Source organism: Cellvibrio sp. UBA7661, from assembly GCA_002483365.1.
GTDB lineage: Bacteria > Pseudomonadota > Gammaproteobacteria > Pseudomonadales > Cellvibrionaceae > Cellvibrio.
In genome coordinates this window covers 1-57,671 of record DLHT01000010.1, presented here as the reverse complement: position 1 = coordinate 57,671, position 57,671 = coordinate 1, and the positions used below count along the sequence as shown (strand labels likewise).

Annotated in this window: 48 protein-coding genes and 1 other RNA gene (1 of these 49 running past the window's edge); 16 read left to right on the top strand and 33 right to left on the bottom strand. The window is 46.1% G+C overall.

All coding sequences use genetic code 11. From position 1 onward, the window contains the following. The 19 genes from argJ to mraZ form a co-directional block, all read right to left on the bottom strand. Positions 1–531, bottom strand: partial view of a bifunctional glutamate N-acetyltransferase/amino-acid acetyltransferase ArgJ gene (gene argJ, locus B2739_RS08640; RefSeq protein ID WP_331345460.1) — the start only. 690 nt of this gene lie to the left of the window's left edge; the window shows 531 of its 1,221 coding nt (coding positions 1–531); the start codon lies at positions 529–531; its stop codon lies off the left edge, out of view. A gap of 101 nt (positions 532–632) precedes the next feature. Beyond that, positions 633–3,371: a preprotein translocase subunit SecA gene (gene secA / locus B2739_RS08635; protein WP_331345459.1), complete on the bottom strand. Its 2,739-nt coding sequence runs from the start codon at positions 3,369–3,371 to the stop codon at positions 633–635. 160 nt (positions 3,372–3,531) lie between these two features. Beyond that, complete coding sequence (locus B2739_RS08630) at positions 3,532–4,461, bottom strand: M23 family metallopeptidase (RefSeq protein ID WP_331345458.1); 930 nt, start codon at positions 4,459–4,461, stop codon at positions 3,532–3,534. Positions 4,462–4,803: 342 nt separating this feature from the next. After that, complete coding sequence (gene lpxC, locus B2739_RS08625; RefSeq protein WP_331345457.1) at positions 4,804–5,715, bottom strand: UDP-3-O-acyl-N-acetylglucosamine deacetylase; 912 nt, start codon at positions 5,713–5,715, stop codon at positions 4,804–4,806. A gap of 101 nt (positions 5,716–5,816) precedes the next feature. Next, on the bottom strand, positions 5,817–6,998 hold the full coding sequence (gene ftsZ, locus B2739_RS08620) for a cell division protein FtsZ (RefSeq protein WP_331345456.1): 1,182 nt from the start codon (positions 6,996–6,998) through the stop codon (positions 5,817–5,819). 50 nt (positions 6,999–7,048) lie between these two features. Then, a complete protein-coding gene (gene ftsA / locus B2739_RS08615) occupies positions 7,049–8,287 on the bottom strand; it encodes a cell division protein FtsA (protein WP_331345455.1) in 1,239 nt (412 codons plus the stop codon). 62 nt (positions 8,288–8,349) lie between these two features. Next, positions 8,350–9,456, bottom strand: a complete 1,107-nt coding sequence (locus tag B2739_RS08610) for a cell division protein FtsQ/DivIB (protein WP_331345454.1) — start codon at positions 9,454–9,456, stop codon at positions 8,350–8,352. A gap of 18 nt (positions 9,457–9,474) precedes the next feature. Then, on the bottom strand, positions 9,475–10,446 hold the full coding sequence (locus B2739_RS08605) for a D-alanine--D-alanine ligase (protein ID WP_331345453.1): 972 nt from the start codon (positions 10,444–10,446) through the stop codon (positions 9,475–9,477). Positions 10,447–10,460: 14 nt separating this feature from the next. Beyond that, positions 10,461–11,849, bottom strand: a complete 1,389-nt coding sequence (murC, locus tag B2739_RS08600; RefSeq protein ID WP_331345491.1) for a UDP-N-acetylmuramate--L-alanine ligase — start codon at positions 11,847–11,849, stop codon at positions 10,461–10,463. A 52-nt stretch (positions 11,850–11,901) separates the two neighbouring features. Then, positions 11,902–13,005 carry an undecaprenyldiphospho-muramoylpentapeptide beta-N-acetylglucosaminyltransferase gene (gene murG / locus B2739_RS08595; RefSeq protein ID WP_331345452.1) on the bottom strand — a complete coding sequence of 368 codons (1,104 nt, stop codon included), beginning with the start codon at positions 13,003–13,005 and terminating at the stop codon, positions 11,902–11,904. Beyond that, positions 13,002–14,222, bottom strand: a complete 1,221-nt coding sequence (gene ftsW / locus B2739_RS08590) for a putative lipid II flippase FtsW (RefSeq protein ID WP_331345451.1) — start codon at positions 14,220–14,222, stop codon at positions 13,002–13,004. The genes murG and ftsW overlap by 4 nt, the downstream gene beginning before the upstream one ends. Continuing rightward, on the bottom strand, positions 14,219–15,556 hold the full coding sequence (gene murD, locus B2739_RS08585) for a UDP-N-acetylmuramoyl-L-alanine--D-glutamate ligase (RefSeq protein ID WP_331345490.1): 1,338 nt from the start codon (positions 15,554–15,556) through the stop codon (positions 14,219–14,221). Before murD ends, ftsW begins: the two co-directional genes overlap by 4 nt. Positions 15,557–15,681: 125 nt before the next feature. Further along, positions 15,682–16,764: a phospho-N-acetylmuramoyl-pentapeptide-transferase gene (gene mraY / locus B2739_RS08580; RefSeq protein WP_331345450.1), complete on the bottom strand. Its 1,083-nt coding sequence runs from the start codon at positions 16,762–16,764 to the stop codon at positions 15,682–15,684. Next, a complete protein-coding gene (locus B2739_RS08575) occupies positions 16,764–18,167 on the bottom strand; it encodes a UDP-N-acetylmuramoyl-tripeptide--D-alanyl-D-alanine ligase (protein WP_331345449.1) in 1,404 nt (467 codons plus the stop codon). Before B2739_RS08575 ends, mraY begins: the two co-directional genes overlap by 1 nt. Next, on the bottom strand, positions 18,164–19,747 hold the full coding sequence (locus B2739_RS08570) for a UDP-N-acetylmuramoyl-L-alanyl-D-glutamate--2,6-diaminopimelate ligase (RefSeq protein WP_331345448.1): 1,584 nt from the start codon (positions 19,745–19,747) through the stop codon (positions 18,164–18,166). The genes B2739_RS08575 and B2739_RS08570 overlap by 4 nt, the downstream gene beginning before the upstream one ends. Continuing rightward, on the bottom strand, positions 19,747–21,594 hold the full coding sequence (locus B2739_RS08565) for a peptidoglycan D,D-transpeptidase FtsI family protein (protein WP_414633222.1): 1,848 nt from the start codon (positions 21,592–21,594) through the stop codon (positions 19,747–19,749). Before B2739_RS08565 ends, B2739_RS08570 begins: the two co-directional genes overlap by 1 nt. Further along, positions 21,591–21,950 (bottom strand): cell division protein FtsL, encoded by a 360-nt coding sequence (gene ftsL / locus B2739_RS08560; protein ID WP_331345447.1) that lies wholly within the window; start codon positions 21,948–21,950, stop codon positions 21,591–21,593. Before ftsL ends, B2739_RS08565 begins: the two co-directional genes overlap by 4 nt. An 81-nt stretch (positions 21,951–22,031) precedes the next feature. Continuing rightward, positions 22,032–22,961 carry a 16S rRNA (cytosine(1402)-N(4))-methyltransferase RsmH gene (gene rsmH / locus B2739_RS08555; RefSeq protein ID WP_331345446.1) on the bottom strand — a complete coding sequence of 310 codons (930 nt, stop codon included), beginning with the start codon at positions 22,959–22,961 and terminating at the stop codon, positions 22,032–22,034. An 8-nt stretch (positions 22,962–22,969) separates the two neighbouring features. Continuing rightward, positions 22,970–23,416: a division/cell wall cluster transcriptional repressor MraZ gene (gene mraZ / locus B2739_RS08550; RefSeq protein ID WP_331345445.1), complete on the bottom strand. Its 447-nt coding sequence runs from the start codon at positions 23,414–23,416 to the stop codon at positions 22,970–22,972. An 814-nt stretch (positions 23,417–24,230) separates the two neighbouring features. Between mraZ and B2739_RS08545 the strand changes: the two genes are divergently transcribed. Beyond that, positions 24,231–24,494, top strand: coding sequence for a DUF3892 domain-containing protein (locus B2739_RS08545; RefSeq protein WP_331345444.1), 264 nt, complete (start codon positions 24,231–24,233; stop codon positions 24,492–24,494). 155 nt (positions 24,495–24,649) lie between these two features. Here the strand turns inward: B2739_RS08545 and B2739_RS08540 are convergent, their stop codons facing one another. Next, complete coding sequence (locus B2739_RS08540) at positions 24,650–25,315, bottom strand: recombinase family protein (RefSeq protein WP_331345443.1); 666 nt, start codon at positions 25,313–25,315, stop codon at positions 24,650–24,652. A gap of 117 nt (positions 25,316–25,432) precedes the next feature. Between B2739_RS08540 and B2739_RS08535 the strand changes: the two genes are divergently transcribed. Further along, a complete protein-coding gene (locus tag B2739_RS08535) occupies positions 25,433–27,007 on the top strand; it encodes a restriction endonuclease (protein WP_331345442.1) in 1,575 nt (524 codons plus the stop codon). Positions 27,008–27,011: 4 nt separating this feature from the next. On the opposite strand, the gene B2739_RS08530 is transcribed toward B2739_RS08535, so the two are convergent. Together B2739_RS08530 and rnpB are read right to left on the bottom strand one after the other, a co-directional pair. Then, on the bottom strand, positions 27,012–28,163 hold the full coding sequence (locus tag B2739_RS08530; RefSeq protein WP_331345441.1) for a DUF6538 domain-containing protein: 1,152 nt from the start codon (positions 28,161–28,163) through the stop codon (positions 27,012–27,014). Positions 28,164–28,222: 59 nt separating this feature from the next. Further along, positions 28,223–28,636, bottom strand: an RNA gene (gene rnpB, locus B2739_RS08525) — RNase P RNA component class A. A gap of 226 nt (positions 28,637–28,862) precedes the next feature. Here rnpB and B2739_RS08520 point away from each other — a divergent pair. Further along, positions 28,863–31,262, top strand: a complete 2,400-nt coding sequence (locus B2739_RS08520) for a TonB-dependent receptor (RefSeq protein WP_331345440.1) — start codon at positions 28,863–28,865, stop codon at positions 31,260–31,262. Between the two features lie 149 nt (positions 31,263–31,411). Beyond that, on the top strand, positions 31,412–32,329 hold the full coding sequence (locus tag B2739_RS08515) for a DMT family transporter (protein WP_331345439.1): 918 nt from the start codon (positions 31,412–31,414) through the stop codon (positions 32,327–32,329). 123 nt (positions 32,330–32,452) lie between these two features. Here the strand turns inward: B2739_RS08515 and B2739_RS08510 are convergent, their stop codons facing one another. Both B2739_RS08510 and rsmI read right to left on the bottom strand, forming a co-directional pair. Continuing rightward, the gene (locus tag B2739_RS08510) at positions 32,453–34,573 is read right to left on the bottom strand and encodes a TonB-dependent receptor family protein (RefSeq protein WP_331345438.1); all 2,121 of its coding nucleotides are present in this window, start codon (positions 34,571–34,573) and stop codon (positions 32,453–32,455) included. 177 nt (positions 34,574–34,750) lie between these two features. Next, the gene (rsmI, locus tag B2739_RS08505) at positions 34,751–35,608 is read right to left on the bottom strand and encodes a 16S rRNA (cytidine(1402)-2'-O)-methyltransferase (protein WP_331345437.1); all 858 of its coding nucleotides are present in this window, start codon (positions 35,606–35,608) and stop codon (positions 34,751–34,753) included. Positions 35,609–35,692: 84 nt separating this feature from the next. Here rsmI and B2739_RS08500 point away from each other — a divergent pair, with 84 nt between their 5' ends. The 8 genes from B2739_RS08500 (at position 35,693) to B2739_RS08465 (ending at position 44,216) form a co-directional block, all read left to right on the top strand. Beyond that, positions 35,693–37,582 carry a penicillin-binding protein activator gene (locus B2739_RS08500; RefSeq protein ID WP_331345436.1) on the top strand — a complete coding sequence of 630 codons (1,890 nt, stop codon included), beginning with the start codon at positions 35,693–35,695 and terminating at the stop codon, positions 37,580–37,582. Positions 37,583–37,643: 61 nt separating this feature from the next. Further along, positions 37,644–38,054 carry a YraN family protein gene (locus tag B2739_RS08495; protein ID WP_331345435.1) on the top strand — a complete coding sequence of 137 codons (411 nt, stop codon included), beginning with the start codon at positions 37,644–37,646 and terminating at the stop codon, positions 38,052–38,054. Positions 38,055–38,103: 49 nt separating this feature from the next. Then, positions 38,104–38,688, top strand: coding sequence for an SIS domain-containing protein (locus B2739_RS08490; RefSeq protein WP_331345434.1), 585 nt, complete (start codon positions 38,104–38,106; stop codon positions 38,686–38,688). Beyond that, positions 38,689–39,282: a BON domain-containing protein gene (locus B2739_RS08485; protein WP_331345433.1), complete on the top strand. Its 594-nt coding sequence runs from the start codon at positions 38,689–38,691 to the stop codon at positions 39,280–39,282. It abuts the gene before it with no gap. Between the two features lie 92 nt (positions 39,283–39,374). Further along, positions 39,375–39,968, top strand: coding sequence for a LemA family protein (locus B2739_RS08480; protein ID WP_331345432.1), 594 nt, complete (start codon positions 39,375–39,377; stop codon positions 39,966–39,968). Positions 39,969–40,067: 99 nt separating this feature from the next. Beyond that, complete coding sequence (locus B2739_RS08475) at positions 40,068–41,999, top strand: M48 family metalloprotease (RefSeq protein WP_331345431.1); 1,932 nt, start codon at positions 40,068–40,070, stop codon at positions 41,997–41,999. 127 nt (positions 42,000–42,126) lie between these two features. Continuing rightward, entirely contained in the window at positions 42,127–43,410 is a 1,284-nt protein-coding gene (locus B2739_RS08470; RefSeq protein ID WP_331345430.1) for an aminotransferase class I/II-fold pyridoxal phosphate-dependent enzyme, read from the top strand. Positions 43,411–43,691: 281 nt separating this feature from the next. Then, on the top strand, positions 43,692–44,216 hold the full coding sequence (locus B2739_RS08465; protein WP_331345429.1) for a YbaK/EbsC family protein: 525 nt from the start codon (positions 43,692–43,694) through the stop codon (positions 44,214–44,216). Between the two features lie 72 nt (positions 44,217–44,288). On the opposite strand, the gene B2739_RS08460 is transcribed toward B2739_RS08465, so the two are convergent. Then, the gene (locus B2739_RS08460; protein ID WP_331345428.1) at positions 44,289–44,711 is read right to left on the bottom strand and encodes a biopolymer transporter ExbD; all 423 of its coding nucleotides are present in this window, start codon (positions 44,709–44,711) and stop codon (positions 44,289–44,291) included. 1,523 nt (positions 44,712–46,234) lie between these two features. Between B2739_RS08460 and B2739_RS08455 the strand changes: the two genes are divergently transcribed. Continuing rightward, a complete protein-coding gene (locus tag B2739_RS08455) occupies positions 46,235–47,125 on the top strand; it encodes a hypothetical protein (protein ID WP_331345427.1) in 891 nt (296 codons plus the stop codon). A gap of 68 nt (positions 47,126–47,193) precedes the next feature. Here B2739_RS08455 and B2739_RS08450 read toward each other — a convergent pair whose 3' ends face one another. Then, positions 47,194–47,871, bottom strand: a complete 678-nt coding sequence (locus tag B2739_RS08450; RefSeq protein ID WP_331345426.1) for a flagellar brake protein — start codon at positions 47,869–47,871, stop codon at positions 47,194–47,196. Between the two features lie 76 nt (positions 47,872–47,947). After that, entirely contained in the window at positions 47,948–48,637 is a 690-nt protein-coding gene (locus B2739_RS08445) for a cyclic nucleotide-binding domain-containing protein (protein ID WP_331345425.1), read from the bottom strand. A gap of 273 nt (positions 48,638–48,910) precedes the next feature. On the opposite strand from B2739_RS08445, the gene B2739_RS08440 reads away from it, so the two are divergent. Next, on the top strand, positions 48,911–50,083 hold the full coding sequence (locus tag B2739_RS08440; protein ID WP_331345424.1) for a TonB family protein: 1,173 nt from the start codon (positions 48,911–48,913) through the stop codon (positions 50,081–50,083). Between the two features lie 80 nt (positions 50,084–50,163). Here the strand turns inward: B2739_RS08440 and B2739_RS08435 are convergent, their stop codons facing one another. The 4 genes from B2739_RS08435 to B2739_RS08420 form a co-directional block, all read right to left on the bottom strand. Continuing rightward, positions 50,164–50,724, bottom strand: coding sequence for a hypothetical protein (locus tag B2739_RS08435; RefSeq protein WP_331345423.1), 561 nt, complete (start codon positions 50,722–50,724; stop codon positions 50,164–50,166). Positions 50,725–50,793: 69 nt separating this feature from the next. Then, a complete protein-coding gene (locus B2739_RS08430) occupies positions 50,794–51,123 on the bottom strand; it encodes a hypothetical protein (RefSeq protein WP_331345422.1) in 330 nt (109 codons plus the stop codon). Positions 51,124–51,125: 2 nt separating this feature from the next. After that, positions 51,126–52,703, bottom strand: a complete 1,578-nt coding sequence (locus B2739_RS08425) for a peptide chain release factor 3 (protein WP_414633221.1) — start codon at positions 52,701–52,703, stop codon at positions 51,126–51,128. Positions 52,704–52,805: 102 nt separating this feature from the next. Then, a complete protein-coding gene (locus B2739_RS08420) occupies positions 52,806–54,164 on the bottom strand; it encodes an MATE family efflux transporter (RefSeq protein WP_331345421.1) in 1,359 nt (452 codons plus the stop codon). A gap of 226 nt (positions 54,165–54,390) precedes the next feature. On the opposite strand from B2739_RS08420, the gene B2739_RS08415 reads away from it, so the two are divergent. Together B2739_RS08415 and B2739_RS08410 are read left to right on the top strand one after the other, a co-directional pair. Beyond that, positions 54,391–55,677: an ATP-binding protein gene (locus B2739_RS08415; protein WP_331345420.1), complete on the top strand. Its 1,287-nt coding sequence runs from the start codon at positions 54,391–54,393 to the stop codon at positions 55,675–55,677. A gap of 27 nt (positions 55,678–55,704) precedes the next feature. Then, positions 55,705–56,244 (top strand): response regulator transcription factor, encoded by a 540-nt coding sequence (locus tag B2739_RS08410; RefSeq protein ID WP_331345419.1) that lies wholly within the window; start codon positions 55,705–55,707, stop codon positions 56,242–56,244. A gap of 14 nt (positions 56,245–56,258) precedes the next feature. Here B2739_RS08410 and rimI read toward each other — a convergent pair whose 3' ends face one another. Further along, positions 56,259–56,741, bottom strand: coding sequence for a ribosomal protein S18-alanine N-acetyltransferase (rimI, locus tag B2739_RS08405; RefSeq protein ID WP_331345418.1), 483 nt, complete (start codon positions 56,739–56,741; stop codon positions 56,259–56,261). 39 nt (positions 56,742–56,780) lie between these two features. Then, positions 56,781–57,542, bottom strand: a complete 762-nt coding sequence (locus B2739_RS08400; protein ID WP_331345417.1) for a hypothetical protein — start codon at positions 57,540–57,542, stop codon at positions 56,781–56,783. Positions 57,543–57,671 lie beyond the last annotated feature (129 nt).

Here is a 57,671-nt window from a genome sequence, read left to right as displayed (position 1 = left end):
GATACCGTTTACGGTAATTGTTTTACCTTGATGTTCAAACTGCTGACTAAATCCTTTAGGACGAGTATCGGTTGTCATAATGCCAGCACCTGCATCATCCCAACCATTTTCATTGGCCTTTTCCAATGCCTCTGGCACCACTGCAATAATCTTTTGCACTGGCAGAGGCTCGCCGATAACACCTGTAGAAAAAGGTAAAACCTGCTCTGGCTTAACACCTGCCAGATGGGCAATTGCAGCACAAGTTGCCTTAGCATCTTGTAGACCTTGTTCACCGGTGCAAGCATTTGCATTACCGGAGTTAATCACCAAAAAACGAATAGGCGCAGCAGCCAGATGCTCACGACACACGGTAACCGGTGCCGCGCAAAATGCATTTTTCGTAAAAACTCCAGCAACAGAACTACCTTCTGCCAGCTCAAATAAAACCACATCACGTCGGCCAACTTTCTTAATTCCAGCACTAACTGCAGTTAATTTAACACCCTTCACTGGATGCATATGCGGAAATGGATATTCACCAACTGCCATAGTTTTACTCTCACATTTTCAATGACTTCATCAGCAATTAATTTTTTAAAAGCCGATATAAACTTATTTCAAACTAACAACCCGCCCTCAATTTGCACCAATTACTCCAGTGCACCATGACAGCTTTTATATTTTTTACCTGATCCACAAGGACATGGATCATTACGGCCAACTTTGCGCCCCTCACGGACAACAGGTGCTTGTGCACGCTGAGCAGCAGATTGAGGTTCTTCTGGTTGGCCAAGCGCAGAAAGCTCATCGTGACGCAGCTGCATTTTTTGACGCGCAAGCTCCTCGCGGCGTTGATTTTCCATCTCTTCCATTTGCGCACGCGTTATTGGCTCAACACGGGCCATTAAATGGACGGTTTCCCGCTTGACGGTAAACAACAAATTTTGAAATAACTCAAATGCTTCACGTTTGTATTCTTGCTTTGGATTTTTTTGCGCATATGAACGCAAATTAATTCCCTGACGCAGATGATCCATGGTCGCAAGATGATCCTTCCAAGCATTATCCAGCACCTGCAACATCACCTGTTTTTCAATTTCCAACATTATCTCGCCTACACGCTCACACTTCGCATCATAAGCTCCCTGAACATCATCAAGAATTTTCTTGCGCAATGTCTCTTCATGCAAACGGTTATCCTCTTCCAACCATTTTCCAATTGGCAAACGCAATCCGAAATCCATTTCAAGTTGCTTTTCAAGCCCAGGAATATCCCATTGATCCTCAATAGATTGTGGTGGAATGAAGCCATTTATAAGATCGTCAACTACCTCGGCACGGATTGCAGTAATGGTGTCGCGAATAGAATCCGCATCTAACAATTCATTACGCTGATGGTAAATAATCTGACGCTGATCGTTGGCAACATCATCAAACTCCAACAATTGTTTACGTATATCGAAATTGCGGCCTTCCACTTTGCGCTGGGCTTTTTCAATTGCGTTGTTCACCATGCGATGCTCAATCGCTTCGCCTTTTTCCATCCCCAAGGCCTGCATAAAATTGCGTACACGCTCGGAGGCAAATATTCGCATCAGGTTGTCTTCCAATGACAAATAAAAGCGAGTCAAGCCAGGATCACCCTGACGGCCTGCGCGTCCACGTAACTGGTTATCAATGCGTCGAGATTCGTGACGCTCGGTAGCGATAATATGCAAACCGCCCGCTTCCATTACTTGATCATGACGGATTTTCCACTCGGCCTTGATAGCATCAATTTGTTCTTGCGTGGGATTTTCGAGCTTGGCAACATCTGACTCCCAACGTCCACCGAGTACAATATCAGTACCACGACCAGCCATGTTTGTTGCGATGGTCACCGTACCGGGGCGACCTGCTTGCGCAATAATTTCTGCTTCCTGGGCATGAAATTTGGCATTCAGTACTTGGTGGGTAATTCCCGCTTTGGTCAATCGGCGAGACATCTCCTCAGATGTTTCAATTGACGCTGTGCCCACAAGAATTGGCACATTTTTAGCTTGGAACGTTTTGATGTCAGCAACAATCGCTTCATATTTTTCTTCCAGCGATAAATACACTTTATCGTTAAGATCGAGACGCTGGACAGGTTTGTTGGTCGGAATTACAACAACATCCAAACCATAGATTTCACGGAATTCGTAAGCTTCAGTATCAGCAGTACCGGTCATTCCGGAAAGCGTCGGATAAAGACGGAAATAATTCTGGAATGTAGTCGATGCCAACGTTTGGCTTTCACTTTGAATGGATACGCCTTCCTTAGCTTCAATAGCCTGATGCAAGCCCTCTGAAAGGCGGCGTCCAGGCATAGTACGGCCGGTGTGTTCATCGATGAGAACAACCTGCCCTTCTTGAACAATATATTCAACATTAAGATGAAACAATGCATGTGCGCGCAACGCAGAGTTCACATGATGCAGCAAGGCAAGATTATTTGGCGCGTAAAGATTTTGATCCGACTGTAAAAGCCCAGCTTGCACCAGTAAATCTTCTACTTTTTGATGACCATCTTCCGTTAGTTCAACCTGACGCGATTTTTCATCAACAGTGAAATCTCCAGCTTGGGATATAACACGACGCTCACCGTCTTCACCATTATCAATCTGGCGTTTTAACTTGCGCACTAACTGATCCATGCGCTTATACAGCTCGGAGCTATTTTCTGCAGCTCCGGAAATAATTAACGGCGTACGTGCTTCATCAATAAGAATAGAGTCCACCTCATCGACTACGGCAAAATTAAGCGCACGCTGAACTTTATCGCGCTTGCTCAAAGCCATATTGTCGCGCAGGTAATCAAAACCATACTCGTTATTGGTTCCGTAAGTAACATCAGCAGCATAGGCTGCACGCTTCACTGCTTGCGGTTGCATCGATTGGATTACACCAACCGTCATACCGAGGAATTCATAGAGTGGCATCATCCAATTAGCATCACGACTTGCCAAATAATCGTTTACAGTTACGACATGTACTCCTTTACCTGTCAACGCATGCAAATAGCTCGGTAGCGTCGATACTAGTGTTTTACCTTCCCCTGTACGCATTTCAGCAATACGACCTTCGTGGAGCGTCATACCACCAATCATTTGCACATCAAAATGACGCATTCCCAAAACACGACGCCCGGCTTCACGTACCGTTGCAAATGCTTCAGGTAACAACTGATCAAGCGTTTCGCCTTTTTGATAACGCTCACGAAATTCAATTGTTTTTGCTTTAAGTTGCTCGTCACTGAGCGCTTGCATATTCGGTTCAAGTGAGTTGATGCGCACAACCACTTTATTCATGCGTTTTAATTCGCGCTCATTTTTGGAACCAAATACTGCCTTGATTAACTTACCGATCATTTTCTTAACACCATGAAAAATCTAATAAACTGAATATATTTTGCGCAGCGAATATCCACGAAATAGCAGTGAATTGCCGAGAATAAAGGCTGGCAAGTAAATAGGAAGGCGTTGACTAAAGCAAGTAAGAAATCTGCTGCCAACAAAGAAGAGCGGGATATTATCGGTTGGTACGTCGGATATATGCTGCAGGGTCAACTACCCTACCGTTTTTGTAGACTTCAAAATGAACATGAGGAGCAGTTGAACGCCCAGTTGACCCGGACAGAGCAATAACCTGACCCTTTTTGACAACATCGCCGGCTTTCACAAGATTGGATTTGTTGTGCGCGTAGCGGGTAACCAAACCATCTCCATGTTTGATCTCAACCATATTGCCATATTCAGGATGACGTCCGGACCAATTGACAATACCTGCGGCAACAGTACTGACTTTACTTCCCTGACGAGCGGTAAAATCAATTCCGGAATGGAATTCAGTTTTACCTGTAAAAGGGTCTTTTCTGTAACCGTAGCGTGATGAAACCCAAGCATTTGCAACAGGCGCACCAGAAACCCAAGTTTCTTGCTGCAAACTACGATTGGCTAATAAAGCGTCTATGGTATTAAGCTGTTGCTCTCTACTATCCACCTGCGCTGAAAGTTGGTCAATCGCAGCAAAAAAATCCGGCTTAGCATAAGCCGCATCTGGAGTGGCCGCCGATGGGCCGCCCAAGGCAGGAACTTGGCCAAAATCGAATTCACCTTGTTCAAGATTAGCGGCAGAGGTCAATTTCTCCCCAAGAGCATCGAGCCGCATGAGACGAGCTTGTAATTCGGCCATCTTGCTGGTGAGCGCAGCAATTTGAGCCTCAGATGCCTCTCGCTCTTGCTCTATTTCAGACTCTCGCGCAGAAAGGATATCCATCCATGCTTTGGTATCAGAGTTAAAAAAGCCACCTTTTTCATCTGAAACCAGCCAACTGTAACCCCAAGCTCCTACAAAAGTCGGAATCCCCAACAGGCAGACAGACAGGAATGCACGCGTCCACCCACCCAGGGTAAAACTGCGAGCCTGCGCATGATCTTTGTTGACGATAATAATCTTCATTGTTTAGAAATCTACTTTTTTATGGATGAAAAAGCCCGCAACTGAAAATTCAGGATCTAATCGGACTTTTATTAAAAATTTCGACTTTCAGATTGCATCCTGCTCTTAACAAGACACAAATAAGACATCCATTGAAAAACGCTTCTAGGTTATTGAACAACTAATGAAAAGCGTTTAAAAAACAACATATTACACATGTTTTATAAAATAAAATGTGTAGTGCGGAGGCTCCTTGCAAGGCACCCATAATGGTACCTGCCCGAAATATCGCACAAATAGGAAGGAATTAACAAGTAGAAATTTAGGGTGATGTTCACAAATTAAACATCACCCTAAATCGCTTTAAGCAGCTGCTGTAGGGGTAACATAAGTGATTGGTAACTTCTGCTGCCCGTCGAAAGTGACGATTTCCCAAGCATCAGGCTGTTCGAGCAACAAGCGCAAAGCACGATTGTTCAGTGAATGTCCTGACTTATGAGCGCGATATTCACAAAGCAAACTGTTGCCCAACATATACAAATCACCAATCGCATCCAGCACTTTGTGCTTTACAAACTCATCCTCGAAACGCAAACCATCTTCGTTAAGAATACGATACTGGTCTACTACAATGGCATTATCCATACTGCCTCCGCGAGCTAAACCTTTGGAGCGCAGGTATTCGATTTCGTGCATAAAACCAAAAGTCCGCGCACGACTAATATCTCTTACAAAAGTCGAGCTGGAAAACTCCAGCTCAGTTTGTGGTCGGCGGTCTTTAAATACAGGATGATCAAATTCAATCGAAAACGACACTTTAAAACCATTAAAAGGCAAGAATGTGGCGTATTTGTCACCATCTCTCAGAGTTACTTCCTTTTTGATACGTACGAACTTTTTAGGTGCATCTTGTTCCTGAACGCCGGCAGATTGAATCAAAAACACAAAGGGACCGGCACTGCCATCCATGATCGGAATTTCGGGAGCATCTAATTCGACAATCGCATTATCAATACCTAACCCGGCCAAAGCAGACATAAGATGCTCTACAGTTGACACCCTGACATCATCTTTGATTAGGCAAGTAGAAAGTGTCGTTTCTCCTACACTTTTAGCGGTCGCTTTGATTTCAACAGGGGGATCCAAGTCCACCCGACGAAATACAATTCCACTATCAACAGATGCAGGCAACAGCGTCAGATGAATCTTGTCACCTGTGTGAAGCCCCACACCTGTCGTGCGGATTGCATTTTTAAGCGTTCGCTGTTTAATCATCTACATACCCTTCATACATCTATTAACTCTTGGGCATGTTATCAACCAGAGAAGAAGCCAACCAGTTAAAACTGGCAATCTTCCCTATAGCTAATTGGCTATTAGTCTGCCTGACGACGCAAAAATGCCGGGATATCAAGATATTCCAGCTCTTTATCGCCCAATGGTGCAGCCAGCGCAGCAGCATTGGACGAATGAGCGTTAGCACGTAATTGTGCAGGACGATCAAGCGTAGAATAATCCACCGCTGGTGCTGCGCGACGAGTATTGTCGACAACTTTAGTAGGAGCAGGTTTTGTATCTTTCACTGGAGCAATTACTTTCTCAACTACACCCAAACCGGTTGCCACAACTGTCACACGCAGTTCGTTAGTCAATTCTGGGTCAATAACCGTACCCACAACCACAGTAGCGTCGCCTGATGCAAACTCTTCAATGATGCTTCCTACTTCAGAGTATTCACCCAAGGACAAATCAATACCGGCTGTAATGTTAACCAGAATACCGCGAGCACCTTGCAAATTTACATCTTCAAGCAACGGACTGCGGATAGCTGCTTCAGCTGCATCGCGTGCACGGTTTTCACCGGTTGCGCGGCCAGTCCCCATCATTGCCATGCCCATTTCAGACATAACGGTACGAACGTCAGCAAAGTCAACGTTAATCATACCAGGGCGGATAATAAGATCGGCGATGCCTTGTACCGCGCCGAGCAATACATTGTTTGCTGCCTTGAAAGCATCAAGCAAGCTGGTAGATTTTCCCAGTACTGACAATAATTTTTCGTTAGGAATTGTAATAAGTGAATCAACGCGTTCACTTAACTCTTTGATACCGGCATCCGCAATAACCATACGTTTACGGCCTTCAAACGGGAAAGGCTTGGTCACGACTGCAACTGTCAAAATACCCAAATCGCGAGCAACTTCTGCAACAACGGGTGCAGCACCCGTACCGGTACCACCGCCCATGCCTGCAGCGATAAAGACCATATCTGCACCGCGCAATACTTCGGCAATTCGCTCGCGATCCTCCATTGCAGCTTGGCGCCCCACTTCTGGATTTGCACCCGCACCCAAACCTTTGGTCATGGAATTACCCAACTGCAACACGGTACGTGCGTCTATATCTTTCAATGCTTGTGAATCAGTATTAGCGCAAATAAATTCTACGCCTTCGACCTTACTGGCGATCATATGCTTGACTGCGTTACCACCACCGCCGCCAACACCAATCACTTTGATTACCGCGTTTTGATGAATGCTATCAACTAGTTCAAACATGGCCACACCCCTTTGTTTCCTTTGACTCAATTTGTGAAAATTAAATTTGGTTAAAAATTACTCTGAAATATTTTTTTGATTTTGCTAAACAACGACCCTTGAGCTTCTTTGGTACCGGCAACTGCTCTGCCGCTACCCAGATTTTGTTTCATTGCATATATAAGAAGACCAACACCTGTTGAATAAATAGGATTGTTTACGATATCGGACAAACCGCGAATGTTTTGCGGTGATCCCAAGCGCACAGGCATATGGAAAATCTCTTCTGCCAACTCAATAACACCTTCCATTTTGGATGTGCCTCCAGTAAGGACAATACCGGCGGCAATCAAATCTTCGTAACCACTGCGGCGCAATTCAGCTTGCACTAACGTAAATAATTCGTCGTAACGCGGTTCAACGACTTCAGCTAGTGCCTGACGGGACAAATCGCGAGGCTGTCGGTCGCCAACACTGGGAACCTTGATGGTTTCATCTGGACTGGTCAATTTGGCCAATGCACATGCGTATTTAATTTTAATTTCTTCAGCATTTGGTGTCGGCGTACGCAATGCCATTGCAATATCGTTGGTCACCTGATCGCCTGCAATCGGAATCACTCCCGTATGACGTATTGCCCCATCTTTGAAGATGGCAATATCTGTAGTGCCTCCACCGATATCAACAACACATACACCCAACTCCTTTTCATCATCAGTTAATACCGAATAACTGGAGGCCAGTTGTTCAAGAATGATGTCTTCCACTTCCAAACCACAACGACGGATACATTTTTCAATATTTTGTACTGCATTAACTGCACAGGTAACCAAATGAACCTTGGCCTCCAGGCGAACGCCTGACATCCCCAATGGTTCTTTTACGCCGTCCTGATCATCAATCAAAAACTCTTGCGGCAAAATGTGTAGGATTTTTTGGTCTGCCGGTATAGCGACAGCTTGGGCAGCATCGATAACACGCTCCAAATCCTGGGGAAAAACTTCACGATCGCGGATTGCCACAATTCCATGGGAATTCAAACTACGAATATGACTACCAGCAATGCCTGCATATACCGAGTGAATCTGGCAACCTGCCATTAACTCAGCTTCTTCAATTGCGCGCTGAATCGACAGCACAGTCGATTCGATATTGACTACCACTCCTTTCTTCAAACCATTGGAACGATGGGAACCAATTCCCACGATTTCCAATTGGCCTTCCGGAGTAATAGCACCAACGATAGCCACAACCTTGGATGTGCCAATATCCAGGCCTACAATCATTTTGTTGTCGCTAGCGTTTGCCATTCATAACCTCATTTACCAGTTATTTGCCAATTACTGAACAACTGGCGATTTTCTTTAATCGATTAAATTTTTGGAGCAGTTAATAGTGAGGATGCAGGAAGTTTCTCTAGTGCCTGGCTTTTTATGTGTTTTTTTGCCATGGCAGAATCTGCAACCCAACGCACTGAAACTCCATTTGTATACCGTGCATCTATCGCTTTTACATCCATCCAGACGTTGCTTAAGTGCGTGTCGTATACAGTAACAAATCTACGTATTTTTTCCATCACTTGATCGCGTCCAAGTGCAATTTCTACGTGATTTTTTATCGTTAATCGCCAGGATTTTTTGTTATCGCACTTTAACGCGATAACTTCCAACCCTCGCGAGCGCAAAATCTGGGATAAATCCTGATATTGCTGCAAAATTTCAGGCGCATCTGATTCATTTCCTTGCAACCAAGGCAAACCAGATAGTTGGCTTGCATCCTCGATGCGAACAATTTCTCCACGTTGATTCAAAAATCCATTTCCCCAACGAGCAATAGGTTTTTGCTCGGTAATTTTTACTACCAATGTGTCTGGCCAACGCCGGTTTAAGGTAACTTTTTCAACCCAGGGATCATTTAATAACGCATTTTTCAATTGCATTAAATCCAACTGCAAAAAGTCACCGTTAATTTCATTCCCAATAAGCTCGGTAGCACGCTGTTTCGAGATGAAATTAAAATCACCTTCAACCACGACACTTTTTATTGGCCGTTCAAAAATTTTTGCGACAGGTTCGCTTACCCAATACCCACCCAAGAGCATCCCTAACACCAATAATCCCGCGCCTAATTTGCGATTTACCCAGGAAAAATTCCATTTACGGGCATCCGGCGATGTTGCTCGCGCTTTTTTTTGCCGATTTCCTTCTATTTTTTGCCCTTGAGGCGATACCTTGCTGTAACCACGTTCACGTTTTGTTGGCAACTCTGTCCGTGCAACGGGTAAATCCGGAGCAACATAACGCGATGAAGGACTATCCATTAATACATCGCGTACTACGCGTGCTCCAGCACCAGACTCTTTGCGACTGGCAAGCGCCAGATCATCCGCACGATTGCGTCGCGTAGACTTATCTGCAACAGGATCAAGCCGCTCGTTACCGATGCGAGGCTCAATCCGCCCTCCTTTCATATCACGCATAGTATTTACACATGGCGCTTATACTTTTACCGCAAGGCTTGCGCGCAAAACTGTCAAAACCAATTCGGTAAACGACAGCCCTACCGCTTTAGCAGCCATAGGAACCAAACTATGGCTCGTCATACCAGGTGCGGTGTTAACCTCCAACAGATAAAAATTCTGTTGTGCATCAGCCATCACATCTACACGACCCCAGCCGCGACACCCCAGCGCATTAAATGCGTTGAGTGCGAGCTTTTTTAACTCCAATTCTTTTTCAGATGACAAACCACAAGGGCATAAGTAACGCGTGTCTTCAGCAATATATTTTGCATTGAAATCGTAAAAGCTATGGTTGGTTTCCAGTTTGATTGGAGGTAAAGCCTCACCATCAAGGATGGCCACGGTAAATTCACTGCCTACAATTAACCGCTCCACCAAGACACTACCTTGGTATTGCACTGCTTTTTGAAAAGCGGCCTCCAAATCAGCAGCACTATTCACACGCGACATACCAATACTGGAACCTTCATTTGCCGGTTTCACCATCACTTCGCCGCCCAGACTCTCCAGCACGTGTGCAAAATCTGAACCTTGGGATAACACAGCAAATTCTGGCGTTGGCAAACCTTGCTCGCCATTAACATCAACGCCGCGCCAAAGTTGTTTGGTGCGTAGCTTATCCATTGCCAATGCCGATGAGGCCACATCACTACCGGTGTAAGGGATGTTTAAAAATTCCAACAAAGCCTGAATGCGACCATCCTCACCGCCGGGGCCATGCAAAATAATAAAAGCGCGATCAATTTTGGCGGCCTGAATATCAGCAATAATGTTATCGCCCACATCAATTGCAACATGATCAATACCTGCTTCAACCAATGCCGCAATAACAGCAGCGCCGCTTTGCAACGAAATTTCCCGTTCGGCCGACAAGCCACCAAAAAGCACACCTACGCGGCCCAATTGTTTTTTAAATGTTTCACTAATCGGCAGAGTGACTGCTTGCATCTCTTTTTTAACCTCTAACACAATTGTCTTTTTGCTAATTCGGGTGAGAGTACGCCTACGTTGCCCGCACCCTGTGTGATGACAATATCCCCTGCACGTACGATGTCTTTAATGATGGACGGAACACCATCGACCGTTTCAACAAAAATCGGCTCCACAACACCACGGGCACGAATGCTGCGGCACAAATGCCGACTATCTGCACCAGGAATTGCATCTTCACCCGCGCTGTACACCTCCAACATAACCAATGCATCAACCGTTGAAAGCACTTCAACAAAATCTTCATAAAGATCGCGGGTACGGGTATAACGATGCGGCTGATAAATCATGACCAACCGACGCTCCGGCCAGCCATCGCGAACCGCTTTAATGACAGCAGCAACTTCGCGTGGATGATGACCATAATCGTCAACCAACATGGCCTCACCATTGCCAACAGGGAAATTGCCATACACCTGGAAACGGCGACCAACCCCTTGGAAATTTTCCAAACCGGATTGAATTGCCTCATCATTAATACCTTCATCTGTTGCAACAGCGATAACTGCTGTTGCATTCAAGACATTATGAATTCCGGGAATATTGATGCGGATATGCAATGGTTTGTCATGCCCAGGACGAATGACATCAAACTCCGAATGCATTTTGTCTTGTTTGATATTCACTGCACGGAAATCACAATGCTCTGCAAAACCGTACGTCAAAATCGGACGTGACACCTCAGGAATAATGTCGCGGATTACCGGGTCTTCGCCGCATAATACCGCCAAACCGTAGAATGGAAGATTGTGCAAAAACTCGATAAACGTTTTTTTCAATTTGGAAAAATCGCCACCGTAGGTTTCCATATGGTCGGCATCAATATTGGTAACAATCGCCACCATCGGCTGCAAATGTAAAAATGACGCGTCGCTTTCATCGGCTTCCGCCACCAAATACCGGCTCTGTCCAAGTTGTGCATTAGTGCCTGTGCTGTTAACCAATCCACCGATAATAAACGTCGGGTCCAGTTTTGCTGCGGCAAGAATAGATGCCAACAAACTGGTGGTGGTGGTTTTTCCGTGCGTGCCCGCCACGGCAATTCCGTGACGATAACGCATCAATTCGCCCAACATTTCTGCGCGACGCACAATAGGAATTCGCAATTCGCGTGCACCCAGCATTTCCGGATTGCTCGCATTAACTGCACTGGAATTAACAACAACATCGGCTTCGCGCACATTCTTGGCCGAATGACCGATAAAAATTTTGACGCCTTTGGCGACCAAGCGAGCAGTTACACTGGACTCCTTAATATCAGAGCCAGAAATTTCATAGCCTTGATTCAACAACACTTCTGCAATGCCGCTCATTCCTGCTCCGCCAATTCCAATAAAATGGATACGGCGAATACGACGCATTTCTGGAACACAGTGACCATTAGCACGACCACTTATGGATTGTTGCGTAGAATTATCCACGGGCAACCTCCTCACAAATATCAGCTACTTGTGCAACAGCATCAGGTTTTGCCAGCTGCTGCGCTTTTTCCGCCATCGACATTAAATGCTGGCGGTCAGCTAATTCGGTTAACAATAAAGCAGCCAATTTTGCTGCGGTTAAATCTTTCTGGACCAATGAAATACCCGCGCCGGTATCGCTCAGGTTTTTAGCATTAAATGTTTGGTGATCGTCAATTGCACTTGGCAAGGGAATTAAAATCGCTGCAACACCGGCCATCATTAATTCCGATACGGTCAAGGCACCTGCGCGGCATATAACTAAATCAGCCCACGCATAAGCGGCAGCCATATCGTCAATAAATTCTTCTATGGTTGCATCAACCTGATGCTGCATATACAGCGCTGTTGTCGCTTGCGCGTGATTTTTTCCGGTTTGATGACGAATAACAGGACGCAGATGACGTGGCATTTCAGCAAGTGCAGCAGGGATTAATTCATTAATTGCTTTTGCGCCCAAGCTGCCACCCACAACAAGGACTTGTAGAGGTAATTGCTGCTGCATGCGTTGGGAATAGCGCACTGTTACAGATGATAAATTTTTAATTTGTTCACGCACAGGATTACCAACCACTACTTCCTGTTTAATATTGGTTTTACTAAAGGCATCAGGAAATGCAGCCAGAACTTTTGTCGCTATTTTTGCCAATAATCGATTAGTGGTTCCCGCAATAGCATTTTGCTCATGAATAATTAATGGTGTGGCTGATAATTTGGCAGCAACACCACCGGGGCCAGATGCAAAGCCACCAAACCCCACCACCACATCAGGCTTAATATTACGAATGATCATAAATGCCTGAATCACTGCGTAGGCAATTAAAAAAGGAGCCTTAATTAAACCCACTAAACCGCGACCACGCACACCCTCAATATTGATGAGATGCAAAGGAATATTGGCTGCTGGAACCAAGCGCATTTCAATTCCACGTGCGGTGCCCAACCAATGAATAACCGCACCACGATTACGCAGTTCATTTGCAACCGCTAATGCGGGGAACACATGTCCACCGGTTCCACCCGCCATGATCAATACAGATAGTTTTTTTGTGCTCACGATGCAGCCTCCACAACTGGAGTGCGAGCAATATTGGCTGGCGTACGCGGTGTTTTAGGAAGCTCGGGAATTGCAGGAGTAAAACCGGCCAGTTCCCATTGCACACGCATAACAAAAGCCATAAGAACACAACAAATTAATAAGCTACTTCCACCATAACTGATAAATGGCAAGGTCAATCCTTTAGTGGGCAATAACCCGGACGAGACACCCATATTGATAAAGACCTGGAAGGAAAACAAAATAGCAATGCCGAAAGTCGCCAATGCGGGGAACATTTTCCCAGCTGCCAAATTTTGTTTAGCTAATTTGAAGATACGAATAATCAGTGCTGCAAACAAAGCCACTAATAACACCGCACCAATCAAACCAAACTCTTCTGCAATAATCGCAAAAATAAAATCAGTATGTGCTTCAGGCAAAAAGAATAATTTCTGCAGGCTATTGCCCAAACCCAAGCCAAACCATTCACCACGCCCAAAACCAATTAAGGATTGTGTTAGTTGGTAGCCGGTATTGAACTGGTCTGCCCATGGATCGAGGAAGGTAATCAAACGTTGCATACGGTAAGGCGATAAAATAGCAACAGCAGCTAACCCGCCCACACCAATAATAATTAATAGAAGGAAATGCAGGATACGAACACCTGCAATAAACATCATTGCAAATACCGTTGCACAAAGTACAACCGAACTTCCGAAATCGGGTTCCAATAACAACAAACCAACAAATACACCAACGACCAGCAGTGGCTTCAAAAAACCTTGCCAACCAAAATGCAATTCTTGATATCGACGTGCAAAAAAGCTGGCAAAAAATACTACCGCACAAAATTTGGCAATTTCCGATACCTGAATAGAAATAACGCCCAAACCAAACCAACGCTGGCTTCCATTCACTTTTTTGCCGATACCCGGGATCAATACAATCACTAGAAGAAAAAGCGTAATCAATAAAAAATGTCCTGAGTAGCGTTGCCATATGCTCATGGGTACACACACAACAAACATGGCAAGCACAATGCCCATAAGCATATAAATGGCATGGCGTTTGGCAAAAAACCATGCATCGTCGTAGGTTAATGCAGCAAAAGAAACCGACGCAGATGCTACCATCACTAAACCGATTGACATCAACGCAAACCACAAACACAACAGTGTCCAATCAGTGCGCTGGCTTAATGGCAATTGCGATACAGGCGTGGCTGCACGAATCATATGACCAACTCCTGTACGGCACTGCAAAATTGATCGCCACGATCTTCGTAGTTTTTAAACATATCAAAGCTTGCGCATGCAGGGGAAAGCAACACGGCATCGCCAGGGTTTGCCAATTGCAGCGCCTTATTGACAGCGTCCTGCATATTATTGGCATGTGTTATCTTTGTTGCGGCGGCTACTGCCTGCTCGATAACAAGAGCATCACGCCCAATCAATACTACTTGGCTATTAATAGACTTAAGCGCAGGAGCTAATTCGGTAAAGTCCTGCCCTTTTCCTTCGCCACCCAAAATTACAATTAATTGTTGCGGATCACGTGCGAGCCCCTGAATTGCCGCCAGGGTTGCACCAATATTGGTACCCTTTGAATCGTTATAAAATTCAACACCATTTTTAGCCGCAACAAATTCACAGCGATGCTTTAATCCTTTGAAGTTTTTCAGCGTCTCCAACATCGCGGCCATAGGGATACCCGCTGCATCACCCAATGCCAATGCAGCTAACGCATTATCGACATTGTGACGACCGCGTATTTTTAACTCACGCGATGGCATTAATGGAGTCAAATTTTTTGCTAAAAACTCTTCGCCATTTTGTTCAGTTAAACCAAAACTGCCAAAATCAGCATTGCCACCAAAATAAACCGGTTTAACACCTGCAGCGAATGGAGGATGGGTCAACACATCCTTACGATTTACCACAATATGTTCAGCACCAAAATAAATGCGCAACTTGGCAAGAATATAAGCACGCATACTGTCGTAGCGATCAAGATGATCCGCACTGATATTTAAAATAGTCGCAACCTTTGCATTCAGTTTGGTTACCGTTTCCAACTGAAAGCTGGATAGCTCCATTACATACAGTTCAATAGCATCATCAAGCAGTTCCAAAGCAGGCGTTCCCAAGTTGCCACCCACCGCAACGTTTATACCGGCAGTCTTTGCCATTTCACCAACCAAGGTTGTTACGGTACTTTTTGCATTCGACCCCGTGATAGCAACAATCGGTGCTTTTGCATAACGCACGAACAATTCGATGTCGCCAACAATAGGGATGCCTGCATTTTTTGCTTGCTCAATAGCAGGTGTAGCAATGGCAACGCCTGGGCTCACAATAATTTCGTCACACTCGAACAGTGTGGTTGGATTCAGTTCACCGCACTCGATAGCAACCCCTGGAAATTCCTGCTGCACCTTTTCCAAATTGGGTGGAACAGCACGGGTATCCAATAAGACAAATGCTTGCTTTTGTGCCGCCAAAAAGCGGGCAACCGACAGACCGGTAATACCGGTGCCGATTACTGCTTTTACTTTACTGGTGGCAATCATTTGGGACACAGCAGTTCTCTCTTTAGGTGACATCGTTAATTTGGGTTTTAATTTAAGTGCTTACTTTTTTGTCGCACTAAAATCGCAATTCATGTATCAATCTATTGATCTATTGGTCTATCTGGTTAACGCAGCTTCAAGGTTGCCAAACCAATCAACACCAGAATCAAGGTGATAATCCAGAAACGAACTATTACACGCGGCTCTGGCCAGCCTTTTAATTCGAAATGATGATGAATGGGCGCCATACGGAAAATACGGCGACCGGTTAATTTAAATGAGGCAACTTGCAAAATAACCGATACAGTTTCCAGCACAAAAATACCGCCCATAATGAACAATACAAATTCATGGCGAACGATAACGGCAATCAAACCCAGCGCAGCACCCAAAGCGAGCGCGCCAACATCGCCCATAAATACTTGTGCGGGATACGTGTTGAACCACAAGAAGCCAAGACCGGCACCCACCAAAGCGCAACAGAAAATAACTAATTCGCCTGCGCCAGGAATGTAAGCAATATTTAAATATTGGGAAAATTGTGAATGCCCGGCGAGATACGCAATTAATGCCAGTGCGCCTGCAACCATTACACTTGGCATAATGGCCAAACCATCCAGGCCATCGGTTAAGTTCACGGCATTACTTGTTCCGACAATCACGAAATAGGTGAACACGATGTAAAACAAACCCATGTTGAGCGCAACGTTTTTAAAGAATGGAATAAACAGTTGCGTTTCAGCAGGATTTTGCGCCGTCATATAAAGAAAAGTCGCCGCCCCTAAACCTGCAACAGATTGCCAAAAATATTTCCAACGTGCGGGCAATCCTTTTGAATCACGTTTCGCCACCTTGCGGTAATCATCTACCCAACCCACGGCACCAAATACGGCAGTGACAATTAACAACACCCAGACATAACGATTGGAAAGATCTGACCACAATAAAGTGCTGAAAAAAATGGCAGATAAAATAAGTGCACCACCCATGGTCGGGGTGCCTGATTTTGAAAGATGGGATTGTGGGCCGTCGGTACGCACTGCTTGCCCGATACGTAATTCCGTCAAGCGACGTATAAACCAAGGGCCGAGCAATAGCGAAAAACCAAGCGCCGTTAAGACGCCAAAAATCGCACGCACGGTCAAATATTGAAACACTGCAAAGCTGCGCAGGTATTCTTGTAAGTATTCTGACAACCAGTACAGCATTAGTGTGATTCTCCTGCCAGGTTACAAAGCTCACGCACGACCAAATCCATTTTGGAGCTGCGCGAACCTTTAATTAATAAAGTCATGTCTGCCTTGGCAATTGATTTTAAATGCGCAACCAGATCAGCCCTTTCAGTGAAATGCAAAGCGCCATCGCCAAATGCAGCCGTTGCGTTTTGGCTCAAATGTCCGAGTGTAAAAATGTGAGGGAGGTTTTTACTCTGCGCGTACTCACCCAATTCCGCATGCAGCTGCGCAGCATTAGCACCAAGCTCAGCCAAATCGCCCAGCACTAACACGCCACAATTTTTCTGAGCCAACACGTCAATCGCCGCACGGACAGATCCGGGGTTAGCATTGTAACTATCGTCAATGATCTGAACGTGATTAATGCCCGTATGTTTACTCATACGGCCAGAGACAGGAGCAAAACTTGCCAAACCATTTTTTATTTTTTGCAAACTTGCACCCACTGCGTAAGAACAAGCAGCTGCCATTAGTGCATTGCGTACGCTGTGTTCGCCTTGCGCATTTAGAACAACATCAATTGATTGACCCAATGCAACTAATTCAAAGCGTATTTCAGTACTATCTGATTCAATACAGCCTAATTCAATACGGCGCGCATAGAACTTTGCGCTCTCATTTTGCAAACTAACTGATATGACTTGTTTATCTTGCAGTTTCATCAACCATGAAGATGAAAACACATCATCCACATTAACAACTGCAACAGCATCTGCAGCAAGCGAGCTGTATATTTCGCCTTTTGCTTTGGCAACGCCCTCAATAGAACCGAAGCCTTCGATATGTGCAGGCATGACATTGTTGATCATAGTGACTTGTGGCTTGGCGAGTGAACACAGGTATTCAATCTCGCCGGGGCCGCTTGCGCCCATTTCAATTACCGCAAATTCATCTGTTGCCGATATCTGCAACAATGTAAATGGCACGCCGATATGATTATTGAGATTGCCTTTGGTAGCGAGAGTATTGCCGCACTCTGCCAAAATACTGGCAACCATGGTTTTTACTGTGGTTTTACCGCTGCTACCAGTAATTCCAATTACTTTTCCTGTAAACAAACTGCGGTTCAACGCAGCAATCTGCCCTAACGCGAGCACAGAATCACTCACGACCAATTGGGGCAAATGAATGTTTGGAAAATATTGTTCGACAATTAATGCACAAGGTTTTTTATCGACTGCTTGTTCAATAAATTCGTGCGGATCAAAACGCTCCCCACGAATAGCTACAAATAATTCACCCTCAACCAAGCTGCGGGTGTCGGAATTAACACAAGTAAATTCCGCATCTCCGTAACGTTGTATGGTGAGCGGGCGCAGCAGTGTTTGCGCCGCAACAAATTCTTCAACCCACTTTAATGAAAGAGGCTTGATCATACGGGAGCCCCTTTTTCCAAATTACCTTGCTGGTTTTCACGTTTGGCGATACGACGCTGCAACGAAATGCGCGCATGTTTGCTATCGCTAAATGGCAAAGTCTGGGTGGCAAATATTTGATAATCCTCATGCCCCTTACCGGCAATCAGTACAATGTCACCTGTTTTAGCTTGCTGGATTGCAAAATCAATCGCTTGTGCGCGATCAGCAATTACCAGACAGCCGCTGGGATGATTCATCCCGCGTACAATTTCTGCTGCGATTGTTGCCGGATCTTCGGTACGGGGATTGTCATTGGTGACAATCACATAATCACTAAAGCGTTCGGCGATTTTTCCCATTTGCGGACGCTTTGATTTATCGCGATCGCCGCCACAACCAAATACTGTCCACACACGGCCCGCTTTATGCTGATGGATTGCATTGAGCGTATTTTCCAGCGCATCGGGTGTATGGGCGTAATCCACAATTACCTGAACTTCTTGCACTGCCCGATCAACAGTCACTAGTTGCATCCGCCCTGGTGCAGGCTCTAGCTGCGCAATCAATGGCAGCATTTGCGCCAGGTTAAAACCTTGCGCACCCACAACCGCAATAACCGACAACACATTACTTAAATTAAATTTTCCCAATAGCGGCACATCGATATCGCCCTCACCCCAAGGAGTAACAATGTGTGCACGTACACCGCCCGCATGCAACTCAATATTGGTTGCACAAACATCAGCATTTTTTTCGATTGAATAGCTCAATACATTTACAGACACTGGTGCTCTGGATTGCAGACTGGCAGCCCACGCATCATCGAGATTGATAATCGCCGTGCGTAAACCTGGCATGTCTAACAGCTGCGCTTTTACATTGCCATAGGTCGTTAAATCGCCGTGATAATCCAAATGATCTTGCGTCAGGTTGGTAAAGACTGCTGTTGCGAATGTTAATCCTGCGACGCGCTTTTGTTGCAAACTATGGGAGGAAACTTCAATCGCAGCAGATACAGCGCCTTGCTGGATCAATTCATCCAACAAACGTTGCAATGTAATAGGGTCTGGAGTTGTCAGCCCCGTGGATGTGAGCAAATTAATTTGCTGGGATAAAGGTGCCAATACCGATGCATCCAATAATCCATAACCAATTGTGCCAATAACAGCTGATTTTTTTTGTAAGTGTGTCAGCATTTGCGCTGCCAGCAGAGTGCATGTTGTTTTACCGTTTGTACCGGTAATACCTATCAGCTGCATTTTTTTACTGGGTTCACCGAAAAAATATCCTGCAATTTCACTGACTCGCGCAGGTAAATTTTCAATAGCAATAACCGGCACACTGCCAAGCCAAGCCAAGCCCTGCCAATTTTTATCAGCCTCAACCAAAATTACCGCAGCACCCAACTCAACCGCTTTTGCAATAAAATTCCGTCCATCGACTTTCACTCCGGAAAGTGCGATAAACGCATCGCCCGTTTTTAATTGACGCGTATCCAAGCAGAGATTGTGCACAACCAAAGAAGACGCATCACCCAATTCCATATCAGGCAACAAATGCGATAGCGCAACACTGCGCAGTGAGGATGGAGTGGTCATCAGGTATCTGACCTCTCATCTTTGGCCAAACTATTTTTAGATTTGGTCTTGTTCGCTGGTTCTGCCACCAGCGATTCATTTTTTTTGCGGATATTATCTGGCGGCACTTGCAGCATACGCAGTGCATCTTCCGCCACTTTTGAAAATGCTGGTGCAGCGACAATACCGCCGTTGCCCATAATGCCGCCGCCTTTTGGTTCATCGATAACCACCATTGCAACGATGCGTGGATTTTCGATGGGCGCCATACCAATAAATGAACTCATCTGCAGACTGGAGTAGCGGCCATTCACTGCTTTGTATGCAGTGCCGGTTTTACCCGCCACAGAATAAGAAATCGCTTGCGCTTTACTGCCTGTACCTTCAGCAGACACTACTCGTCTTAGCATTTCTTTTACTTGGTCGGCGTATTTTTTCGCAACAACGCGCTGACCTTCAGGCGGAGTATCTACCCGCAATAAAGAAACAGGGCGCTTGATGCCACCAGTCGCAATAACACCGTACGCTTGTACCGTTTGTAACACGGTACTGTTTAATGCATAACCATAAGAAAAGTTGGCGCGTTCAATTTTTTGCGCAGGCTTTAATACAGGAAGGCGACCCGCAGCTTCACCAGGAAATCCGGTACCGATAGGCTGGCCAACACCCAGACGCTCATACATATCGCGCACGGTGTTTGTATCTAACGCAAAAGAAATTTTAGTCATCGCAATGTTGGAGGATTTTGCAATTGCCATCGCTAAATCCATCTCACCGTAATTGCGATGATCTTTAATGGGCTTGCTACCCACCATGAAATAACCCGGGTTGGTATCGATAATATCTTCCGGTTTGAATTTGCCGCTTTCCAATGCAGCAAGAATGACCCAAGGTTTTACTGTTGAACCGGGCTCGTATAAATCAGTAATCGCACGGTTGCGCAAACCTGCACCGCGCGCGCGGCTGCGGTCATTCGGATTGTACGAAGGCAAATTGGAAATAGCGAGAATCTCGCCGGTCAGCACATCGAGAATCACAATTGATCCCGCAATCGCGCCCGCTTCTTCAACAGCTTTTTTTAATTCGCGGTGTGCAAGATATTGCAAACGCAAATCGATACTGAGCGTGAGGTTTTGACCGGGGCGCGCGGCCTTTACCAAACGCAATTCTTTTACGGTACGGCCACGCAAATCTTTTAATACTTCTTTCGCACCGTTTTCACCGGTTAGCCAGGCATCGTATGCCAACTCCATTCCTTCTTGGCCGCGATCATCAACATCGGTCATCCCCACTAAATGTGCAGCCACTTCTGCAGCGGGGTAATAACGGTGATATTCCACTTGCTCGTAAACGCCGGGAATATCCAATGCCAATACCGCCTGCGCCGCTTCAGGTGACATCTGGCGCTGGAGATACATAAATTCTTTAGCGCTATAACGCACAAGACGCGCTTCTAATTCAGCCTTGTTGAATTTCAATGCCTGAGCCAATTCAGCCCAGCGATGCGGTGCTTGCAACAGCACTTTTGGATTTGCCCAGAGAGTCGAAACAGGTGTACTGACCGCAAGCGGGTCACCGTTACGATCAGTGATTACACCGCGGTAGGCAGGGATAACATCGGTACGCAATGTGCGCGATTCACCCTGGTCTTGTAAAAATTCATAGCCCTTATCGGCATTAGGCAAGACTTGCAAACTGGCAACATGGAAAATCAGCGTCGCAACCAGAATCGCCAACAAAATACCCACACTGTAGAAACGCCATTGCGCGACTTTTAACGGTTTGCGTGCTGGCTGCACTACCGCGCGCGCGCGACGCGGTTCGAATGCCGAGGAAGGTTTCATTGGAGAGGAAGAGGAGCGTTTCATTGCCCACCCGCCGCAGGCTCAACCGCCTGGATATGACCATCAAGCACGCGATTGCCCGAAATCATGACGATTTCTTCAGGTGTCGGGGCCATCATGTTTAATTCGGAAACCGCGGCATGCTCAACACGGCTATACGCCGCCCAAGTGCTCTGCTCCAGCAGATACTGCCCCCATTCCACTTGCAATTGAGATGCCTCACGACGCAGCGTTTCAAGACTGTTTACATCGCGACGTACAATTTGCGTTGTCGCAACAACACCCAGTGCAGACGCAATGGCTGCCACCCATAAAACCGCAATCACCAGGAGCATGCCGGGTGAGATGGTTTTTTGTTGTGATGGGTGACGTCTGTTCATTGAATCCCTGGAGCTTATAAGTTTATCGGGTTGATTTGGTATCAGGCCGTTCAGGCACTGATGAAGCCGCAAAACCGGGATCTACAATTTTTCTGCTACTCGCATAACGGCACTACGGGAACGCACATTGGCACTAACTTCTTCATCGCTTGCCTTAATCGCCTTACCAATCGAACGCATGCGTCGGTTTAATTGGTCGTCGCGTACTGGCAGCCCTTTGGGTATCGGATCCCCTTGCTCCTGACGGCGAATAAATCGTTTTACAGCTCGATCTTCCAAAGAGTGGAAGCTGATGACGACAAGGCGGCCACCCGGTGCCAATACCGCCAGCGCTTGCTCCAACACAGAATCCAGATCTCTCAGCTCGTTATTCACTTGTATGCGAATCGCCTGAAAAGCGCGGGTTGCAGGGTGCTTACCCTTTTCCCATGCCGGGTTCGCCTCTTTAATCACTTCAGCCAGGTGTTTGGTACGGGTAAATGGCGCTTTTTCTCGCTCAGCGATAATCGCGCGCGCCATACGCTTGGCAAAACGCTCCTCACCGTACTCTTTGAACACCCAGATAATGTCGTCTTCGCTCGCGCTGTTGATCCAATCTGCCGCGCTTTGGCCACGGGTTTGATCCATACGCATATCCAGAGGGCCATCCTGCATAAAGCTGAAACCGCGCTCCGCTTCATCCAGCTGTGGCGATGACACCCCCAAATCCAGCAGCACCCCAGACACCTTTCCAGTCATGCCCCGATCAGCAACCAGTTGCGCCAATCCGGCAAACGAACCGTGTGCAATCGCAAAGCGTGAGTCATTGGCAAATCGGGCATTAGCTGTAGCGATTGCCGCGAGATCTTTATCGATACCCAGTAAACGGCCGTTAGAGGCCAGCTGCTGGAGCACCAGGGCACTGTGTCCACCGCGACCAAAAGTGCCATCGACATAAAATCCGGCAGGATCAGTAATCAGCGCCTCGACCGCCTCGTTGAGAAGGACGGTTATATGTTGTGAATCAGACACGCCAGCACCTAGAAGGAAAGATTTTGTAAGTCGGCTGGCATATCGCCCTCAAGTGGTTGATCCATAAAGGCATTCCAGCTGTCTTCATTCCACAGCTCCATTTTGTTGCCCAGGCAAACCAACATGAGTTTTTTATCCAGATGCGCAAAGTCACGCAGGGTGGGAGGAACCAGAAGACGGCCATTTGCATCCATCTCAAGATTCACCGCCTGACCGATAAAGCGGCGCTGAATCCGGCGGACATGCTCGTTCCCGGCGGGTAATGCTTGAATTTTGGCAAGAACCGGCTGCCATTCTTCTTCGGAGTAGACCAACAAGCAGCGTTCATACATGTGTGCAGTTATCCATAAACGCGCAGCACCAGTCGACTCCAGCGATTCGCGAATGCGCGCTGGTATCGCCATGCGACCCTTGGGGTCCATGCTGATGGAGTAACTACCGGTTAGATTGGACACGCTTCACCACTTGTTGGGTTTATTTTCCACAAAAATCCACAAATACCCACTTTTTCCCACGCTGCTCACTATAAATCGGGGCAGTGCAAAGTCAAGCGAGCAATTGCCAAAAGACGTGGAAAATCACAGGAAAAATCGGGAAATTTCGTCAAACAGGAAGGGAAAACGCACAGAAGAAAGAGCATGAAAAACAACTTAAATAACAAAAACAAAGCAATAGAGCGCAAACTTAATGTAATGCATTAAGTTTGAAATTATTTTGCGGTAATAAGGTGAAATTAATAGAAGGTTTGGATCTATACAGCAGAAAAAACAACCAGCGGATATCTCAATTAAAGGGAATCAACGAGTGAGCCAGATACAAACCTCCCTCGCTAAAACAGCTGGCGCAGACTAACGCAAGTCAAATGGAGGAAACAATAGTTAGCTGCGTACTCTTCGATAAAAATTTCGCCGCATGGAGTTATCGCGCAAAATAAAAAGCCAAACGGTACCGGATACCGTTTGGCTTTTGTAATTCAGCGGAGTCGGCCTGTAAGCCGGTAGGGGCACCGTTAAATCAAGGCGTGCAGGCTACCCTAGCGGGGATTTTGTAGCAATAGCCGTAGCAAACGCCAAGTGCTACAAGAGCGATGCTAAGCACCATGACTACAGCACCACCTCCGTAATGCGAGATTCGACAAATATCGGCACCCACACGAAGCTTGACAAGCCTTAGCCGTGACTCAAAACCGCGTGTAATACCGTGTTATTTTTATCCCTCCATCCCATTGGTACACTCCGGCCAACCAGCAACGCAAACAGGAGGTTTAAAATGACAGACAGAGCAGTTTACAAAACAGGAAAGAATCAAGACGGCGACATTACAAAGCTGTGTGCAGAAGGACAATCGTGGTCTCCACGCAGCAAAGCAGATGCAATTAGAGATATTGAATCCAAAACGCACACATACTACGTTCCATGGAAATCAGGCAGAACAGAAATACAAGTGGTACATGACCCCGCAAAAGGTAAATATCTGCGAACCGACCGTGACAGCACGACCAAAAACAATTTAGATGACCTACCCGATTGTTAATTTCTGAAGGCTAAAACAAGGAAGTCGTAGCCATTTACTCGATTAAACTAAACAATCAATCCAGACATACAGTCTCCCAATGGCGGACGACATTGCGCTTAGCACTGCCCTCCACCGCCCAGCCAAGAACGGCAGAGAATCCAAAATATCTCTGACTACTTAGGCTTCCAATGCCTCTTAACAGTCGGCAAGCTAATGCCAAGCTTCGCCGCCACCTGTGATTGGCTGAACTTCTGCTCTTTTAATTCTTGAACACTAGCTCTTGTTTCAGTTGCTTCAGGCCGCCCCAGCTTCTTACCATCTGCTTTGGCTCTCGCTAAACCTGATTGGGTACGCTCTATAAGCAAATCACGCTCAAATTCAGCTACAGCACTAATAACCTGCATTGTCATCTTTCCGGCTGGACTGGTGAGGTCAACACCCCCAAGCGCCAGACAGTGAACCCGAATGCCCTTAGCTGCTAAATCCTCAACCGTCGAACGAACATCCATAGCGTTACGCCCTAACCTATCCAACTTGGTCACAACAAGCACATCACCGCTTTCTAGCCGCTCTATAAGTCGATTCCAGCCCGTTCGCTGCTTAGCCTCTACGGAGCCAGAGATAACCTCTTCAATCGCCCTATGCCCTTCTATAGCAAAGCCAGCGGCTGTTATCTCGTGTAATTGATTAGCGGTTGTTTGATCTGCTGTACTTACACGGCAGTATGCGAAAACTCGACCCATGATTAACCCTCTTTTTGGTATCACAAAACCTAGGGGTATCATATCAATGGTATCGTTAAATTGAAAGGCTAATTTGTTGAACCCAAAATAACGCATATTTGGCTAGTATCGGCAACCGTTCGATTGTTGATACCAACGGATATGTAGACCTTCTGGATTTATCGCCAATCAACACATATTATCCAGACGATCTTAGCTAACGGAACAAAAAGCATGTTTTGGAAAAAACTACTGGGGTTTTCGACGACCGCCACACCAACTCTCTCAGCATCCCTGACGACCCCCGCAGAGGCGGTTATTGCGAAATTCAAGGAGGAATTTCTCTCGGATGGCTTTTTCAATCAATTCGATAGCGTGCATAAGCAATCATACAAAGCAATAGTTGAGACGTTAGCTGATGAAGCCAATTCCATGCTGCTTGTAGATCAAACGAAAGCTGCAAAGCATATTTTTTTAAACTTAAACGTACCTTTACTTTTAGCTTACCTAGCCAAAAACGATTACTTAGAAAAATTAATCAAGTCATGTGAAAATTTGGATATTGCTGATAAATACGGTGATACAAATTTTTCACCATTTCATAAGGAAATTAGAGCATTCATCACGCCTAGATTTGAGGCGATAATTGCAAATACCGATAACTTAATTAAAACCACTTCTTATCGTTTTTTTGGCTATAGAGCAGAAGAATTTACTGAGACGACCAATGATGGCTACATTCTAAACCTGACGCATTGCTTATTTTTTCATTCGGAGGAAGAGGATAAACGAACCTCTATGGAACTTATCCTCCATACTCTAACGTGGATTGTAAGTAGCTTTATTACTGACAGAGCTACTGCCGAACAGGAAATACCTGATGAACTGGAACCTGACCAACTTAGTAAGATTTTAGACTTAGCCCAAGAGGAATTACGCCAAAATACGTTTTTATTGAGCATGGATGATTCATACAGGCCAATATATTTATCGTTGATAGGTGATGAGATAGAGTCCGCACAGGAGTATTTAGCGGAAGGAAATTTATACCAGTCAGTGATAAAAACAATATATACAATAGACCTAGCAATAACATTCAATTACCTAACTACCAACAAATACCTAAGCCCACTATTAATAAAGCATAACCAACTTTTTTACACTGACGAGTATGGAGATCCCGTATTTGAAGAGTTCGAAAGGGAACTACTTGTTTTTTGCAGAAAAAGACTGCAAGCGATAATTGCGCACCATAAAACAACACTAAACTCTTTCTTTACCGCTTTTTTAAAAGGAACTAAAAATATAGCCATACGAGATGAAGAGGGTGATCTGTACTTATTGGATACTTCAATACACCAACCAGATGAAGACACAATATTTCACGCAATGAACCGCATTGTTACACGCGTGCTCCTGAGTGATGACAATGAAATACCATCAAAGGATTTTGACTCGATAGTTTCGCCCATAGAATATGAGAAGGCCGTTGCAAGATATATGACAGAACTTCTTGGCTGGGAGGCGAACACAACTAAAGCAACAGGCGATCAAGGTGCCGATGTAATCGGAACAAAGAATGATATTAAAGTGGTAATCCAGTGCAAATTTTACTCCCTTCCAGTTGGCAACAAAGCAATTCAGGAAGCCCATGCTGCAAAAGGTTTTTATAATGCAGATTATGCAGCTGTGGTAACAAATGCTGCCTATACAAAATCAGCACTGCAATTGGCAGACAGCTTAGGAGTGTTTGCGATTCATCACGATCAACTACAAGAGCTTGATATAGTTTTATTCGCAGAAAACTGAGCCATCAACAACTCTCTTCTCTACGCTCCGCAATAGCCTTCTTATTTAAGAGGGCTATTCGGTTGATTTTTTTATCCCCAAAAAAGCGCTTAAGATTATGTGGTCTCTGTTCGGTCACTGCCCTTCTATATTTTTCAATCTTCCAATCCGCCACCTCTCTACCCGCAACTTTAAAATCCACGGCACTTACTTTGAAAAATATTGAATAAAGCAATTGTTCATCAACGGGCTTATTCGTAAAAATGGTGTGATAGGCATTCTCTCTATAGAGACATAGGCGATACAAAAAAGGTTGATCTTTCAGAGCTGTTGCTCTTCTCAACTTCTCTTTTAACTTGGATGCATCATTAAGAGCATGCATCCTAGCATCCTCTGCACTTTGATAAAAAAACGATTGATGAGAAGTGTCAGTCATTACTTCCAAGTAACGCTCATACATCTCAGGAAAGAACTTCAACACACAAGACATAGGCTTTAACAATTTAAACTTAGGTTCATTTAAAAATAAGCCATCAAGCACCTGATAAATCGTAACTCCATCAAAAACCTCTCCAAGCCGATTTTTTTTAGCGTCTCTGTAAAACTTTAAAACCTTGGGAATTGACTCTCTTTTGTATTGCAACTCACGATAAGAAGCGGCCTGAGTGTTCTTCGAAAAATGCAAAAGCACGGCCATTAACCAAGGCAAATGCTCTGCAAGAATGATTTTAGCGAACCTTTGCTGGCTTTCCTTTAAAGCCGTCAGCTCTGATTCATTCAGCTCGTCAATGAACGCTGGATCGAAGCCGACTAATTCATCTCTACCAGCTTTTTTCAAAAGCACTCTGACATGAGGAATATCCAGATAATCATTAATCACCGACTGAACGGCAACAACTCGCGTTAGCAACTCTTCCACAACAACTCCATTGTAATCCTGCCCAAGAAACTCAGAGCCTGCCGATTGAACATCAATAAGCGACTGGTCATGCTGTGCTTTTAGTCTATTTACTAATGAGTAAAGGTGTCCAGCTCTGGCCAAAGCCTGAATTTTTGAGGTAGTACGAAGGGATTTGATGACTTCCCGCTTTCCGAGAAGGCTTCTGATTGCAGGAGGGCTCACCCAGCGGAAATAGTAATAACCATTGGAGCGCTTTTGTAGCAGGGTTTGTAGCATTTTTTGTAGCAATCCGAGCTGAAGGGGTGAAACACCCCCACAACCCAGACAAATCAATAAGTCGGAGTCAGCCTGTAAGCCGGGTTCTGTCGTGGACAGTCATTCATCTGGGACTAGTGTCACCACTAGCCTCAAGCAACCTACCCGAATCCAGTGCGGGCCGCACCAATGGATTCCTATTTGGTCTTGCTCCGAGTGGGGTTTACCATGCCGCAGCCTGTTGCCAGTTGCGCGGTGCGCTCTTACCGCACCCTTTCACCCTTACCGGTTCTGGTTTGCCTTCCCATATACGTGATCCGGCACCTTGAACTTAGGCGGTCTGCTCTCTGTTGCACTTTCCGTAGGCTCGCGCCTCCCAGGCGTTACCTGGCACTCTGCCCTATGGAGCCCGGACTTTCCTCCCCGACGCACCTTATCCTGCGCTGTTGCCAGCGGCGGGAAGGTATGCGCGGAGCGACTGTCTGGCCAACTCCGGCGCGCACATTACTCGCCGGTGACTAATAGCGCAAGCGCAATACATCGTGTGCTTTTGCTAACCACGTCACCAAAAGTGGCAGGCTTATAGCCAAGTTGGGGCAAAAAATGCCCGGAGCTGGTATTTTTGCCACTTTACGCTATTAATTAACAAGTGTTTGTTGCCCCGAACATGGACACCCAAGATTTCACGCCCCCCCACAATAAAAGCTCAGGAGAGTTTCCGTGAAAGAGTACAGAGTTAACCTTCTCTCAATGGCTATCGCTTTATCGTTTGCTGTACCGGCATATGCACAGACAGATGACAGTCCTGCGCTGGAAGAAGTGATGGTCACGGCGCAAAAACGCCAACAAAGCCTGCGCGATGTCCCCTTGTCGGTAAATGCGTTGGGGGGCGAAAAAATTGAATCGGCCGGGATCACCAACATTGAAACCATGGGCGATTACATCCCCAGCTTCAACATGACCCAAACCGGCATAGGCACCAACATCGCCATCCGCGGCATCAGCTCCGGAGTAAACCAGGGGTTCGAACAATCAGCAGCGCAATTTATCGATGGCATCCATTACGGCCGCGCGCAATTGGCGCGCGCGCCCTTCCTTGATATTGAACGCGTGGAAGTCCTGCGTGGGCCACAAAGTATTCTGTTCGGCAAGAACTCCACTGCTGGCGCTATCAGCATTACTACCGCCAAACCTGGCGATGAAACCGAAGCCAAGATTACAGCCTTGTATGAGCCTGATCATGGCGAGCAAGACATACGCGCTGTGTTTTCAAGCCCATTGAGTGATACCGTCGGCATCCGTTTGGCGGTGCTGGACAGCAGTATCGACGGTTATATGGAAAACACCACGCTTGGGCGCGACGAATCGGGCGATAAAAATCGCGTAGTGCGCGCCACCTTGCAATGGCAACCAAGCGACTTGTGGGACATCGTCCTGAAAGTAGAAGACGGTTCGTTTGATAGCGATGGTCGCAATATTGAGGTCGTTAAGCCCGTCGGCGGCTCTTATGCCAATGCCTTGTCATTCTTTACCAACGGCCAATACCAACTCGATACCACCCACGATTGGAGACGTCAGTCCAATGGTGACTACAGCTACAACGACACTAAAAACGCGACCCTGACAGTTGAGCGGGACATTGGCGAGCACACTCTGACCTCGGTCACAGGTTATAACGCCTACACCTATCAGGAACTGTGCGATTGCGATTTTACCGGCGCCCCCGGGTTTAACATTTTGTCTGATGAGGACTACAGCCAGGTTAGCCAGGAACTGCGTATAGCTTCACCTGAAGATGGCACCATCAGTTATCTTGGCGGCCTCTTCTTCCAATCCAGCGACCTTAAATTCCACGACACCATCCGCGTTCCGACCGATAGTTTTATTCCTACTGCACTGGGTTCACGGCTTGGCGCCACCATGTCCAACCTGTTACGCGATGCATCGACTCAGCGCGATTTCCAACAAGATACAGATTTGGCAGCGATCTTCGCCCAGTTCACGTGGAATTTCAGCGATTCAGCCCGTGCCGTGATTGGTGCGCGCTACACCCACGAATCCAAGGAGGCGAGCCGTCACCAATACCATGTGAGCAACACCAATGTAACTCTGCCACAGGGAACAATCGCTGATCCTTACAACTTCCTCTGGAGTCAATTCAAAATTGACCCGCATAAGATTAAGGGCGACAGGAACGAATCCGGCTTTACCCCACAATTGACACTGCAATACGATCTTAATGATACGGATATGCTCTATGCCAGCTATACCACTGGCTTCAAATCCGGTGGCTTTGACGTGCGCGCCAACTCCGCCCCTAACGAGCTGGACGGTGTTTATAACGGGCAAAGCGTTCCCCCCAGCGCATTTTTCCCAACGGGTGCAGCTACCAATATTGAAGGCACCTGGGAATTTGAAGAAGAGAAAGTTAAAAACTATGAGATCGGTGGAAAATTTGTATTGGCCGGAGGATCAGCTGAACTGAATGTCGCGCTATTCCGCTCTGAATTTACCGACATGCAAACCAGCCAGTTCGATGGTAGCTTGAGTTTTAACGTCACCAACGCCGGTGAAGCCACTGTACAAGGCTTGGAAATCGATGGTCGCTGGGCACTGACCGATAACATTCTGGTTCGTGGCGGCGCAGCCTATATCGACTTTGAATACACGGATTTCAAAAATTCGCAATGTTATTTCGGCCAGCCGGATGCAGAGCGCAATCCAAACAATCCGACGGTGTGCGATGCAACCGGCAAGCGCCGCGAGTTTACCCCTGAGCTACAAGGCAACGCAGGCATTGATTACACCATCAACTTCAGCAATGGCCTCAAACTGGTCAACACACTGGATGTTATCTACAGCGCGGAGTATCTGACTACACCATCGCTGGACCCCAAATTTGAGCAACCGTCCTACACCAAACTCAATGCTCGCATTGCATTGAGCGATCAGGACGACAAATGGGAATTGGCCCTGATCGGCAAAAACCTGAGCGATGAATCCATTGTGACTTACGCGAACGGGCTACCGGTAGCGACCACCGTTTCCAGCGGCACGGGTTATTACGCCTTCTACGAGCGCCCAAGAAGCATTGCAGTACAAGGTACGATCCGCTTCTAAGCAACGCCCGTTATTCACCCTGAAGGCATCCTCTGGATGCCTTTTTTAATTGCGCCGCTCCATTTGTCAGACTTATTTGTGCCGAAAACGCACATTCCTGCTACCATTAATATGACTTATTTTAGGCTTTACCTATCGGATTAATGGCAATGAGCGATTCCCCTTCCGGGCAACCAGCATCACCTCTGAGCACCCCGCATACCATCACTCCCCTGCAGCACAATGCTCTCAAAGGATTCCTGCTCGCCGCCGCCGGCCTGTTTTTGTTCGCCTGTATGGACAGCACCACCAAATACCTGACCACCCACTACAATGTGCCTTTTGTAGTGGCGATGCGCTATATCGTCCATTTTGTGTTGATGCTCATCATTCTCGCGCCGCGCCATTCCACCCAGTTGATCCATACACAGCGCACCGGCCTTGTGATTGCACGCGGGTTGGTGCTCACCATTGCATCGCTCTGCATGGGAATGGCGTTGAGCCGGATGCCACTCGCCGAAACCACAGCCATTAATTTTCTCGCACCAACGCTAGTAGCTTTGCTTGCCGGTTCAATGCTCAATGAAAAAATTGGCGGCTGGGGTTGGGCGGCGATCATCACCGGTTTTATGGGGGTATTGCTGATCGCGCGCCCCGGTGGCGGATTGGATACGATCGGCATCTTATTTGCGTTGGGAGCCGCTGCCGCCAATGCGACTTATCAACTTTTGTCGCGCTTGTTAGCCAGCACCGAAAAAGCGATTACATTGCTGTTTTATACCGCTCTGGTGGGGTCGATTGCCTTCGGCATTGCCTTACCCTGGTTCTGGGAAAACGATGCCCCCAGCAAGCTTGAAGTCATATTGCTGCTAAGCATGGGGATCAGCGGCGGGCTTGGGCACTACCTGTTCACACTTGCCTACCGCCACGCTCCGGCATCTATGCTGGCACCGACCACTTACTTGCAGTTGATCTGGGCAGGTTTATTAGGGTGGTTGGTTTTTGGCACAGTTCCGGACAGCATGAGCCTGTTAGGTATGGCAGTCGTAGCGGCATCCGGCCTGATTATCGCGCTTAAATCACGCTAACCATTAGCTCGCTACAACTCCGCCACTCCCTAAAAACAATCGCACTTAAAAAAACAATCGCCCTAAAAAAACAATCCCGCACACTGGCGGGATTGTTAGCTTGCAAACGCCTGATAGCGAACGTTAGAACTTGAACTTAACACCCACATCCAGGCTGCGTTCGGTACCCACATAGATACCTTGGCGCAAGCTGGCGATATAGCGTTCGTCAGTCAGGTTCTTGGCGCTGGCGCTGAAGCTTACATCTTTACTTAGCTCATAAATCGCGTTCAGATCCAACAAGGTGTAGCTATCAATCTGGCCGGTAAAGAAGCCGGATGTAATTTCGGTAATCGGCTTGGTGTTGAGCACATCAGTGTACTGCTCGCCGGTGTGATGCAACGCCAGCGCTGTGCGCAGCTTTCCGGCTTTGTACTCAAGGCTCAGGTTGGTTACCCACTCAGGCACATAAGTCACGCGATTGCCATCCGGCGTGGTGATGTTGCCATTGGCATCGCGACGCGCGCCAACAAACTCAGCATCCGGAATATAAGTCGCACTGGATTTCACGGTAAAACCGCCACCCAACTCCCACGCCAATGCTGCTTCCAGACCCTGATGCAAGGTTTCACCACCATTGGTGCGCTGGAATTGGCTGTTGGAGTTGGCAGGGATAATCTGGTTATCAAAATCCATGCGGAAGAAGGTCAACTCATAGCTCAGCTTATCCGCAGCGCCACGCACACCGGTCTCGATGTTAATAGAGCGCTCTGCATCCAACTTTTGGTCCTGCAATCCATTCAGTGCATCGCCATTCAATGCAGGCGAGAAGGCTTTGTACACACTGGCAAACGCCTGCAAACCCGTGTTGATTTGGTAGGTAGCACCAATGCCCGGCAGCACCTCGGTATTTGAACTGTCGGCTTCGTTGTTAGTGGCAACGCGTTTGTTTTTGCTGGACTGCTCGTAGCTTTCGGTACGCAAACCAGCCGTCACGGCCAAGCGATCCGTCACCACAAAGCGGTTTTGCAAGTAGAGCGCAAGGCTGTCCGCAGACTCGACCGTGTCTTTGTTGATGGTTCCGGTGCGCGGTGTCGCACGGGTGGCGGCGATAGTCACATCGTCCATGGATTCACTCATCACGCGCACGCCAATTTCTGCTTCGTTAGCGATACCGAACAACTGATGTTGCAGCTTCAGGCGGCTGTCCACACCAAAACGATCAAAACTGCGGTTATTGCCATTCAGGGTATCCAAATAGACCCATTGGCCAGCAGCGGTAGATGCCGCATTGTTGGTGTTGTAACGCCAGTAATCGCGATAGGTTTCACTGCCAAAGACCAGGGTGCTGAGCTTGGCAGTCGCATTGATGTCCCACTCGTGGCTGATGTCCAGCGCGCGACGGCCACTGATGAAGTAATCATCCGGCGCAGGGTTATAGTCTGCACCGTCTTTGTATTCCTGCAGGAAAAGGCCGCGATACGAAATATTGGCTTCACTGTCGTAATCGCTGAACTTCACACTCAGCCATTGGTTATCACCCAGCGCCAAACCGGTTTTGATCATCACATCGGTCATGTCATAACCTTTGTCCATAAAACCATCGCTGCTTGCATGAGTGATGAAGGCACCGAATTGCGCCTCTTGCGATGGGGTTGAGCCGCCCACTTCCAAGGTCGCTTCACGGCTATTAAACGAACCGGCGCGCGCCTCGACTTGTACGCCATCTTCCGGTTGTTTGGTGATGTAGTTGATGACGCCGCCAATCGTGCTGGGGCCGTAGCGCAAAGAAGCAGCGCCCTTGAGCACTTCGATGCTCTCCATACGCTGGATGCGAGGGTTGTAGTAGCGGCCATTACCGACGAACAAGCCCGGTGCGATGGGCACGCCATCTTCGAGGATCAGGGTTTTGTAATCCGCTGAACTCAAGCCGCGAATGCCAATATTGACCACAATCGCACTTTCCTCTTCCGGCTTGATCACCACACCTGGAACAGCTCTAAGCGCTTCTTCAGTGGAGCGAGGTTGGCGAATTTGCAGCTCTTCTTCGGTCACAATCGCCACCGCTCCCGGCTGGCGCTCGATATCGCCATCTTCCGTGCCCACAACAACTACTTTGGGCAACGTTTTAGGTTCGGTCTGGGCAAGCGCGGGGGCGGCGATCAAGCTACCGGCAAATACCAATGCGATGCCGACAGCCAAAGGGTTCAAGGAGGCAGGTAAAAAATGACTGGCAATAGCGCCAGAGCGGAGAGAGTGATGCATTGGAGATTCCTTCAGTTACAGTGATGTGTCTTCTACCAGCACGGCACAGGATTGATTATGTCAATCAGATGCACACGCAAAAAACTTTCAGATGCGCCACTATACCAAATAAGAATAATTTACATCAAATTTGCACCTAACTTCTCGTCACATTGCCATGCAAAAAAACATAAAGCGCTACTTATCGCCCTGCTGCAAAGCCCAATCATAGAGAAAGTTCTTTTTTAAACCGGTCAGCTTCGCCCCTATAGCCGCCGCCTGTTTGACCGGCAACTCATCCAGCAACACGGTCATAATGTGAATTTGCTCCGGGGTAATGGCACCGCTGTCGATCTTGGGCGCACCGTGTACCAACAGCACAATTTCACCGCGCTGCTGGTTGCTATCACTTTCCACCCAGGCTGCCAGTGCACCGACTTGATCGCCCTTTATGGTTTCAAAGGTCTTACTGATTTCACGGGCAATAACGACCTCCCGCTCGGGGCCAAACACCTGCGTCATATCCTGCAATGTCTCCAGAATCCGGTGCGGCGCTTCGTAAAAAATCAGGGTGCGTGGATCAGCCGCAAGCGACTGTAGCTGGGCACAGCGGGCAACCTGTTTGGCGGGCAAAAATCCCTCGAAAGCGAAACGGTCAGAGGGCAAACCCGCTGCACTGAGCGCCGCAATCATGGCGCAAGCACCAGGAATAGGGACAACCTGAACACCGGCCTGACGCGCACTGCGCACCAACCGATAACCAGGGTCAGACACCAGCGGTGTACCTGCATCAGAAATTAATGCGATTGACTCCCCCGCAAGCAGGCGTTTTACCAGTTGCTCCACCCGCGATTCATCGCTGTGATCGTGATAGGCGATACAGGGAGTTTTGATATCGAAATGGGATAATAGACGGGAACTGTGTCGCGTATCTTCAGCGGCAATTAATGCGACCGTTTGTAGAGTTTCTACCGCTCGCGGTACCATATCGCCCAAGTTACCAATCGGGGTCGCCACGACATAAAGAATGCCTGAATGTGAGGCTGCAGTTGTCATAAGAGGCTCCGGAAAAGATCAGGTTGAGGCCAGCAATATCGGCCGGGACATTACACATTTACGCAGGTTTTTACCGAGGTTTTCATGCCGATACGGCCACTATTGCGCACTTTATCAAATCATTCCCTTATCACCCTGACGGCTGTTTCACTGGCGCTAAGCTTGTCTGCCTGCGGCAGTAACCCACACCAGCCAGGCAAACCCAAACAAGCTCCGGTCAAAACCCAACCTGAAGCTATTAGTGCAAGTAAGCTCTTAGAGATGGCAAATCAAGCGCCCTCACCTGAACGTGAAAGCCTGGTATTGCAAGCGGCGCAAGTGTACATCACAAACCAAAAAGTTAACCGCGCGCGCGACTTGCTGGTTGATATGGATACCGACATCCTTGCTGACCAAGCCTACATTAAACACACCGATTTATTGAGTGCGATTGCACTGCATGAAGGCTCCAACTTTTTAGCGCACGGCATTCTAACCAAGCCACGGCTGGAACAACAATGGCAAAACATGGAACCCTTCATGGAGGTGTCATTACGCGAAAAACGTGCGCAAGTATTTGCGCTTTTAGGTGAAGCGCAAGAAAGCGTAAACGAGCGGATTCAATTAGCCGGGCTCATCGACAATAAAACGCAGCAACAAAAAAACCAGGATGCACTCTGGCAAAATTTAATGAGCATTCCCTTTGCTGAATTACAACAACTGAGCCAGAACGAACACGGACAAGCAGCGCGCGGTTGGTATAGCCTCGCGGCAATCAATAAAAATAACCAAATTGATTTGCAGCAGCAGCGTGAGCAATTGCAAAACTGGTTGCGTGAATGGCGCGGCCATCCTGCGCACGATAACTTGCCCAGTGATTTGCGCTTGCTGCAAAGTTTGATCGACCAACAACCCAAACAAATCGCACTGTTATTACCTATGCAAGGCAAGCTTGCCGAAGCAGGCGAAGCTGTGCGCGATGGTTTTTTTGCCGCGTATTACCAAGCATTAAGTAACGGCCGTTATACGCCGGAGGTGCGTCAGTACGATAGCAGCGTCGACGCACTTGCTGCCTATCAACAAGCGGTTGATGAGGGCGCTGATTTAGTGATTGGCCCCATCGATAAAGAAAAAGTGACTGAATTGAGTTTAATGCCGTCACTTCAAGTACCAATGCTCTCGCTGAATTATCCGGATGCACCACCTGCACAACCATTGAAAGGTTTCTATCAATTTGGATTGGCAGTAGAAGACGAAGCGCGACAAGTTGCACGGCAAGCATTTTTGGAAGGGCATCGTCAGGCAATGATTATTATCCCTACGCAAGAATGGAGTGAGCGCAGTGCGCGCGCCTTCACGGACGAGTGGGAAAAACTCGGCGGCATTGTTGTTAATCGCACACAGTTCCAGACCGGCGCGAATTATTCCGGGCTGGTAAAAGATGCAATGCTTATTGAACAAAGCCAAATCCGCACGCGTGAATTGCAACAATTGCTGGGTGTGCAACTGCAATCATCACCGCGCAGCCGCGGTGATGTCGATATGATTTTTTTAATCGCTGACCCCGCACAAGCGCGTCAGATCAAACCCACATTTGCATTTCACTATGCAGGCAATATTCCCGTATACGCCACCAGTCAAGTGTATTCCGGACAGCCGAATCCCAAAGCAGATCGCGATTTAAACGGCGTGCGTTTTAATACTATGCCCTGGTTGTTCGATACCACCAGTAGCGAAAAACAAGCAGTTGCACAACACACCAAATCCGCTGCTGTTTACGGCCGTTTGCACGCGTTGGGTGCCGATGCATTTCGCCTCTATGCACGCTTACCGCAACTGGAGCAAGTTCCCAATATGCGCATTTATGGCGCGACCGGAGCGCTGCATATGTTGGTTGATGGACGCATCGAGCGTGAACAAATATGGGTAAGATTCCGCAATGGCGAAGCGCAACCCTTACCTATGGTCATCAACGAAAACGAATTGGCTTACTAAGCTCCATCAATTTTAAAAAAGGCTCATCGATTTTAAAAATACGCTAAATCAAGGAATAAGAATGTGTAACCGAGACAAGGATGCCACCCCCAGTGATAGCCCCACTCACCTCACACTGGGAGTACAAGCTGAAACGCAAGCAGAAGCGTTTTTGCACCAGCAGGGCTTAATCACACGGATGAAAAATTACCGCTGCAAACTGGGCGAAATAGATCTGATTATGTTGCACAAAAATACCCGGGGTACAACCTGGGTATTTGTTGAAGTACGCTTACGCACCAACAAGCGTTTTGCACCCGCCATTGAGACTGTCGATTACCGCAAGCAGCAAAAAATTATAAAAACAGCCATGCGTTTTTTACAGGAGCAGCGGCTTTACGATAAGGTCGCCTGTCGCTTTGATGTGATAGCATTAGACCAAACCGGCACTGCCCCACCCATCCAATGGATTCAAAATGCCTTTGGTGCATAAAATTCATTGGCAACTCGTTTATCTTTCTATACACAGAAGTTAATTTGCTATGGAACAACGCGTCATCACCCTGTTTCACGAAAGTATTGAAGCTAAAATGCAAGCAGGAGAAGAGCTGGCCCCACTCATTGCACAAGCCAGCGAGCTGATAGTTCACGCATTGCTGAGCGAAAAGAAAATACTTACCTGCGGCAATGGTATCAGCTCTGCACAAGCGCAAATTTTTACCGCCTGCCTCGTCAATCATTTTGAACAAGAGCGCCCCAGTTTGCCGGCACTCCACTTGGGTGCCGATTTCACCACCCAATCGGCCATTGGTAGCGATTACAGTTTTAATGATATCTACGCAAAACAAATACGCGCACTTGGTCAACCCGGGGATATTCTGTTGCTGTTGACCAGCACAGGTAAATCTTCAAATTTACTGCAGGCGATTAGTGCTGCTCACGATAAAGATATGCATGTTATTGCCTTTACCGCAGGTGATGGCGGTGATGTAGCGGCACTGCTTGACCAGCGGGATATGGAACTTCGCATTCCGTCAGTGGCCAAACCCCGTATCCACGAAGTGCATTTACTCAGTTTGTTTTGTCTGTGTGATCTTATCGATCAGCAATTATTTGGAGGATTCTAGATGCGCCACTTCCGCCAGACGTTTCACCAACTCACTTATGTGTTTGTGTTATTTGTCATTGCAATAACTCTGGCAGGTTGCGCCAAAATTATTGGTGTTACCACAAGCGAGCCCATCCAAATCAATAACAATAAACGTACTCTCGGCACTAAAATTAATGATCAGCAGATAGAAACAGTGGCACGTGTCAACCTCGATAAAGGTGGAGATGCACTGAAAGAAGCCAACATCAATATCGATAGTTTTAACGGCATAGTGCTGCTCAGCGGACAAGTCCCCAGTGAGCAATTAAAACAGCAGGCGGGCGAAATTCTGGGGAAAATCAATCCGGTACGCCAAGTGCACAATGAACTATCGGTCGCCGCAAATAGCGATCTCCAAGCGAAAAGCAAAGACAGTTGGATTACCACCAAAATCAAAACCAAACTGATTGCCAGCAGCATCCAAAGCCGTCGGGTGCGCATTATTACTGAAGCAAAAACTGTTTATTTAATGGGGTTAGTATCTCGCTATGAAGCAGAACGCATCACTGACGTAGCGAAAAATACTCGCGGCGTCGTTCAGGTAGTCAAAGTATTCGAGTATGTCGATTAAGGGTGCCACTGGTAATCTGCATTCATCCTGCTAGTATCATGCAAAACAGATAACCAACGCTGACTGCTCCATACCCGCAAAGGAAACCTCTCATGATTTCTACCGTCATTATTCTTGTGATTGCTGCCGTACTGGTGTTTTACGTAGTCGGGATTTACAACCAGCTGGTTGCTCTTAAAAATCGCTATCAAAACGCATTTTCGCAAATTGAAGTGCAACTGAAACGCCGCTATGACCTGATTCCCAATCTGGTTGAAACCGCCAAGGGCTATATCAAACACGAACGCGAAACGCTGGAAGCCGTAATCAATGCACGCAATCAGGCGATGACCGGTTTGCAAGCCGCTGCTGCAAATCCCGGCAGCGCTGCAGCAATGACCGAACTTGCTGGAGCAGAAGGTTTACTGACTAGCGCAATGAGCCGCTTGAATGTCGTGATGGAGGCTTATCCAGACTTGAAAGCCTCGCAAAATATGATGCAAGTATCAGAAGAATTAACCAGCACAGAAAATAAAGTCGCATTTGCACGTCAAGCGTTTAATGATGCTGTTACAACTTACAACACCTACAAACAAAGTTTTCCACCTGTCATTTTTGCAAAAAGCTTTGGTCACATCGATGATGCAAGCTTGTTGGTATTTGCCGATAGCGCAGAAATCCAGGCTGCTCCAAAAGTCCAATTTTAGGACGTGCAATTTTAATCGACCAATCACTACACAGTGCTTGCAACTGTTTTACTGATAAGTTGCAAGCCTGCCGCCGATCTTCTCTTGGGGTGTGCCCGGATGAACTTCTTTGAGCATCAAGACCGCGCCAAACGCAAATCCAAACAACTCATTTTGCTTCTTGCTGTTGCGGTCGCCTCATTAGTGGCCATAACCGTTTTGTTATTTGCCACGCTGATTTACGTTTCGCAGCAAGGAAACACCGATGCATACGGCAACGCATCTCCGCAAAGTTTCTGGGCAGGGGTTTCTCACGCATTAACTCCCCAAGCTATTGCCTGGATAGCTATAGGCATTACCAGTGTTGTGTTGTTAGGCAGTTTATTTCGCTTTCTTCAATTGAAATCCGGTGGTAGGTCAGTTGCAGAAGCGATGGGTGGACGCCTTCTACATGGGAATACGCAAGATTCGGATGAACGTAAAATCCTGAATGTTGTTGAAGAAATTGCGATCGCCTCCGGCACTGCAGTCCCGCCCGTCTATTTAATTGAAGACGATGCAATCAATGCATTTGCTGCAGGTTATAAACCACAAGATGCAGTGATCGGCATTACCCGCGGTTGCATCAACCAACTCACGCGCGATGAACTTCAGGGCGTGATTGCGCATGAATTCAGCCATATTTTTCACGGCGATATGCGCTTGAATATGCGTTTGATCGCACTGCTCTACGGCATTTTACTCATTGGATTGATCGGGGAGTTTCTCATTCGTCATGCTGGCAACCGCAATATTCGCCGCTCCAGTAAAGACAACTCACCTTTCGTAATGCTGGTGTTGGGTTTGGGATTATTAATTATCGGCTACACCGGTACCTTTTTTGGCAACCTGATCAAAGCTGCAGTTAGCCGACAGCGAGAGTTTTTAGCAGATGCGTCTGCCGTGCAATTCACACGCAACCCGGATGGCATCGCCGGCGCGCTCAAAAAAATTGGTGGTAGCAGTAGCGGCTCAGAACTGCACAATGAACACGCCGCCGAATTCAGCCATATGTATTTCAGCCAAGGCGTAAAGTTGTTTTTCAACTTAATGGCCACACACCCGCCATTAACAGAGCGAATCAAACGCATTAATCCCTATTGGGATGGACACTTTGCAGAAAATACATATAAAGGAAGGAAGACTTTGGACGCAGCTGATGGTGCGATGGGGTTACACGACAGTACTGCCGATAACGCCGCTATCGATATAAATGCAACTCTCCAGCAAATAGCGCAACCGACTGTTGAACAGATTGGTGTAGCGCAAGAACGTTTAAGTGAAATCCCACGCTATATAAAAGAAGCAACACTTCAAGCCTTCAGTGCTCGCGCCGTTGTATTCGGCCTCTTGCTTGACCGTCACCCAGACTTACGCACGCAACAATTAGCACTGCTCAACAACTATGTCTCCGAGGATGAGCTGGATAATTTACAACGCGTCATCAATAACAGTGCAATGCTGGAAACCCGTTTGCGTCTGCCTGCACTTGAACTCTGTATGCCCGCATTAAAAGAATTATCACCAAGCCAACGCCAACATTTTCTCGCCGGATTGAATGCATTGATTAATTCCGATAAAAAAGTGAGCCTGCTGGAGTGGTCGTTTTATCGCATAGTGCAACACAACCTCGAATACAAACCCAATATCCAACGCAGTTTGTCACTGCGCGATTTACATGCCGAATGCCAGCTTTTGTTATCGCTGCTCGCCTATGCTGGAGCCGATAACAATGACGATGCAAATGCAGCATTTATACATTCACAATCACTGTTGCCATTTCCCGCACTAACGCTTTTGCCTCGCGGTCAAATCAAATTGGCCAATGCGGACATCGCACTGGAAAAACTGAATCGGGTCAAACCATTACAAAAACCCCAATTACTAAAAGCGATGAGCGCCTGTATTCATTTCGACGGCCGTATCAGCGTTGTAGAAACAGAAATATTCCGCGCTATCGCTGATAGCCTTGACTGCCCAATACCACCGCTCATTCCCCGTATCACCAACTAAGCGCGCCTTTACAGCCAATCGCTCTACAACAACACCATCATGAACGGGTATAATGCGCCGCACGTTATTCTGCCAATTGAACAATCTCGCTAACTGAAAATCCTGCCAACCAAATGAGGTAATTACCTTGCAACTGGACAACGCATCTGTAGCGCAACTGCGCGAATGGGAAAGCCAACTGACCGCCCAATACCAGGCTATCCTCGCTAAAAAACTCAACCTCGACTTAACCCGCGGCAAGCCGTCGGCCGAGCAATTGAATCTTTCCGATGCACTCGATGGATTCTTGAAAGGCGACTACATTGCAGCGGATGGTACTGATACCCGCAACTACGGTGGATTGGACGGCCTGCCAGAAGCCAAACAATTAGGTGCCCATATCATGGGCGTTGAACCCGCCAATGTACTGGTCGGCGGCAACTCCAGTTTGACCCTGATGTTTCAGGTAATGCTGACTGCCTATCAATTTGGTTTGAAAGACAGCGCAAGCGCCTGGAAAAACGAAGGTGAAGTCAAGTTCATTTGCCCGGTACCGGGATACGACCGTCACTACACCGTGTGCGAACAACTCGGTATCAAAATGATCAATGTTGCCATGACTTCTACCGGTCCGGATATGGATGCCGTAGAAGCATTGATCAAAGCTGACAGTTCTATTAAAGGCATGTGGTGCGTACCCAAATACTCAAACCCAACCGGTGTTGTGTACAGCGATGAAACCGTCGAGCGTATCGCCAAACTCGGCCAAATCGCCAGCGCGAATTTCCGTGTATTCTGGGATAACGCTTACTCAGTACATGACTTGATTCCAAATGCACCGCAACTCGCAAGCATTTTGGAAGCAACACGTCGCAACGGCACCGAAGATTCTGTCGTGCAATTCGCATCAACATCCAAAATTACCCACGCGGGCTCAGGTGTTGCATTTGTTGCTGCCAGCGCAGCCAACTTGGCCGGTTTCAAAAAGTTTTTGAACAGTTGCACCATTGGGCCGGACAAAGTAAACCAAATCCGTCACACGCGTTTGCTCCCCAACAAAGAAGCATTGATGGCGCATATGGAAAAACATGCTGCGTTGTTAAATCCACGCTTTGAGGCCGTACTCAGTGCATTGAGCAGTGCATTTGATGGCACCGATTTAGGTGCATGGGAAAAACCTGTCGGCGGTTATTTTGTTTCTTTTGATACTCGCAAAGGCTGTGCAAAAGAAACCGTGCGTCTTGCAGCAGAGGCTGGTGTGAAATTAACACCTGCCGGCGCAACCTATCCCTACGGCAAAGACCCTGAAGACCGCAATATTCGTATCGCACCTTCGGTTCCCACTGTTCCTGAAGTTGTCGGAGCGATGGAAGTATTTGTCACCTGCGTGAAACTGGCATCAATAAAACAACAACTGGCTAATGCAAGTTAATACACCGCGATACTGCTCAAAAAGCCGCTGATAACAGCGGCTTTTTGCTTTTTAAGACGATTACACCACAAGCGCCTTCACAACCAAGCGTTCTAATAACTCAGGATTAATTCCAAAACACTTGGCGCATCTATCAAAATCCTTTCTATACTCCAGTAAGTAAAGGTTTTTACCTTTATATAAACTCATATCAACCCTTAACTATCGCCTCAAACAAGAGAGTAATGCTTTAAATAAAATCAAACCCTTTTCTCTGCGCTATCGCCATAGGAGATATTTGTATGGGTGTCGCTGCAACAGTAGAAAAATATTTAAAAGCAAAGCAAATCGACTTCACGCTACTAGAACATGACTATTGCGAAGGTTCTTATAACACTGCACGTGTTGCAAGAATAGACGATCACAGTCTTGCAAAAGGCGTTCTCTTACGCGATGAAGATTTTCACTACACACTTTGTGTACTACCCTCTCGCAATAAAATTCTTCGGCATACACTCAATCAAATTTTTGACCGACATATGGAATTGGTTGAAGAGGAAGAGCTGGCAGAAATTTTTAAAGATTGTTCCGAAGGAGCGATTCCCGCTCTGGGTGAAGCTTATGGTTTAGATGTAATTTGGGATGAAGAATTATTGGGCGTAGAAGAAGTTTACGTAGAAGCAGGGGATCATCGCCATTTGATTCGCTTAAAACAGCCAGACTTTGCACAGTTGATGCAAGCACACCTGCATGATCACTTCAGCGCAGACCGACATCGCCACAGCAAACTTCCCAAAAAGTATGTACGGCAGGAATACGAATTTTAACCCCCGATCACCAATAAGATATAAAAAAAGCCGCTTGGTTGCCCAAGCGGCTTTTTGATTACAGAGAGACAATCAATCTATTGGAACCAGTACCACATTGGGTGCTTTGGCTTCACGAGCAGCATCTGCTACTACAACATAGGTACCCGTGCTCGCACGACCACTGGCTTGAATAATCACAGCCGCTTTCGGCAACTCTGCACGCAGACGCTCAATATTTGAACGAACGGAACGCGCATCAAGACGGCGCTCACCCTCTTTCTCCATCAACCAGATTTGGTCATCAGGAGAAATACGTACCAAAATGTTCGGGTCAGCATTCTCTGGAGGAGGATTATCATTCTTTTCCGGAACATTAGGGTTAAAACCGGCTTCCTTAACGAAAGATGCAGTCACGATAAAGAAAATCAGCATGATGAACACCACGTCAAGCATGGGGGTCAAGTCAATTTCATTACCATCATCACCGGCTTGGCCTTTTTTTCTGCGGCTCACTGTGGGTACTCCTCGTGTTAAACGTTATTAGTCAGTCTAGGGGTAAAACACCAATTCTAGCAGTTTTGCCAAAACAAAAACCAACCTTTATCACCCCTCCCTACAGGAATTTACGTGAAATATTCAACCCCATCTATGGAATGTTCATTTCTTGAACCAGCCACACTGGAAGTGTTGGCGAACATCAAATCCGTCAATAATCAGTCACCTTGCCAATACCAGCCAAAATCAGTCCCTCGCTCACCCTATACAAAAAACCAGCGCCAACCAAAGCACCAGTAAGTTCTTTTCGGTAGCTTCGGTCATCTCTAGCAGGGTCTTTACAAAGAACCATAAAACGCACCGAACCTCATGCATGCAACAGGGAACTCATGGTACTGCCACTCACAACAGAAATTGTTTTCATGATGAGATCATTATTGATAATGAAAGCAGAATGCTCTGGTTAGAACTCTCACGAACACAACCATCAAACCAAAACCTCCGGTACAAACCAATAACTACTCAGTTGGTACAGATAATCCTATTCGTTTGACTCGTCCATCCAATACAGATGAAAGCACCAATGTACAATTACTTTCAACTTCGATAAGCGGTGCACTGGGCACCTCAGAATGAACAAAAACACCTTACATCTCTACCATCAAATCAAATTATTACACTAGAAGACAATCAGGCATTTTTTTCAAAGAATTAGGAAGACAAACAACTGATGCATGTCACTCCAGTTCCCTCGCCAAAAATCCAGTCACCCAGGGTCAATTTGCGCACTAAAATCAATCACGCACTCACCAAAACTCTAGTGGTAAATTTATTTTCGACTCCCTATAACAAATCGAAGCTATCCCTCACCTGCCAGCATAAAAGATAAATTCCAAACACTAATAAACATTGCCGCTCAAACAAAACCCTAAATACAGACACACTCAACCCAACCTCAACCCTGGCAATAATATGCCTCCAACAAAACAACACTCTCCGGTAAACCATAAAACTACCACGGACGAACCAAAGAAGAAGATTTGATACAACAAACAATCTCATTCAAAGCACACACAAAAGAATAAAACAGCCTTTAGCTAAAGACCGTTTTCTATCTGAACAGAACAGCTTCCTTTTGTAGCTTTATTTGAAACCGATAAAAACCATAAATACAGAACCTCAAGAGTAACGATTCATGATGATTAAACAGCGTAGGGTAGATGCAGAACATCTCTGTAAAGAACAATTTTCCGATGAAACGAACGTATAAACATGCAATTTAAAATTAAAAATTACCTACGCACTCACGGGTAAAACCAGATGAGACTCGTATCTGTTTTTCAGATGCCGATTAAAAAAATGGAAAAACTTTCCGAAAAGTTCAGAAAAACACATTTTTTTACTAAAAACTGTCAAAAAAACGCATTTTTATTGAGTATTTTGCGCAAAAAACTTGAATTTTTTTAATAAAGTTTTAACTTATACATGTTGGACTTTTTAATCCATTTACGACTTTTCGAAAACTATAAAGGAAGCACACCATGGCTGCACGTAAACAAACCGCTGTTAATACTGTTGCAAGTTTGGAACAGCAATTAGCCCAACTGAAAACCCAACTGTCAAAAGCTCGCGCAGCTCAGGCAGCGGACGCAGTTAAAGCTGTTGCTGGTTTAGCTAAAGACGCTGCAAAAGCAACTGCTGCACTGAAAGCTGCTCAAAGCAAGCTGACCTCTGCCGCTAAAAAGAAAACTCCTGGTTCAGCTAAACAAGTTGCTGCTGCTAAAGCCGCTGTTGCAGCTGCCAAGAAAGATGCAGCTGCTGCTAAAGCTGCCGTTGCTGGTGCCAAGAAAGCTGCTGCTGCCGCCAAAGCTGCTGCTAAACTTGCGGCAGCTCATGATAAAGCTGTTGCGAAAGCAGAAGCTGCTGTTGCAAAACGCCTGAAAGCCTCCTCTAAAAAAGCTGCAGTAAAAGCAAAAGCTGCTGAGAAGAAAGCAGCAGCTAAAGCTAAATTAGCAGCCAAAAAAGCCGCCGCAAAAGCAAAACTAGCAGCTAAGAAACAAGCAGCTAAAGCTAAAGCAGCAGCCAAGAAAGCAGCACTGAAAAAGAAAGTTGCTGATAGAAAAGCGGCACTGAAAGCGAAAGCCGCAGCAAAAAAAGCAGCAGCAAAAGCTAAGGCAGCAGCAAAAAAGCAAGCAACCAAGACTAAAGTAGCTGCAAAAAAACCAGCAGCTAAGAAAGCAGTAGCCAAAAAAGCTCCAGCTGCCAAAAAACCTGCTGCTAAAAAAGCGGTAGCCAAAAAAGCTCCAGCAGCTAAAAAACCAGCAGCTAAGAAAGCAGTAGCCAAAAAAGCTCCCGCCGCTAAAAAGCCTGCAGCATCAGCACCAGCTAAACGTGGCCGCAAGCCAAAAGCTGCAGCTCCAACTGCTGCTTAATAACTTGCACCAAATAAAAAAGGCACCTTCGGGTGCCTTTTTTATTTAGTATTTCCGTCAATAATGCGTCAATTACTACTTGGGTGTTCTTGTAACGCCATTTGATTAAATACATAAGCGTACATTATTAAACGCTGATCATCGGTCTGCTCTACAAACTCCAATCCATAACTCACTAAAACACCATCATCTAGATTATCAGTTGGATCCACTCGCGAACGGATGACCCCTCTTAAGACTAACTCCTTCGTTATACTGCGAATATCTACATGAGCCCTAAGCTCTAGAATATCTCCTATCTCTGCAATATCGTCCCCTAGTTCGATACGCGCGCCACTGATGCTAATATCGGAAATAAAACCTGTTGTTGAAGGTTTTATTTCCAAGCTGGTATTAACTATTGTCATTTTTTCGCGTACGGCAACGCGGGTAGCATTGCGAATACCTTTAAAGGTAACCGACTCAGGATAGCTTAAGTGCAAAATGGGATATGGCTCTTGAGTCTGAGCCTCGACAATACCGGCAAAGATGCCAATGCCATTATCAATCATCAATCTAACTACAATTTTTTGCCCAAGCCTGAATTTGAGTAATTTCCCCGCCTGCTTGGGCACAGATAAAAGAACACTACGCCCTGGTAAACAACCAATAAGTCGGCAAGAAAAGCGCTCCGGCTGGCCCGCTAGAGAAGTCGTTTGTAATTGCAGCGGATAACCGTAAGCCAGTTTTAATTCTTCGAATCTCATTATGAGGGCTGCACCAATTATTGGGTGTTATTTTTAGAAAGTGTAGCAGCAGAAAAAACAAATGCGTTACATCTTGTTAACTGAGTGGGTGGCTTTGTGAGGATGAAATCACCGTAGGGCTTGCTTGGGATAATGCCTCTGCAGAGAGAACACCGAACTCTTTGTTCCACTCCAATAACAAAAGTGCCAACGATTGCGATTGTTGATAGAGTGATGCCAGTTCTTCGTAGGTGTCTTTTGGCCCTACGTAAAGCTTGATTTGCCGATGTTTATTGGCAAGTTCATGATGTAAATGTTGTGAACGATACACTTCTAGCTTCCAGCGCAAGTTGTGTGCCGTATTTCGATAATACGCAAGTTTGGTTTGACGAGAGATGGGACTTACCGAATTAAGCGGGCCAAAAACATTAAAGTCTAACGCTAACACCATAGACTCTTTCGCACCAGAGTCGGCAATAACCGTTGCTGTACGTGCCTGTCCCATCAACTGGGCTAAATCGCCAAATACTTCACCTGGAGTAACATAGTTGATGAGATCACCTTTTAATGCCTGATCAACATAAACGGCCAGCTTTCCTTTTAACAAGAAATAAAGCCAGTTTCCTGATTCTCCTTTTTGTAAAACAACTTCCCCGGGAAGATATGAGACCACTCTTGATGCTTGCAGTAACAACTCAAATTGTTTTAGATCTTGTTGCCTGACAACTTTGAAAAAGGGGATACCAGACAATAAATGCTCTAATGTTTCACGAGGTATCTTATGCAAAGGTTTCGTTTCCATCATTTACCCGTAATATGTGTTTTTTATTAATAATTTGTTATATGCACGCCGCCAAACGTGCCATTACCGCCCAAAATCCTTAGGCTGATATGATACTACCGAATATACATAGAACAACTATAGCCAAGTTATCAGCAAGGTACGCTATTACGCATTTTTTCTATATCATATTGATGTGTCATAACAAGACCAGCTTATAAATTTGGACAAACACATCACACCACAACAAAGTCCCTAAAAATAGAGAGTAGCAAGACTATGCGCTTCAACCGTCTATTCCGCGTTCTCATCGGTATTTGCTTATTTTTATCCAGCCACTTGCTCCGCGCTGAACCTATGCTCAACGGGATTGGCGTGCACCAAGAGTTAGGAAGAGAGGTGTTTATCGGAGCACTTTTTTCCGAGTCACTCAGTAATGATGCTGATACGCTCATCAACAACATCCAACCTATGCGAATGGAGTTAAAGATAGTTGCACCAGACGGTTTAACAACACGGCGCTTCAGCCGTATGTGGATCGAAGGTATGGCGGTAAATAGCAAAGCTGATGCATTGACCGCCCAAGCTGACAACATGGTGAAATTTGATGGCATGTTTAAAGGGCGTTTTTTAAATGGTGACTTCGTCAGTTTTACCAACACGCCCGGCAAAGGCGTTGATATTGCGGTAAATGGTGTAGTTCTTGGCAATATTAAAGATAACCTTTTCTTCTCTATGCTGTTATCTACCTGGATTGGCAAAATACCTTTGTCATCAGACTACCGTGATAGTTTGCTTAAAGTGGGTGATGTCGATGCAGGCTTACGCAGTCGCTTCAACAGCATCAACCCCAGCAATGCAAGGGTTGCTGAAGTTAAAGCGTGGTCTGAACCCTTGGCCGCAGAAAAAGAAACAAAAAATGCTGAAATACCCAAAGAGGTTGCAGCTCAGGAAAGACCCGTTGCGAAAGTCGAGGTACCTAAACTGGATGTTCCTGCCATTGAAAAACCAACGCTGAATATTCCTGCACCAAGTGCTCCGGCAGCATCATCAATCGCTACGACTAGCAGTGTGCCAGCCAAACCTGTAGTGGTGGCTGCTACAAAACCGGAGGAGGCGGAAGAGGATGATGGTCCTGCTCTGACAGCACAAACCCTTCTCGCACGCCAATTTTACGTTTCTGATGCCATCAAAATAATCCGGGGAAAAACAAAATATCCACAGCGCGCGCTGGATCGTGGTTATGCTGGAAACGTTCGTGTTGCGGTTGTTATTGACCGTCAAGGTAACATTCTCAACACCGATTTATTAGAAAAGAGCCAATACGATATGCTGAATAGAGAAGCACTCGATGCTATCAAACGTTCAGCGCCCTTCCCTGCATTACCCGCAGAAATTGCAGGAGCACGTTTTGAGTTTACAGTGCCCATGCGCTGGGCATTGCCGGAATAACCACGACTCATGAAGCTAATAAAAAAGCCACCTGTAAGGTGGCTTTTTTATTGTTACGTCTATTGATGGAAAACTAACAATCAACCCAATTGACGTAATCGCTGCTCAATCACTTTATGAATTCCGCCGCGTTCCAAGACTGAATGCTCGACCAATCGATCAAGATGTATTGCATGCAAATGCAGACAAGGAGTTGATGCATCCAGTTCACGCAAATCTCCTTTCATGAGTACCGGTAGAAAGGGCTTATTAGGCGGTAGCTTTTTTCTGACAATATCCAACCCCATTTGCAATGGCAATGCTCGATACTTCACTGTGCCACTACGGAAGGGAATACGTAAAAATAAGCAGGGGCGCGATTGATAAACACCGGGAATAATTTCCATCCCCGTGGGGGTAACTGCCTTCTCACTAATACCGTTAAAGGTATCGTGTGGCATATATGGGTTAGGTAATATCACCAATTTCCGCGCTTCTTCTTTAGGAAAGAAGATATTGTAATTGGTATAGAGCTGCTCCACTGAACTGGAGTAAACACACAATTTATTTTCAAAGCCCATTACGAAGTCAACTGCTCGCTGGCGTTGATTGAAGGCATCCAAATCCCAAATCAAATCCTTGTTATCAGAGGGTATTGTCAAGATTGCGCCTACATATAGTAATGGGATAGATAGTTATTATAAACGAGCAACAAACAACTCACATGTTGGTCAGCAGTCCATTTGCTCAAGTTGTTTTAGAATTTCACGAATTTGTGCAAGTCCGCTTTCACTGAATAGAAAACCTGAACGGGTATGCCCAAGATATTCCTTCTCATCGATTGCTGCACATGCGTCCCGGAACGGCTCCAGTTCAGGGCAGTGACGAAATGAAGAAGACAAAAAAATTGCCCAATCATTTTCGCCTGCTTGCCCAACTAAAACCTTTTGCAAGAGCTGTACAACATCATCTTTACTCATTTGATAATGCGGGGTTTTAACCCATAGTAAGACTGCGATAACACTCAGGAATATCAGCAAACTTACAATGAAAACCGCCATAATCAATGCTCGCGGGTTGCGCGGAAGACAACCTCTGGATGACGCTCTTGTGTCAGGGATAAATTGACTCGAGATGGAGCCAGATAAGTCAAATGGCCACCACCATCAAACGCGAGATTTTCCGCACATTTACGTTTGAACTCTTCCAACTTTTTTGCATCATCACACTCGCACCAGCGCGCAGTATTAACGCTGACAGGTTCGTAAATTGCCTCCACCTTATATTCATCTTTAAGCCGGTAGGCAACCACTTCAAATTGCAACACACCTACTGCGCCAACAACAATATCGTTATTGTTTATTGGGAAGAATACTTGTGTTGAGCCCTCCTCGGAAAGCTGCTGTAACCCTTTCTGAAGCTGCTTCATTTTAAGTGGATCTTTCAACCGGATACGGCGGAAAAGCTCGGGAGCAAAATGCGGGATGCCGGTAAATTTTAAACTTTCACCTTCCGTGAAAGTATCCCCAATCTGGATAGTACCGTGGTTGTGTAAACCAATAATATCGCCTGCTATCGCCTCATCAACTGCACTGCGATCACCCGCCATAAACGTAACTGCGTCGGCAATTTTAATATCCTTACCCAAACGCACATGCTTCATTTTCATGCCCTGTGAGTAAGTGCCGGAGCAAATACGCATAAACGCGATACGGTCGCGATGCTTAGGGTCCATGTTGGCTTGGATTTTAAAAATAAAACCACTGAACTTTTCTTCACTTGGCTCTACAACACGCTCATGTGTAGCGCGCGCGCGCGGAGTCGGTGCCCACTCGACAAAACCGTCCAGCATTTCACGTACACCGAAGTTGCCCAATGCAGTTCCAAAAAACACCGGTGTCATTCGCCCGGCAAGATACTCGTCTAAATCAAATTGATGGGTTGCACCACGAACGAAGTCAATTTGCTCTCGATAATCATCCGCATAAACGCCCATAAATGCAGTTGCTTCAGCGCTATCCAAGCCTTTGATCTGAACATCATCAGGAATGGTATGACCAAATCCTTGTTCATATACATGAATCACATCGGTATAAAAGTTATAAACACCGAGAAATTCCTTACCGCTTCCCAATGGCCAATTGATAGGCGCAGCTGTAATTTTTAATACATTCTCGATTTCATCCAATAACTCAACCGCATCGCGGCTTTCGCGATCCATCTTGTTGATGAATGTGAGAATAGGCGTGTCACGCAGACGGCAAACTTCCATCAATTTAATGGTTCGATCTTCAACGCCTTTAGCGCCATCGATCATCATCAATACAGAATCGACAGCCGTCAGCGTACGATAGGTATCTTCAGAGAAGTCTTCGTGACCAGGAGTATCGAGCAAATTCACTATTCGATCTTTGTAGGGAAATTGCATCACTGAAGATGTCACAGAAATTCCGCGCTCTTGCTCCATTGTCATCCAGTCAGATTTAGCATGCGGGCCGCGTTTACCTTTTACCGAACCAGCCAATTGAATGGCATTCCCCCACAGCAACAGCTTTTCTGTGACGGTCGTTTTACCAGCATCAGGGTGGGAAATAATTGCAAAGGTACGGCGTTTGGCTAGTTCAGTAGTCAAATTACTCATAGAAATATCGCGCTATATAAAAGAAGAAAGATCAGTTGTCGGAATTATACTCCGGTATTTATTTTCGGAGTGTATTGAAGGTAGGCAACGCAAATTAACAGGCTATGGCTCTGCAGATAAAGCCTGAAGATGGATATGTCTATTCAGCCACAACCATGCCCAGATCCCAAGCGTAATATTGGCGAGCGCAGTCGCAATAAAAAGCCCTGTCATTCCCCACCAATATTGCCCCAACCACGCGAGAGGCAAGTAAATATACAAAACACGCCCTGCCGACAACAGCATCGCAGGCCAGGGTCTGCCTAATCCATTAAACGCCGCATTGACCGACATCACCAATCCATAAGCACCGTAGCTCACAGGTACAATCATTAAATAGGTTGCGGCAATAGAGATAACCTCACCATGATCGCCAAAAAGACCAGCGATTTCGGCTCCAAAAAAACCGAGAATCACGGCAAGAAAAACACCAAAAGCCAAACAGAAAATTGTTAGCACTCGCAAGGCTTCATTAAGCCTGATTAACTTTCCTGCACCAAAATTTTGTCCGAAAAATGGACCGACAACACCGGATAATGCATAAAACACAATAAGTGCCAAAGGCTCGATGCGCATCACAATACCCAGTGCAGCAACTGCATCTGTGCCATAGGCTGCAACCATGGCAACAACGATAGCGCTGGCAAATGGGATAATCACATTCGCAACCATCGCAGGAATCCCCACCTCAATAATTGCTTGCCAGGAATGTTTTAACTTTTCCCAGGGCAAGAATGGATTGACCAACATGTGTACACGGGCATGCAAAATATATAGTGCCACGATTAACATCAGGACCCGGGTAATCAAGGTGGCGACAGCAGCACCCTGTAACCCAAGGGCGGGCATCCCCAATAATCCAAAAATAAGAATAGGGTCCAGCATTACGTTGAGCAATGCCGCCCCACCCATCAAATAACCTTGTACTTGGCTCATTCCCATTGCCCGCAATGCGGACAGACAAACCATCGGTACCATCAAGCAAGGCGCACTGAAATACCAAATAGACATGTAGGATCGAATGAGAGGAATCAAATCGGGCGTAGCACCTAACGCCAGGAAAAGAGGCTCAAGCGTAAGCCAACCAAGTAAGCAGACACTTGCAGATATAATGAAAGTCAGGCTCATCGCATCAGTCGCAAGCCTACGCGCCTTGCCAGAATCGCCCTCACCTATTGCTCTGGCAACAGCAGAAGATGTGCCGGCACCTAGACCGATCCCCAAGCTGGTCAGAACCATAATGATAGGAAAAGTGAAACTGAGTGCTGCCAGAGGCTCACGCCCTAATTGGGCGATAAAAAATGTTTCTATCGCATTGAGCGACATGGTCGCCATCAAACCCCACACCAATGGCAATGCCAGATTTTTCAGTTGTTCAGAGACCCGTCCTTCTGTGAGGGTTGCTTGTAAGGGGGTTGCCATAAACACTGCCGATTGTTGCGGTCAAATGAGACGATCCAGAGAAGCAGGGGGGCGCTGCTGGATCAAAAAATGATGTGCAGTATACACCAGTCGCGCGCTGTGCCCCGGACGATGCCGTTAATCCCGCGACAAAGTGTCGCAGGCTAATCATGGATATGGCGACCGCGATCAAAGCTGAGTCCGCTATAATCTGCTCATCCCTGACCCCATTTACCATTCGGCGCACATGTCCCAAAAAACCATTTTTTCTTCCTCACTCACCCTCGCCGGTCATGCGCAGCATTTAGGCTACTGGGTCATTATCCGAACGTTAATCTTGGCTTGTCTGGGTATCGCAATTGTTATTTTCCTATTAAATGGAACTATTAATCTGCCTTTTTCAGAAATTCTGATCGCGCTTATCATTTTGACAGGTATCAACCTTCTTACCTTTGTCCGTTTAAAAAACCCTTTACCTGTGACACAAATGGAGTTTTTTATCCATTTGCTGATCGATTTAATCGCTCTCAGTGTGGTGTTTTATTACAGTGGCGGAGCGAACAATCCTTTTGTTTCTTATTTTCTTGTCCCTATTTGTATATGTGCAGCAACATTAAGTGGCCGCTACGCTTTGGCGATCACAATACTCGGAGTTATAAGCTACTCACTGTTACTTTTTTTCCATATTCCGCTACCGATTCTTTCGCCCCATCACCACCAGGCCGATAGTTCACTGAATTTACATGTATTGGGTATGTGGTTGAACTTTTTTATCAGTGCCTGTTTGATTACTTACTTTATTGTAAAAATGGCGCACGATTTACGCACACAAGAAGCACAATTAAATCGCTGGAGAGAAGATCAATTACGAGATGAGCAAGTGATGGCAGTTGCCACATTAGCAGCGGGAACAGCACATGAATTAGGGACACCACTCTCAACCATGAAGCTATTATTGAGTGAACTGAAAGCAGACTATGCTCATGTGCCCGCACTACAGAGCGATTTAAAAATTTTGCAAGATCAAGTCAATCAATGCGCTGCAACATTGCATGAACTGGTGACCACAGCAGAACAAGGAAAAGCAGGAAAATTACAGGATCAAAATGTACGTAGTTATTGCATCGCACTGCTTGAACGCTGGCAGATAATGCGCCCGGATGTCACCTCAATTATTTCTATCTCTGATCAACTGCCAAACATCAAGGGACAATTTCATCCAACAATTGCACAGGCCATTATCAATTTATTAAACAACGCTGCCGATGCAAGCCCTGAAAACATTGAAATTCAAATTGCTTGGGACACAAAAAAAATGCATTGGATAATTGATGATAATGGACCTGGTATAGCAGCAGAAATTACCGCACACATAGGGAAATCATTTATTTCAACGAAAGCCAAAGGATTGGGAATAGGATTATTATTAACTCAAGCAACTATCAACCGTTATGGTGGAACGGTTGAGTTAAACAATCGCAAAGAAAAAGGCACACGCACTTATTTAGAACTCCCCTTTATTGAAAACCAATAACGACAACCTCATCAGAACATGATGCTTATGAATAAAATGCCAATCGACTTTCTAATCGTAGACGATGATCACACATTGGCTGAAATGCTTGCGCGAGTTTTACATCGGCGAGGTTTCACCAGCCGGATTGCAAGTGACAGTGCACAAGCATTATGGTTAATAAGCAATTCATTATTTTCCAAAGCTATTGTTGATTTAAAATTAGGTAAAGATTCGGGCTTAGTATTAATAAAGGAATTGATATCGCGTCAACCAGACTTAGCAATTGTCATGCTGACTGGCTACTCAAGCATTTCAACGGCCGTAGAAGCTGTAAAATCCGGGGCAGTGAATTATTTATGTAAGCCAGCAGATATCGATGACATTCTTACTGCGTTTGGATCACACAATACAACACCATTAACTGCAGAGAGTTACACACCAATATCTATTGATCGTCTCGAATGGGAACATATACAGAAAGTGTTACAAGAACAGGGGGGAAATATTTCTGCTACCGCAAGAGTGCTCGGTATGCATAGACGAACATTACAACGTAAGCTACAAAAACGTCCTGTAAAGCAGTGAAGTCCGCACTATCATTAGAGCTGACGAGCCATCAGTAACGCGTCCTCATGCCCATTAACTGTTGGATAATAATTTTTACGCTGGCCAACCTCAAAAAAGTCCTCTTTTTCATAAAGAGCAATAGCTTTATGATTAGAGACTCTCACCTCCAGAAACAGCATATCCGCTTTTTCTTTAACACATTGAATAGCAAGTTTTAATAAACACTGCCCTATTCCCTTTCGCTGAAATGCAGGCGATACGGAAATATTCAGTAATTCAGCGTCACCGCCTCCATGTGTTACTACTACATATCCTGCCAATGCTCCTTTATGTTCCGCCAACCAACATTTCTGACGGCCATTCAAGCAGTCCTCAAAACTGGATTGCCGCCAAGGATGAGAGTGGGCTTTTCGTTCCAAATCCATTACTGCGGGAATATCATTTGCTTCAAGCAAACGATAGCCAAGAGCCATACCCGTATAAGTCTGGTCAGATAAAATAAAAATATCAGTCATTTTCGATGTACATAAACGAATATGGTTTACACAATACGTTCACACGCACGCCCATAGCTTTGCTTTTTTCTGTGGGTCTTGTAATAAACTATTTAAGCTCGGGAGTATGAAAGCCTGTATGGATAGCGTATCCACAACCGATCTTTGCCAACAAGTATCAACCCAGCTCATATCTTTTGGTAAAAAATAATTTGCCGCATTTTCTCCCATCAACCAGAGAGAATTGATGGGTCGCAACTCATTCTCAACAGCTAACCAAGTTTGCAACTCACTTCTTGCATCGCATTCTGTACGGGGAACAAAACGATTTTCAATCATAGGCCAACGCATAATTTCTTCGTCCAAAATAAAAGACGCCGATCCTAGAAATGTCCGCAATATATTGCCAAGCAAAACTTCTGTTGGTAAAGCCAGCTTTGTGTTTCGTGTATCGATAATCAAAAAGCCCGGTATTGGCCTCCAAATACTCAGAGAAAATGGCTGAATAGTGGGAGATTTTTTTTCTTCAAATTGTTGAAGGATAGTTGTTGCATCTATCTGCAACGATACCGATTTTTTTCTTGCATCTGTAGTGGCTATTAAAGAATCAAGCAAAGCAGATGGGGCTTGGTTTTCTATTAATGATGGAGCAGGAATGCCAAAGTTTGGTATCTCATTAAGGCCTATGATATCTATAGACGATCCAGGTAGGTCAGGCATAACACAAGCGATCGATACTGGAGCAGACGCTAAATGCCAACGTGGCACATAACTCTCAATTCCCATTATCGATAGATAAATTTGCCGTTGTAACTCGTTCATAACACGCCCATCATTACCCGAACATACAGGTCCAATAAGTTACCAACTTCCCATCTAAACAGAGAGCAGTAATAAAATCTATTACCGAACCTTAAAAAGGCTAAAAATAGAAAACCCCCTATTGGTTAT

What these genes read in the sequence shown, in the direction of transcription:
- B2739_RS08420 (WP_331345421.1), bottom strand. Translation starts at nt 54,164, where the DNA reads ATGGCAACCCCCTTACAAGCAACCCTCACAGAAGGACGGGTCTCTGAA.
- B2739_RS08440 (WP_331345424.1), top strand. Translation starts at nt 48,911, where the DNA reads ATGCGCTTCAACCGTCTATTCCGCGTTCTCATCGGTATTTGCTTATTT.
- B2739_RS08430 (WP_331345422.1), bottom strand. Translation starts at nt 51,123, where the DNA reads ATGGCGGTTTTCATTGTAAGTTTGCTGATATTCCTGAGTGTTATCGCA.
- B2739_RS08465 (WP_331345429.1), top strand. Translation starts at nt 43,692, where the DNA reads ATGGGTGTCGCTGCAACAGTAGAAAAATATTTAAAAGCAAAGCAAATC.
- ftsA (WP_331345455.1), bottom strand. Translation starts at nt 8,287, where the DNA reads ATGGCAAACGCTAGCGACAACAAAATGATTGTAGGCCTGGATATTGGC.
- B2739_RS08570 (WP_331345448.1), bottom strand. Translation starts at nt 19,747, where the DNA reads ATGACCACTCCATCCTCACTGCGCAGTGTTGCGCTATCGCATTTGTTG.
- B2739_RS08410 (WP_331345419.1), top strand. Translation starts at nt 55,705, where the DNA reads ATGAATAAAATGCCAATCGACTTTCTAATCGTAGACGATGATCACACA.
- B2739_RS08495 (WP_331345435.1), top strand. Translation starts at nt 37,644, where the DNA reads ATGTGTAACCGAGACAAGGATGCCACCCCCAGTGATAGCCCCACTCAC.
- B2739_RS08450 (WP_331345426.1), bottom strand. Translation starts at nt 47,871, where the DNA reads ATGAGATTCGAAGAATTAAAACTGGCTTACGGTTATCCGCTGCAATTA.
- mraY (WP_331345450.1), bottom strand. Translation starts at nt 16,764, where the DNA reads ATGCTGTACTGGTTGTCAGAATACTTACAAGAATACCTGCGCAGCTTT.
- B2739_RS08610 (WP_331345454.1), bottom strand. Translation starts at nt 9,456, where the DNA reads ATGCGTGATATGAAAGGAGGGCGGATTGAGCCTCGCATCGGTAACGAG.
- B2739_RS08535 (WP_331345442.1), top strand. Translation starts at nt 25,433, where the DNA reads ATGTTTTGGAAAAAACTACTGGGGTTTTCGACGACCGCCACACCAACT.
- murD (WP_331345490.1), bottom strand. Translation starts at nt 15,556, where the DNA reads ATGATTGCCACCAGTAAAGTAAAAGCAGTAATCGGCACCGGTATTACC.
- B2739_RS08530 (WP_331345441.1), bottom strand. Translation starts at nt 28,163, where the DNA reads ATGCTACAAACCCTGCTACAAAAGCGCTCCAATGGTTATTACTATTTC.
- B2739_RS08575 (WP_331345449.1), bottom strand. Translation starts at nt 18,167, where the DNA reads ATGATCAAGCCTCTTTCATTAAAGTGGGTTGAAGAATTTGTTGCGGCG.
- ftsL (WP_331345447.1), bottom strand. Translation starts at nt 21,950, where the DNA reads ATGAACAGACGTCACCCATCACAACAAAAAACCATCTCACCCGGCATG.
- B2739_RS08510 (WP_331345438.1), bottom strand. Translation starts at nt 34,573, where the DNA reads ATGCATCACTCTCTCCGCTCTGGCGCTATTGCCAGTCATTTTTTACCT.
- B2739_RS08515 (WP_331345439.1), top strand. Translation starts at nt 31,412, where the DNA reads ATGAGCGATTCCCCTTCCGGGCAACCAGCATCACCTCTGAGCACCCCG.
- B2739_RS08545 (WP_331345444.1), top strand. Translation starts at nt 24,231, where the DNA reads ATGACAGACAGAGCAGTTTACAAAACAGGAAAGAATCAAGACGGCGAC.
- murC (WP_331345491.1), bottom strand. Translation starts at nt 11,849, where the DNA reads ATGCGTCGTATTCGCCGTATCCATTTTATTGGAATTGGCGGAGCAGGA.
- B2739_RS08565 (WP_414633222.1), bottom strand. Translation starts at nt 21,594, where the DNA reads ATGAAACGCTCCTCTTCCTCTCCAATGAAACCTTCCTCGGCATTCGAA.
- lpxC (WP_331345457.1), bottom strand. Translation starts at nt 5,715, where the DNA reads ATGATTAAACAGCGAACGCTTAAAAATGCAATCCGCACGACAGGTGTG.
- secA (WP_331345459.1), bottom strand. Translation starts at nt 3,371, where the DNA reads ATGATCGGTAAGTTAATCAAGGCAGTATTTGGTTCCAAAAATGAGCGC.
- B2739_RS08425 (WP_414633221.1), bottom strand. Translation starts at nt 52,703, where the DNA reads ATGAGTAATTTGACTACTGAACTAGCCAAACGCCGTACCTTTGCAATT.
- B2739_RS08605 (WP_331345453.1), bottom strand. Translation starts at nt 10,446, where the DNA reads ATGCAAGCAGTCACTCTGCCGATTAGTGAAACATTTAAAAAACAATTG.
- B2739_RS08480 (WP_331345432.1), top strand. Translation starts at nt 39,375, where the DNA reads ATGATTTCTACCGTCATTATTCTTGTGATTGCTGCCGTACTGGTGTTT.
- rimI (WP_331345418.1), bottom strand. Translation starts at nt 56,741, where the DNA reads ATGACTGATATTTTTATTTTATCTGACCAGACTTATACGGGTATGGCT.
- B2739_RS08455 (WP_331345427.1), top strand. Translation starts at nt 46,235, where the DNA reads ATGGCTGCACGTAAACAAACCGCTGTTAATACTGTTGCAAGTTTGGAA.
- B2739_RS08630 (WP_331345458.1), bottom strand. Translation starts at nt 4,461, where the DNA reads ATGAAGATTATTATCGTCAACAAAGATCATGCGCAGGCTCGCAGTTTT.
- ftsW (WP_331345451.1), bottom strand. Translation starts at nt 14,222, where the DNA reads ATGATTCGTGCAGCCACGCCTGTATCGCAATTGCCATTAAGCCAGCGC.
- B2739_RS08415 (WP_331345420.1), top strand. Translation starts at nt 54,391, where the DNA reads ATGTCCCAAAAAACCATTTTTTCTTCCTCACTCACCCTCGCCGGTCAT.
- B2739_RS08475 (WP_331345431.1), top strand. Translation starts at nt 40,068, where the DNA reads ATGAACTTCTTTGAGCATCAAGACCGCGCCAAACGCAAATCCAAACAA.
- B2739_RS08540 (WP_331345443.1), bottom strand. Translation starts at nt 25,315, where the DNA reads ATGCGTTATTTTGGGTTCAACAAATTAGCCTTTCAATTTAACGATACC.
- B2739_RS08485 (WP_331345433.1), top strand. Translation starts at nt 38,689, where the DNA reads ATGCGCCACTTCCGCCAGACGTTTCACCAACTCACTTATGTGTTTGTG.
- ftsZ (WP_331345456.1), bottom strand. Translation starts at nt 6,998, where the DNA reads ATGTTTGAACTAGTTGATAGCATTCATCAAAACGCGGTAATCAAAGTG.
- B2739_RS08400 (WP_331345417.1), bottom strand. Translation starts at nt 57,542, where the DNA reads ATGAACGAGTTACAACGGCAAATTTATCTATCGATAATGGGAATTGAG.
- B2739_RS08500 (WP_331345436.1), top strand. Translation starts at nt 35,693, where the DNA reads ATGCCGATACGGCCACTATTGCGCACTTTATCAAATCATTCCCTTATC.
- rsmI (WP_331345437.1), bottom strand. Translation starts at nt 35,608, where the DNA reads ATGACAACTGCAGCCTCACATTCAGGCATTCTTTATGTCGTGGCGACC.
- B2739_RS08490 (WP_331345434.1), top strand. Translation starts at nt 38,104, where the DNA reads ATGGAACAACGCGTCATCACCCTGTTTCACGAAAGTATTGAAGCTAAA.